Origin of the sequence: Nosocomiicoccus sp. HMSC067E10 (genome assembly GCF_001810835.1) — a bacterium.
Taxonomy (GTDB): Bacteria; Bacillota; Bacilli; order Staphylococcales; family Salinicoccaceae; genus Nosocomiicoccus; species Nosocomiicoccus ampullae_A.
On record NZ_KV802741.1, the window covers coordinates 1 to 57,671 of the forward strand.

Sequence of the window (57,671 nt, forward strand, 5' to 3'; positions counted from 1 at the left end):
TTTAGTGTCCAACTTTAGGGGTGCACCTCAAAAATGGCTGACTTATTTTTTTCTAGCAATTTCATATTTAAAATAATCGTGTGCAATCGACACATTTGAAGGTAACGTTTTAATAAAGTTCGAAATAAATTCCTCCTCATATCGATTACTAATATGTGTGAATATATAGTGTTTCACACGTAAATCTTTTTGAATACTTAACACGTCATGTATTTCAGAATGATAGTAACTATACGCCTTTTCGTATTCATGATCTAAAAATGTCGCTTCATGAACAACGCAGTCCGCGTCTTTTAGTAAATCGAAATATACTTCACTTTGAAGCGGTCGTGTATCTCCATGAATACATACTTTTCTCCCTTTTATTACAGGCCCTAAAAAGTCGTTCGTATCATAAATAACACCATCATGTACAAACGTATCACTATCTTTTATTTCACTATAAATTGGGCCAGGACGTATACCAATTTCTTTTAACTTTAGAACGTTTAACGCACCTTTTTGATCATTTTCTTTAAATACATATAAAAAACTTTCTATATTATGATCAAGTGTTTTTACCTCTATAGTAACATCTTTAATCGAGATAAAAGATCCATCTTCAATTTCCACTATTTCAACTGGATAATTCAATATTGTCTCACTTACTTGAAACGTCGTTGTTAACCATTCAGAAAGTCCTTTTGGTCCGTAAATTTTTAGTGGTTTACCTTCTCCACCTTGATGCGCACGGCTCGATAAAAAACCTGGTAAACCGTAAATGTGGTCACCATGTAAATGCGTAATAAATATATGGTTAATTTTAGATGGTTTAATAGACGTATTTAGTAAACGATGTTGAAATGCTTCTCCAACATCAATTAAAAAATATTCGTTGAGCTCATCAACCATATCTAAAATTATCGCTTGAGTATGTCGTTTTTTTGAAGGTAAGCCTGCCGCAGAACCTAATATATTAATATACATAGTAACCTCCATATAAAAGTAATCTAATTATATCATAGTCATCTTGTCTTTTAGACCCCTTCATGGAATAATATATAAAGGAAAGTAAGGTGACATTATGGACTCTATTCAATTTATAGAACAGTTTATTGTATTCATAGAAGATCATTTACGTGAAGACATAGATTTCGATGAAGTGTTAATGGAAATGGATGTTGAATCGAAAAGTTTTTTAACGCTATTTACTGCTCTCGTTGGGATGTCTCCAGCAGACTATCAAAAACGCCGTCAATTAACTGAAATTGCTTTAGAAGTTTATGATGGTCATCGACGTTTAACAGATATTATAAAATACTATAACCATAAAGATTTAGCGCAGTTTAAAGATGATTATCAAAAATTCTTTGGTATAAGCGTGTATGATACTGATAAATTTATCGAAGAAATGCCTCTACAATACCGTATTTCATTTGAAATAAACCCTACGACAAAACGTGAACCTTTTTCTGAAACACGTTCACTTGATGGGTATCGATTAATTGGTGTCGAAGAATTTTTCAATATGAATAGTTATAATGAGAAAAAGAAAACTCGATACTTAAACTACTTACTAAATAGCGGTATTATTAGCGAAATATTAAAGCATAATAACGGACCAATTAAAGGGTTATTCGTAATGGAACGATATAGTTACGGAGAAATTCAAGTATTCGTCGGCACAGCATCAGATATGAATACACCTTTTACAACGACGTATACACCTAGTGGTTTATATCAAATTTTTGAGTCGGACGGTCAATTAGACGTCGAAACAAAAAAACTTTACGAGTATATATTTAGAAGATGGCTCGTAAAAGAGCACGTTGAGCTAGACTTAACATTTTCAATAGAATTAATAAAAGGACTTACACACTCGATTGACGATTCAGTCATTGTACAAGTATGGCAGTCCATAATTGATTAAAAAAGGCGACATATGTCGCCTTTTATTATTTAGTTGCTTGTAACTCAACCATTTTAATAATAAGTTCTGTGATTTTATATAATTCTTCGAGTGGCATTCTTTCTGATGTCGTATGAATCTCTTCATATCCTAAGCCTAAAATGACTGTGTCGATTCCTTGGCCTGCAAAGATGTTACCGTCACTGCCTCCACCTAAAGAAATAATATTGGGTTCACGACCAATTTTTACGGAAGCATCGCTTGCGAGTTTTACAGCTTCTGATTCTTCCTCTGAATGCAGTGCTGGATACATTAAGTCAATGTCAACATCGACTTCTCCACCGAGTTTATGCGCTGCTTTTTTAAATTCAGATTCAATATGTGCTGTTTGTTTTGCAAGACGATCCTCTTCTAAACTTCTTGCTTCAAGTAACACATATGCATAGTCTGATACGATGTTCGTCGCTTCCCCACCTTTAATAATACCAACGTTTGATGTCGTCATTTCATCGACGCGACCAAGTGTCATATTACTTATCGCTAGCGCTGCGATATTAATTGCAGATACACCGACTTCTGGTTCGATTCCCGCGTGAGCTTTTTTACCATGAATGTGTGCTTCAATTTTATTTTGTGCAGGTGCACGGTTTACAATTGTACCCACTTGACCTGTACCGTCTACTGCGTATCCTATTTTACTTTTAACAACTGAAGTGTCAAAAGCTTTTGCACCGACAAGACCTGTTTCTTCACCAACTGTTACGATAACTTCAATATCACCATGTGGGATATTATTTTCTTTAATTGATCGAATTGCTTCAATTACTGCAGCGATCCCTGCTTTATCATCCGAACCGAGAATTGTCGTTCCATCAGAATACATATATCCATCGCGAACTTCGGGTTTAACTCCGTTACCTGGCTTAACAGTGTCCATATGAACCATAAAACAAATCGGCTCTATTTCTTTATTTCCTTCTAGTGTAAAGAATAAGTTCCCTGCACCGTAACCTGTTTCAGATTGTGTATCATCTTCAAAACCTTTTAATTCAAGTTGATCGAACTCTTTAAATAAACGATTAGCTATCTCTCTTTCATCACCAGATTCTGAATCGATCATTACGAGTTCTTTTAATAGTTCTACTACTCTTTCTTTGTTCATTAATTACACTCCTAGTTGAAAATTATTACTTGAACAAGTAATATAAAATTATATAATTTGAGAAAATGAGGGTTCACAATATGCCGAAAAAAGCACAAAACATTATCATTTGGGCAATGATTATCTTAATCGTTGTTTCAGGTTTATTAATGGGATTAAGCTATCTCACAGCACTATAAGAAAAAGTGGTCCATCAATGGACCACTTTTTTAAATGTCATCGCCGTGTTCCATAAACCATGCTTGCAGATCTGTAATGACACTCATGACATCGTGACCTTCAATTTCATGTCTCTCTATCATATCTACCACTTTTCCGTCTTTGAAAAACGCAAAACTTGGAGATGACGGTAAAAAGTCTGGTGTACGTTCACGAACTGCTTCAGTTGCATCTTTTTCTTGTCCGGCAAAAACTGTATATAAATGTGTTGGTTTTTTGTCGAAGTTTAGTGAGTGAATCGCTGCTGGACGTGCGATACCACCTGCACATCCACATACTGAGTTAATCATCACAAGTGCAGTACCTTCTTTGTCTAACGCTTCATTAACTTCTTTTGGCGTTAAAAGTTGTTCGTACCCAACATCTGTGAGTTCTTTTCTCGCATTTTCCACTAAATCTTCCATATATATTTTAAAATCTAAATCCATAGATAGCACCTCTTTACTGTAATAATTAAAGTGTAATGTTAAATATTTTATTTGTAAAGATTAAAGCGTTGTTTCACTATCAATAGACTCAATATTTTTCTTAACATCTTGTAAAAATTTACCTGCATCTACACCGTTCAGTACTCTATGATCGATAGATAAACAAAGGTTTACCATATATCTTGCTGCGAGCATTTCATCGATAAAAACAGGTTTTTTAACGATAGATTCAACTTGTAATATAGCAGCTTGTGGGTGGTTAATGACGCCTTGTGACTGAATAGAACCAAATGCGCCTGTGTTATTAATTGTAAATGTCCCACCGTGCATATCTTCCGAAGTTAGCGCATGTGTTCTACCTTTTTCAGCAAGTTGTGCAAGTTTTTTTGCGATTCCTCGAATCGACAACATATCTGCATTATGAATGACCGGAACGTATAAGTCGTCATCAGCGGATACTGCGATATTTAAATTGATTGAATCGTGGATTTGAATAGAATCCCCTTGCCAACTGCTATTGAGTATTTTATTTGTATTTAGGGCTTTTGCTACTGCTTCTATAAAGAATGCAAAATAAGTTAATTTAATACCTTCAGATTTAAATGCATTTTTATATTTATTTCTTAAATGAACGAGCTCTGTTGCATCTACTTCTATCATCATCCAAGCATGTGGAATTTCAGTTTTAGATTTCACCATATTATTTGCGATTGCTTTTTTAACACCGGTTAATTCTAGTCTAGAAGTGTCACTAGTAGTTTTAATACCGATCGATGATTTATCTGTTTTTGGTGCTTCATTTTTCACAGGATTATCGATATACGATAAAATATCCTTTTTTGTAACACGTCCAAATTGTCCTGTACCTTCAACATCATCTAGATTAACGTTATGTTCTGATGCTAATCTCATCACGACAGGTGATATTCTTTTAATCTCTTTTTGTGTGTCTGTACTATTATTATCTTTTTTATTAGTTTGTGGTTGAGATTTTTGTTCTGGTTCTTTTTCATGAACTTTGTTAGATACCTTAATTTCACAAATTGGTGTTCCGACTTCTATTGTTTCACCAACATCTACGAGTATTTTTTCTATCACTCCTTCAAAACTAGAAGGGACTTCAGCTGTTACTTTATCGGTTAAAATTTCACATAACGGATCATATTCATTTACTTTACTACCAGGCTCAACAAGCCACGCTTCTACTGTTCCTTCATGCACACTTTCTCCGAGTTTTGGCATTTTAATGACTTCTATCAATCGTTTCACCTCTTTTAATGTTCTGCAAGTTCTTTCATCTTTTCATAGATTTTATCTGGATTCACCATAAAATAGTCTTCCATTGGTGGTGCATATGGCATCGCTGGTACGTTAGGTGCGGCAAGCCTCATAACTGGTGCGTCTAAATCGTAAAATGCATGTTCAGATATAATCGCAGATACCTCACTCATTACACTACCTTCTAAATTATCTTCAGTGACGAGTAATACTTTACTTGTGTCTTTAACAGATTCTATAATCGTCTCTTGATCGAGCGGGTAAATTGTTCTTAAATCAACAACTTTAGCACTGTATCCATCATTCTCTAATCGTTCAGCCGCTTCAATGGCCATATGAACACATAACCCGTAAGTTATTACCGTGATATCTTTACCTTCACGTTTAATATCTGCCTTACCAATAGGTACAACATGTTCACCTGTCGGTACGTCTTCTTTAAGTAAACGATATGCTTTTTTATGCTCGAAAAATAAAACAGGATCGTTATCGCGTATTGCGGAAATAAGTAATCCTTTTGCATCACTTGGTGTAGAAGGTATAACAACTTTTAAACCAGGTGTTGAACTAAATACACTTTCAATCGATTGTGAATGATAAAGTGCCCCGTGTATCCCTCCACCAAATGGTGCACGAATTACAATTGGACAATGCCATCCATTATTAGAGCGATATCTAATTTTAGCTGCTTCACTCATAATCTGGTTTGTCGCAGGTAATATATACTCTGCAAACTGTATTTCAGCAACTGGTCTTTTACCAGCGAGTGACGCGCCAATTGCTGTACCGACAATTAATGATTCTGCGAGTGGCGTGTCGAGCACTCGCATTTTTCCGTACTTCTCTTGGAGTCCAGCCGTTACTTTAAACACGCCACCTTTTTGACCGACATCTTCTCCTAGAACGAATACATTCTCATCTTTTCCCATCTCATAGTCTAATCCGTCATGGATTGCTTCTAACAATGTCATCGTTTTTGTCATTATAATTCCTCCTCATACACGTGTTTTAACGCATAAGAAGGTTCTGCATATGGTGCATGTTCTGCTTCTTTTGTCGCGTCGTTAATAATATTTTTAACTTCTTCATCGATTGCTTCGAACCACTCTTCTTCTATCGTTGTATTTTTTAATATATAATCTTTAAACGTGATTAAGCAGTCCGTGTCTTTTAATGTTTGTACATGTGCTTTATCTCTATAAGAATCATCGTCATCTGAAGAGTGTGCCCCAATTCTCGAAACTAGCGCATCGATTATCGTAGGACCTTCCCCGTTGATAGCACGTGTTCGAGCAGCTTTTACAGATTGAAATACTTCAAGTGGATCATTGCCGTTAATTTGTTCTCCGTGTATTCCATATGCATGTTTTCGCTCTGATAAGTCATCAATATTGTATTGAAGTGATTTTGGGACACTAATCGCGTAACCATTATTTTCAATAAAGCATATATACGGTAATTGATGAACACTCGCAAAGTTTAGCGCTTCATGAAAATCGCCTTGAGACGTAGAACCTTCACCGAGTGAAGTAAATGATACAGCTTCTTTACCATCCATTTTTAATGCATACGCAATACCTGCTGCGTGAAGTACTTGAGTTGTTACAGTTGATCCTTGAGTCACAATATTTAACTCGTAATCGCTAAAGTGACCGGGCATTTGTCTACCTCCACTTGACGTATCATCTCGCTTCGCAAATGCTGCAAGCATACTTTCTAAGGGTGTTGTACCAAGTGTTGTTACCATTCCTAAATCTCTATAATATGGGTTTAAATAGTCAACTTTTTTCTTTAAAGCATAAGCTGCACCGACTTGTGCCGCTTCTTTACCTTGACACGATACGACAAATGGAATTTTTCCCGCACGGTTTAATAACATCATACGTTCATCAATTTTTCGTGTCGTTAACATTAAACGATACATTTCTTTTAAGTCGTCTTCTGTTAAATCTAATGTTTTATAATCTATCATTCGAATCTCTCCTTAAAAATGAATCCCTCTTTCGTCAATAAGTAATGCAGATTCCATAATTCCTTCACTTATTGACGGATGCGCATGTACTGAATTATATAGTTCTTCTACCGAACTATTTAAAAACGATGCAAGCGATAATTCGTTAATAATTTCAGTCGCATTTGGTCCAACAATCGATGCGCCTAATAACATATTATCTTTATCAGTAATTAACTTAACAAAACCTTCTCCGCCATTTTCAATAATCGCCTTACCAACTGCTTGAAGTGGTAATACGCTCACATTATATTCGATCCCTTTTTGTTTTAACTGTTCTTCTGTAGGACCGACTACCCCAACTTCTAAATTCGTATATATACATCTCGGTACAGTGTCATAATTTAGTGTGATTGGATTTAAACCTTTAATATGCTCAACCGCTATTATGCCTTCTTTTGAAGCAACATGTGCGAGTTGATATGTATTTAATACATCTCCAATCGCATATATATGGCTGTCTGCTGTTTGGTAAAATTCATTCGTTTCAATATAAGTAGTGAATTTTGCTTTCGTGTTGTTTAAGCCAATATCATCGATATTGGCTTTACGCCCAATCGCAACAATTACTTGCTCGAAATTCAATGTTTCGTCGTTATACTTTATAGAAACACCGTTATCAACTGTAACGGTCTGATTACTAATTTTAAGATCAGTTGTAATTTTTACATTACTCTGTTCTAAATGCTTTTTAAGCGTACGAATAACGTCTTTATCTTCATTAGGAATTATATTTTGACTACCTTCAATTATCGTCACGTCGACATTTAAATTAGATAATATAGATGCAAGTTCTAATCCAATGACTCCACCGCCGATAATACCTACAGATTTAGGTAATTTTTTTTGAGATAAAAATTCTTTACTCGACAATACAAATTCCCCATCAAATGGTAAAAAGTCAAGTTCGATCGGTTTAGACCCAGTCGCTATAATGACATAATCATTTTTAATAATAATAGAATCGTTTTCAGTTTCTACAGCGATTGTGCCTGCCATCGGTGAGAAAATTGACGGCCCTAATATCCTCCCATGACCATAGTAAACGTCAATTTGATGTTTTTTCATGAGTGATGACACACCGTTATATAACGTGTCTACAGTTTTATTTTTTTTATCAATTATTTTTTCATAATTAAAATTCAATACTTCAGAAATTCCGAATTCAGATAACTGATTGGCAGTTTTTATTAAATTTGAAGTGTTCAGCAAACTTTTCGTTGGTATACAACCGTTATGTAAGCACGTGCCACCGAGTTTATCTTTTTCAATGAGTGCGACAGTAAAGCCGAGTTGTCTTGCACGTATCGCAGCTACATAGCCGCCTGTACCTCCACCGATTATCGCGATGTCATATGACTTTTCCATAAAACCCTCCATAAGTTACTGGTCAGACCAGTGAAAGTTGTAAAAAAATATACTACTTGCTCGCATTTTCTATATAGACTAGAATAAATACGATGAAACAAATGTATTATCTCCTATTATACATTAACAAACGATGATTTCATTAACAGACTATATAATTATGTTGAGTAAGGTGTTTGATTACATGAAAAAAATAATTGCACTATTAATATTAGTGATTCCTGTCTTTATTGCAGGATATGGCGTAAAATTAATTCGCGACAGTATATTCGGTATCACAATTGATCCATTTAGTTCTCTTGTCCTTCAATTTATTGTAGGGTTAGTACTCTTAGTGTTCGGAGTTTGGTTCGTTGCAGGATACGTCCTTCATAGAGAGCGAAAAAATAAACGAGTTCAAGAGCGATTTAAAGCAAAAGACGAGTAAACAAATTACTGTTTACTCGTCTTTATTAATTCTTTCGCGTTTTTAATTGCTGCATCATTAATCGTAGACCCACTTAACATACGTGCAATCTCTTCAATATGTTCATTTTCATCTAAATATTCAGCTTTCGAAACAGTACGATCATTAACAACTGTTTTATACACGTGTAAATGATGGTCTGCCACCGCTGCTGCTTGAGGTAAATGAGATATCGCAAATACTTGTCTCGTCTTTGCGAGTAGTTTCATTTTTTCTGCCATTTTAGTCGCTACTTTACCACTGACTCCTGAATCGATTTCATCTAAAATTACGAGGGCTTGATTTTCAAACATTGAAAAGATCGATCTGAGCCCTAAATTAATACGTGAAACTTCTCCCCCTGAAGCCACTTTGTTTAATGGTTTCAACGGTTCACCTTTATTTGTCGTAATAAAAAATTCAACGTTAGAAAATCCGAGTGTGTTAAATTGAGTTTCCTTTACATCGATTTTAAACTGAACATCTTTCATATCGAGGTCTTCTAGTTCTTTCACAATCGCAGATTCTAAAAAGTCTTTACGGTCAAGACGAATGTCATGTAGCTTTTTAGCATATACATTTAATTGTTTAAACACTTTTTCTTTTTCATTGATTAATTCTTCATATGATTGACTAAAGTTTTTTAAATCATTAATATCCGTCTCTAGTTTACGCTCTAAACGTAATAAACCTTCAAATGTCTCATTAAATTTACGTTTTAACTGATTAATACTATTTAAACGGTCTTGGATTTCGTTTAAACGCGCTTCATCGTATTCAAGCGTACTCAAATCATTCGTAACTTGACTATTTAGCTCAGTTAATAAATGATAACTCTCTTCGAGTTTTTCAGTATATATAGAATACTTTTCATCAAATGGTGTAATCCCCTCAAGTTGATGCACGACGTCATATAAAAGAGACTGAACACTAATTTCACCGTCTAAAATCGATTTAATTTGTTCGAACTTCTCATTGACGTTTTCAAAATTCATTAAGTATTCGAGTTCTTTTTCTAAATCATCTTCTTCAGTTTCTGTCGTGAAATTCATTAATTGAAGTTCATTATATTGGTGTTCTAATAGTTCTAGTTGTTCTAATCGATTGCGATCTTTATATTCGAGTTCTGCGATACGTTTTTGTATAGAGTCATATTGATAAAATAACTGCTGATACTGTTTAAAATCTTCTTCATCATAGAGTTCAATATATCGATCGAGATAATCGATTTGACGGCTTGTTTCTAATAATTCATCGTTTTTGTGTTGCGTATGAATAGTAAATACTTCTTGCATAATTTTTTGAAGTTGGCCAAGAGTAATCATTTGGTTATTGATTTTGACGATACTTTTTTTGTTGTGCATTATCTCTCTTTTAACGATAAAAACTTCATCAACTGGGATGTTATATTGTTCAAGTAAAGCGTTTAGTGTAGCGGTATTTGGAAAATCAAACACCCCTTCTAATACGAGCCCACTCGTATCATAACGAATATCATCCATTGAAGCACGCTTACCCGCTAAGTATGACAACGCATCAATTAACATCGACTTACCAGCTCCGGATTCACCAGAAATAATCGTTAAATGGTTGTAAAAATCAAGCTCTACATTTTCTAGTACAGCAAAGTTATTAATATTTAGACGGAGTAAAATAATGCTCAGCTCCTTAAATCAGATTAAAAATTTTCTCTTTAACACTATCTCTTGCTTCTTCCCCTCTACAGATTATGAGACACGTATCATCTCCACATATAGTACCGATAACTTCTTCCCATTCGAGTTGATCAATAATCGCTCCGATTGACTGTGCGTTACCAGGTAACGTTTTTAATACTATTAAACTGTCTTGATAATCTAGCTTTACAAAGCTATCCATTAAATAGCGGCCGAGTTTTTCAAGAGTATGATAACGTCTATCTTCAGGCATGCTGTAAATATACGTACCATCCGCTTTTGGAACTTTAAATAATTGTAATTCTTTAATATCACGTGACACCGTTGCTTGAGTTACATCGAAATTATTTTCGCGTAATTTTTGGACAAGTTCTTCTTGTGTTTCAATGTCGTTACTCGTAATAATTTCTCTAATTTTAATTTGCCTTACAACCTTACTAGACATAATAGTCACCTCAATGTATATCATTAATATTTATTCAATAATATCATGTTTTCGTGTAGTATAACAAACTAAAAGAAAAGAAAAACTATCCGAAAACGGATAGTTTAAAATAATTGGTCGATTTTTTGTTGTTCGATCACTGAATTTTCCCCATCATTTTTTATGTGAAGTAAAAATTCTTCGTTACCTTTTGTACCAGTAATTGGTGAACGAATAATATCATACGTTGATAATCCAAGAGAAGTACATACTTCAACAACGCGCTCTATTACGTTTCTCTTCGTCACGTCGCTTTGAATAATCAGTGTATCCTCTTTTTCTTCTAAATAGCTTTCAAATTGTGGTTTAATTAATGCAATGACTGTGTATTCGTGATTGAAAAGTTCAGTGATGTGTCTAATAATCGGGACGATAGAAGTAAAACTCACATCAATCGTCATGACGTTTGGTAAATTTTTAAAATCATCAATTGCCGTATGCTTAAAATTCGTTTGCTCCATCACTGTGACACGTGAATCTGTTCTAAGTTTATAGTCGAGTTGGTTTGTACCGACATCAACTGCGTAAACAGACTCTGCACCATGCTGTAAACTACAATCTGTGAAACCACCTGTTGAACTTCCAATATCAAGAACGATACAATTTTCTAAGTTTAAATTAAATTCATTAATCGCAGCTTTTAATTTGATACCGCCTCTTGAAACGTAAGTTTTCACTTTTTTAAAGCGAATATCAACCTTCTTCGTATCAATAATATCAGATGGTTTATACACTGGTTCATTATTATTTAACACTTTTCCTGCCATAATTAGACGTCTGACGTCTTCTATTGTGCCAAGACTAAAATGTTCAAATATATATTGATCTGCACGGATCTTAGCCATTATGTTTTACCATTTTTTGAATTGTATTTACAATATTATCTGAAGTAATTCCTGCTTCTATAAGTAACTGTTCAACGTCACCTTGTTCAATATATACATCAGGAATAGCGATTGTTTTAACATCATTTGTAAAGTCATGTTGCGACATAAACCCTTGAATAAATTGGCCAAGACCACCTGCTTCAATGACTTCTTCGACAATTAACATCGGTACATTCTCTTTACCATATTCATGTAACATTTCTTCATCTACCGGCTTTATAAATCGCGCATTGACGATTTCAACATTAATATTCGTTTCAGATAGCATGTCTTTTGCCTCTTCAGCAATATCTAACGTTGGACCGTAACTGATGATTACAACGTCCTTCTTATCTTCTTTATGGACGACTTCCCATTTGCCTTTTTCAATTGGCTGACGTTCAGTGACTTCAATACCTTTAACATTTCCTCTAGGATAACGTAATGCAATTGGACCATCGTATTCGACAGCGTAGTCAATCATTAACTTCGCTTCAACTTCGTCTCGAGGCATCATAATCGTCATGTTAGGAAGTGGTAGTAAGAAACTCACATCAAAAATACCGTGATGTGTTTCACCATCAGCACCGACTAATCCACTACGATCAATTCCAAAAAATACATTTAAGTTTGGACGATCTACGTCATGTAACACTTGGTCATATCCACGTTGTAAAAATGTCGAATAAATAGCAAGATATGGTTTCATACCTGAAGCTGCGAGTCCAGCAGACATCGTGACGGCATGTTGTTCCGCGATTCCAACATCAAAAAATCTTTCTGGTAGCTCGTTTTGGAACTTAGTTAATTTCGAACCTACCGGCATTGCTGGTGTTAACGCGACGATACGTTCATCTTCTAATGCATGGTCAAAAACTGAATTCGATACGAATTCACTCCACGACTGTGTACCACTGCCACCAATTGTTTCACCAGTTTCAATTTTATAAGGTCCGAGTCCATGCCAAGTACCTACCTCATCATTTTCAGCGTGGTAATACCCTTTACCTTTTTTTGTGATGACATGAATAATTGCTGGTCCGTCATAATTTTTTGTTGATTCTAAAGCTTTAGTAATGTCTTTAAAATTGTGTCCATCTACTGGACCGATATATTTAATACCGAGTTCTTCGAAAAATACACCGTCTACGACTAAATATTTTAAACTGTCTTTAACTTTATCAGCTAAATCTCTTAAAGACGGTCCAAATGACGGAATTCTTTCGAGTAATTCTTCAGCATCATATTTAAATTTGTTATAGCTTGAATTCGTTCGAATACGTCCAAACATATTGTGTATTGCACCGACGTTTGGTGCGATACTCATTTCATTATCATTTAAAATAATCGTCATTTTCGTTTTTTCAGATCCGATATGGTTTAACGCCTCTAGGGCCATTCCACCTGTTAATGCACCGTCACCGATAATCGGAACGACATCATATTTCTCATTTCTGATATCTCGTGCTTTCGCCATACCTAATGCAGCTGAAAGCGAAGTAGATGAATGGCCTGCTTCCCATACATCATGCTCTGATTCCGACATTTTAGGAAATCCGGACAGACCTTTATATTGACGTAGCGTTTTAAAATCTGTCGTTCTTCCAGTTAATATTTTATGGATATACGCTTGATGACCAACGTCAAATAAAAGTTTGTCTTCTGGTGAATTATAAAAACGATGTAATGATAAAGTGAGCTCGACGACACCTAAGTTAGCACCGATATGCCCACCTGTTACTGCACATGATTCTATTAAAAAGTCTCGAATTTGTTGTGCTAATTGTTCAAGCTCTTCATCACTTTTATCTTTTAAAAATGATGGATTTTCTATTTCTTCAAGTTTCATATAGCACCCACCTATCTTTTTCTAATTATATCATTTAAAAAAGATTATAAAAATAGAAATGATATCCATATGTATGAATATCATTTCGTACGATTTACAACAATGGTAATGATATCTTCTAAATGAATAATATCAATTTCATCTTTTAATCGATATAATAATTCAGTCGTCTCTTTCTCTTTTTTCTTTAGAAGATCTGTCGCACCTTCAATACCGAATAAAGAGACATATGTCGTCGTATTGTTTTTTTCGTCTGTGCCGACTTCTTTACCGATTTCTTCTTTAGTACCTTGTACATCTAAAAGATCGTCTTTAATTTGGAATAATAATCCTAACTCTTCCGCAAATCGCTGTAATGTCGCAATAACATCTTCATTTTGGTTTGCAATAATTGCTGCTGATATTACTGGTGCAACCATTAGTTTTCCAGTTTTATGACGATGAATTTGTTCTAACGTTTCATAATCAATCGATGCATTTGTGCTTAAAATATCGTTCATCTGGCCACTGATCATTCCATTTTGACCTGCTGCAGAAGTAAGAGTTTCAATAAGTTTAACTTTAACATCGTTACTATAATCCGCGAGAGTTAATAGATGAATACTTTCTGTTAATAAGTTATCACCAGCTAGAATTGCAGTTGCTTCACCATACACTTTGTGGTTTGTCAGTTTTCCACGTCTATAATCATCATTATCCATCGCAGGTAAATCATCATGTATTAATGAATACGTATGGACCATTTCTATAGCAGCAGCCATAGGTACCCCGTTACTTAATTCGTGATTAAGTGCTCTCAACGTTTTAAAGAGAAGGAGTGGACGTATTTTTTTACCACCTGCGGAAATTGAATATAACGAAGATTCTTTAATACGATCAGACACATCATTTAAACTTAAATGATGTTTAATATGTTTATCGACATCGTCTAAATATTTTTGATAGCTATTAATCATCTGTATTACCTTCTAAAGCTTCGACTTCAAGTTGCGCATTTTTTAATATCTCATCACACTGTTTAGAAAGTTCGATACCTTTTTTATATAAATCTAAAGACTCTTCTAATTGAACATCTTCACGATCTAATTGTTCAATGATTGACTCTAGTGTTTTCATTTTTTCTTCAAAGCTTTGTGTTTCCTTTACTGATTCACTCATCTTTATACACCTCAGTAATTTTTGTTTCTAAGCGACCATCACTTAATTTCACTTGGATTACATCTCCGACATCCACATCATTTGTACTCTTTAAGACGTGTCCATCTAAACTAACAAATGAGTATCCACGTTTTAGAATTTCTAGTGGATTTAAACTATCTAAAATTTCAAGTTTGTTTTTTACTTGCAATTTAGAATGTTCTATCTTATATTGCATTAATTTAGTTAATGACTGTCGATATTGCTTATTTTGTGTTTGTCCGTTTTCAATAATATGTCGTGGACTGAGCGTATTGATTTTATAATTCAAATGACTAAATTGATGGTGTCTTTCATTATACTTTTTATTATACAACGACTCTAATTGATCTTTTTTATAGACGAGTTGTTGTAAATGTTGGTCATACAACCGTGTTGGCATTCTAAATTTATAATAGCTTTTATGGCTTTCAAGTTTTGATTGTTTGTTGAGAAGTGTATCTTGTATTTTCTTTTTCAATACTAATTGTGATTCGATAACTCTCTCTTTTAAATATCGTTGATCAGGCAAAGCATGCTCCATTGCTTGCGTTGGTGTTGTCGCTCTTTTATCAGATACAAAGTCCACGAGTGTCGTATCTGTTTCGTGTCCAATTGCAGTGATAATTGGTGTTTTCATATTAAATACTTTTTTGGCAACTTCTAACTCATTAAATGTCCATAAGTCTTCAATTGAACCACCACCACGCGCTAAAATAACAACATCAGCATGTAACTGATCTACATAATCTAAGTTGTTAATGACAGAATCGATACTCTTTTCACCTTGCATTAACGTATTAATGACTTTTATTTTTGTAAGTGGGAAACGCTTTTCAGCAGCATGTATCATGTCTTCATATGCAGCACTTGTCGCACTTGTGACTAAAATAATTGTTTTTGGAAAATAAGGAAGTTGTTTTTTATGTGCTGGATCAAAATACCCCTGCGCTTGAAGCATCTTTTTATTTTGTTCTAACTTTTCATATAACTGTCCTTGACCATCGAGTACAATATCGTTTGCGATAACTTGATAATATCCTCCGGGTTTGTAGACAGATATCCTACCTTCTACGATAACTCCGTCCCCATCACTCGGAACTTTTTTTAGTCGCTTCACACTATTACTAAACATAATACCGCGTAGTGTTGTCGATTCATCTTTCAAAGTGAAATATAAAATACCTGAACTATGTAATTTACTATTAGATATCTCACCTTTAATAAAGACCCGTTCTAAGTACGGGTCTCTAACAAATTTTTCTTCAATATATGATGATAAAGCACTCACAGTTAGCACTTGCTCGTTCGTCATAATATCACTCGTTTTTAAAGTTTTTTAACACACCGTTTACGAATTTAAAACTGTTTACGTCACTATAGACTTTTGTGATTTTTACAGCTTCGTTAATAATCACTTTTTTCGGTATATCTGTAGAAATAATCTCTGTTACAGATACACGTAAGACATTTCTGTCGACTTTACTAATACGATCTAACGTATAGTTTTTTAGTAAACTACCAATTTTATCATCAATATCATTTTGATGTTCAATATAATAGTCGACTAATTGCTTAATATAATCATATTTACTATACATTTCTTTAAATTTCACATCTTTTAATGACACTGCGTCATTATCGATTTGAAACAGTATTTGAAATGCTTTAATTCTTTGTTCATGTCTATTCATAAAAACACCTATTACTTCGCAATATTTACGATGTGAACATTAATTTCATCAATTACATTAATATCGAGCATCGTTGAGATAGATTGTTTAATATTCTCTTGGATATTTTCTGCAATCTTATGCACATTTTTACCGTCAGATAGATTGACGTACGCAGAAATTTTTAAATATCCGTTTGACTCATCTACACGGATACCTTTGCCGCGATATTTCTTACCAATTTTTTCAATTGTTCCACTCGCTAAGTTATTTTGTAAAGATGAAACACCCTTTGTTTCTAAAACAGCGATACTTGAAATAACTTCAAGTACTTCTGTTGAAATCTTAATTTTACCAATGGATTCATCGTGTCCTAATACTTCCACTATAATCACCTCATTCACTCATTATATCATGGTTTTCTAGCATATTCGTATTATAATCGTTATTAATAAACGCTTCATTATTAATAATTTTTTGATGGAATGGTATCGTCGTATTAATACCTTCAACGATGAATTCATCTAACGCGCGACGTGCAATCTGTAATGCGTCGTCTCTGTCTTTTCCATATACGATAAGTTTTGCAATCATCGAATCGTAATATGGTGGAATTGTATATCCTTGATAACAAGCTGTTTCTAAACGTACACCGAATCCACCTGGTTCTTTAAACTTCGTAATTTTACCAGCAGAAGGCATAAAGTTCTTATAAGGATTTTCTGCGTTAATTCTGAATTCAAACGCATGTCCATTAAACTCAATGTCTTCTTGAGTAAATGGTATTTCTTCTCTCATTGCAATTTTTATTTGCATTTTAACTAAATCGATCCCTGTAATCATTTCTGTAACAGGATGTTCGACTTGAATTCTCGTATTCATTTCCATAAAGTAATACGTTTCTTCATCGAGATCATATATAAATTCAATCGTCCCTGCGTTGACATAGTCGATAAATTTCGCTGCACGAACTGCTGCTTGCCCCATTTCTTCTCGAACTTCTTCAGAAATAATTGGACTTTTAGCTTCTTCAACTAACTTTTGCATACGGCGTTGAACAGTACAATCTCTTTCTCCAAGATGAACGACATTTCCGTGATAATCACCAAGTACTTGGATTTCAATATGTCTAAAATTGCTAATATATTTTTCGATATATAAATCTTTGTTCCCAAACGCACTTTCGGCTTCTTGTTCAGTTAACTTGTAGTTTTGAATTAACTCTTTCTCGTTACGTGCAACTCGAATACCTTTACCGCCACCACCGTAGCTTGCTTTAATAATGACAGGATATCCGATTTCTTCTGAAATTTTCTTTGCATCGTCTAGTGATTTTACAACACCATCAGATCCCGGAACTGTCGGGACATTTGCTTTTTGCATCGTATCCTTTGCAACGTCCTTAACACCCATTAAAGCGATTGTTTTATAATGTGGACCGATAAAGATTAAATTACTCGCATCACACATCTCTGCGAAATCGACGTTTTCAGCTAAAAATCCATACCCTGGATGGATTGCATCACAGTTTGTATTTTGAGCGATTGTTATGATACTAATCATATCTAAGTAACTGTCTTTAGATAATTTAGGGCCGATACAATACGACTCAGTTGCGAGTTTCCGGTGTAAGCTATCTTTATCCGCTTCTGAGTATACGCTCACTGTTTCAATACCGAGTTCATGACACGCACGAATAATACGTACTGCAATTTCTCCTCGGTTTGCGATTAATACTTTTTTTATCATTTAACTTTGAATAATGGTTGGTTATATTCAACCATTTCTCCATCTTCAACTAAAATCTCTACAATTTCACCGGAAACTTCTGCTTCAATTTCGTTGAATAGTTTCATCGCTTCTAAAATACATACGATCGTATCGTTTTCAATCTTATCGCCGACTTGAACATAAGGATCTGCTTCAGGTGATGGACTCTTATAAAATGTTCCAACCATCGGCGCTTTAATCGTATGAATGTTTGAAGTATCAGCAGCAGGAGCGCTAGTTTCTGGAACACTTGCTACTGGCGCTGGTGGAGCAGGTGCTTCGACAGACTGTACTGGTTGTACAGGTTGCGCTTGATATTGTGGCACTTTTGATTCACGCTTAAGTTTAATATCCACTTCTTTGTCTTTATATGTGAGTTCAACTAAATTAGCTGTTTCCATTTTTTCAATGAGTTGGTCTATATATTCTAATTTCATAATCAAATCTCCTAAACTGTTTATAATAGTATTTTACTTTAGTGGTATGACCAATTCAAATGGTAATTAAAAAAAGCAGATAAAATATCTGCTTTTAAAAAGATTATGCTCTTGAAACGTATGAACTTTCTTCAGTATTTACTACAAGTATGTCACCATTATTGACAAATAGTGGTACTTGAATAGATAAACCTGTTTCGAGTTTCGCTTCTTTTGTCGCACCAGAAACAGTATCCCCTTTAATGCTTGGTTCTGTTTCTACTACTTCAAGCTCTACAGTTTTTGGTAGTTCAACACCTAAAGTTTCACCTTCATACGTCATAATAGACACGTTCATATTTTCTTTTAAGAAATTAATTTCATGTTCTAACTGTTCTTTTGGAATCGTTACTTGTTCAAACGTGTTATTGTCCATGAACACATATCCGTCACCATCGTTATATAAGAATTGCATCTTATTGTTATCGATATGTGCTGTCCCGACTTTTTCACCTGCTCTAAACGTCTTTTCTTGAATTGCACCTGTACGTAAGTTTCTTAATTTAGAACGTACAAACGCCGCACCTTTTCCTGGCTTAACGTGTTGGAAATCAATAACTCTCCAAATACCGTTATCAAATTCAATTGTAAGTCCTGTTTTAAAATCGTTTACTGAAATCATTAAATTATCCTCCTACTTGATTATGAATAACTCTTTACTACTATGTGTCAGTTTTTGAAGTCCATCTTTAGTTACGAGCGCGTCATCTTCAATTCTAACGCCACCAAGTCCTTCAACATAAATACCTGGCTCGATAGTAATAATCATATTTTCTTCTAACACTGTATCGACAGTTTTTGCGAGTCCTGGACCTTCATGTACTTCTAGACCAATTCCGTGACCGAGTGAGTGACCAAAGTTTTCACCATATCCATTTTGATCAATAATATCTCTAGCTACCTTATCTGCCTCGCTACCAGTAAATCCAGCTTTAATTGTTTCTAAAGATTTTAACTGACTTTCTAATACAATATTATACACTTTTTTGAGTTCGTCTGAAACATTACCGACACCAAACGTACGTGTAATATCTGAAACATACCCTTTATAAGTTGCACCGAAGTCTAACGTCACAAGATCTCCATCTTCAATAACTTTTTCTGAAGGTGTTGCGTGAGGTAATGCCCCTCTATGACCACTCGCTACTATCGTATCGAAGCTCGGACCTTCTGAACCGAGTTGCGCCATAATATATTCTAGCTCAGCTTTAACTTCTAACTCTGTCATACCGACTTTTACAAATTTTAAAATACGTTCATATGCTTCGTCGACGATTTTACAAGCGACTTTAATTTTTTCAATTTCTTCATTTGATTTAACCATACGGAAAGTTTCAAACTCGTTGTTAATCGGTACGAGTTCAAAATGCTCATTTAATGTATTGTACTCATTATAATTCGTATAGGCTGCTTCAAACGCGAGTTTTTTAACGCCTTTTTCTTTTAAAAATTCGATGACAAACGACGTTAAACTTCCCTTTTGTAACACGAATTCAAAATCAGGTGCTTCTTCACGTCCTTGTACATTATATCTAAAATCAGATACTAAGTACTGTCCTTCATCAGTTACTATTACTACGCCACTTGATCCTGTGAACCCTGAGACGTATCTTCTGTTGTAAGTACTAGATACGATTAGCGCATCTATGTCATATTTCTTTAGTAACTCTTTTGTTTTTTCGATAATGCTCATTCATAATCACTCCTTAACCGTAGTTTACCGTATTTTAAAAGACTTTTCATTTTCTTTTTAATAATTTTAAAGAAATGGTAGAATAATAAAGTATTGAGAGGGATTCTAATGAAAAAATCATTATATATTGGAGCAATCTCACTTTGCTTAGTAGCTTGCTCACCAGAAAATTTAAATGAAAAATATGAAGAAAAATCTAATAGAGTTAAACAGCTTGAAAAGGAGCTACACTCTGTTGAAGTTGAAAATCAAAAACTGAAAGATGATTTTAAAAATATAGAAGAAGAAATTTCACGTATTAGTCGTGATAAGAAAGATACTAACATCTCTAAATATCAAAATGTCGTCCGTGTATATGCAAATGGTGTTAAAAAAGAGTTAGATGTTCTTTCAATAGAAGCGGAAAACTTTAAGGAAGAAGAGGATATTGACGGACGTACCGTTTCTAATATCGAATCTAATTTAAAAGAGATTATAAACACATATAACAGCGACGTAGATGAATTAAAACTTCAAGATATGTTAAATCGGCAACATAATAAAATAGAAGTGTTTAATAGTAACTTACTTAAAGAGATTAACACTTTAAACGAAGCGATTGGTAAAGATGATAAAAAGAATATCGAAAAACAGCTGAATAAAATCAAAGATCTCAATAAATATTTATAAAGGTTGATTCAATTGAAAAAAATATTATTTTATATCGTAATTATCATAGCAATTATTGGTCTTCTCACTAATTTAGATACTGTTTTTAATTTAATATTTAATATGGCTGTTTCTTTAGTCATTATTGGTTTAATTTTTTATGGTATATATTACTTCTTCATTTTATCTGAAGACGAAAGAAAATATAGACGTGCGGTCCGTAAAACGAAAAGAAAACGTAAGTTTAGAGATTAATTCTAAACTTACGTTTTTTATTATCGTTTATAATTCCATTCTTCAGATTTGTATTTCTCGATTAAGACGTCAAGTTGGTTTAAATCGTCTTCTGTTAACGTATATTCCGTCGTTGTCATTGATAATCCTTTTTCAAATCCGTCTTTAAATGCTATGTATAATTCATCGACTGTTATATTTTTGTCTGTTAGATCATTAATCGGAACAGCCTTTGATTTAAAATCACTTTTCATTTTTTGTTTAAAACGTTCATTTGTAAATTTAAACATATCAAATAGATGATCAATATCAACATCTAGAAGTATTGAACCGTGTTGCATAATAACACCATCATTTCTTGTCTGTGCACTTCCTGCGATTTTTCTTCCTTCAACGACAAGTTCATACCAGCTCGGTGTATCAAAACATACGCTCGAACGTATTTCTGTTTTAGTTTTTTCCGGAATACTAAAATAAGCGTCTAAACCTAAATTTTTAAACCCTTCTAGTAATCCCATCGATAATACTTTATAACTTTCTGTTACAGTATGTGGCATTCCTTCGTAATTTTCAGGTAACACGAGACTGTACGTTAGTTCTTTATCGTGTAATACACCGCGACCACCCGTTTTACGCCTTACGAGCTGGTAGCCATACTCTTTTACTTTTTCAACATCGATTTCTCTATGTATCTTTTGAAAATAACCGATTGACAGAGTTGGGATTTCCCACTCATACAAACGTAATACTGGATTAATCTCACCCTTCTCAACTTTCTTCATGAGTAATTCGTCTAGCGCCATGTTATAAAACGCATCTTGTTTACCACTTTTAATATAACTCCATTTTGCTGTCAAATTTCTCTCCCCCAGATTACACTTTTAAAATTGTGACAAACACACTATAATATATATTGTATCTAAAAAGGAGCGATTGTGTGAGTACTACGACAATAATTTTATTAATTGTTTTAGCTATTTTAATAGTTTTATTTATAATTAATGCTGTATTAAGTGTTAGAGGAGTTAATATTGTAGGTGAAGAAGAATTTAGTCAAAACTTACGTAAAGTGCAACTCGTCGACTTACGAGAAAAAGATTCTTATAAGCACGGACATATATTAGGTGCGCGTAACATCCCTCTAAGCACATTTAATACGAGAGCGAAATCACTACGTACAGACCAACCTGTACACTTATACGACCAAAATGGTCGTACAGCGCTAAGAGCTGCAAGAATTTTAAAGAAACAGGGTCATAAAGATATTTACGTATTAAAAAGTGGTATCGCTAAATGGACTGGTAAAATTAATTCTAAATAAAGAAAAAGCGATTCGAAAAATTCGAATCGCTTTTTTCAATTATTTTTTATCTTCGATAATATCTTCTTTTTCATAACGTAATACTGGATGACGTGCTGCAAGTGTTTCATCAAGTCTTCCGATTACTGTTGTATGTGGAGCCTCTAATACTAAGTCTAAATCTTCTTTGATTTCTTTATCGATATTTAGTAATGCATCGATAAATCCATCTAACGTTTCTTTCGATTCTGTTTCAGTAGGCTCGATCATTAAACCTTCTTCAACGTTAAGTGGGAAGTAGATTGTTGGTGGGTGATAACCGTAATCTAATAAACGTTTTGCTATATCTAGAGTACGTGCTCCTTCTTTCTTCTGATTCACACCGCTTAAAACAAATTCGTGTTTACAGTGTTGTGTGTATGGTAAATGATAAGTACCTTCAAGACGTCTCATCATGTAGTTCGCATTTAACACTGCATCTTCAGAAACCTTTTTAAGCCCCTCTGGCCCCATCGTTCTGATGTACGTGTATGCACGTAAGTAAATCGCAAAGTTACCAAAGTAAGGTTTTACGCGTCCAACACTTTGTGGAATATCGTTATCGAGTTTATACGTATCTCCCTCTTTTTTAACGTGAGGTTTTGGTAAGAATTTCGCTAAGTCCGCTTTAACTCCGATAGGACCTGAACCAGGACCACCACCACCGTGTGGACCGGTGAATGTTTTGTGTAAGTTTAAGTGTACTGCGTCAAAGCCCATGTCTCCAGGACGAACTTTAGCCATAATCGCGTTTAAGTTCGCGCCGTCATAGTATAACTTACCACCCGCACCGTGTACGATATCTCTAATTTCTAAAATATCTTTTTCGAATAGACCAAGAGTATTCGGGTTAGTTAACATGATTGCTGCAGTTTTATCACTTACAACACGTTTTAAGTCTTCGATATCTACAGTTCCGTCTTCGTTTGATTTAACTGTAACTGAATCGAATCCAGCAACTGTTGCTGAAGCTGGGTTTGTTCCGTGTGCTGAGTCTGGAACAATTACTTCTGTTCTTTGGAAGTCGCCGTTTGCTTCGTGGAATGCTTTAATCATAATTAAAGCTGTCCACTCACCTTGAGCTCCTGCTGCTGATTGTAATGAGATTTCATCCATCCCAGTAATTTCTTTTAATGATTCTTGTAAACGATAAGTTACTTCTAATGATCCTTGGATTGCTTTTTCGTTTTGTAATGGATGTGAATAAGCAAATCCAGCAAGACGAGCAACTTGTTCGTTAATTTTAGGGTTGTATTTCATCGTACAAGATCCTAATGGATAGAATCCTGAGTCGATTCCCCAGTTTTTGTTTGAGAGTTCAGTGTAGTGACGAATTAAATCAAGTTCACTAATTTCTGGTAACTCAGCTTTTTCTTTACGGATAAATTTATCATCTAATAAACTAGAAAGTTCTTTTTTCTCGATTTCAAGTTTAGGTAACGAATATGCATAACGATCTTCAATACTTCTTTCAAAAATTAATGGGCTTGAACCTTTTTTAGCCATTATAAGCACCTAACCTTTCAACAAACGCGTCAATTTCATCTTTTGTACGTAGTTCTGTAACAGCGATTAGCATATGATTTTTGAACGCTTCAAAGTCTAATCCTAAATCATAACCACCGATAAATCCGTCTTCATATAACTCATCATTAATTTCAGTGACATCTTTGTTTAACTTAACGACAAACTCGTTAAAGTTCATATCACCAAATACTTCAAATCCAGCAGATTTAAACGCTTCTTTTGCGTAATGTGCGTTTTGGATGTTGTTTTCTGCCATCTCTACCGCACCATACTTACCTAAAGCACTCATTGCAATTGATGATGCTAGAGCGTTTAACGCTTGGTTTGAACAGATGTTTGAAGTCGCTTTTTCACGACGAATATGTTGTTCACGTGCTTGTAAAGTTAATACGAAACCACGGTTACCTTCGTCATCTTTAGTTTGTCCGACAAGGCGTCCTGGCATTCTTCTCATTAATTTTTTAGTCGCTGCAAAGTATCCACAGTGTGGTCCACCGAATTGTGACGGGATACCGAATACTTGTGTGTCCCCAGTAACGATATCTGCACCGAATTCACCTGGAGGTGTAAGTAATGAAAGTGCAAGTGGGTTAGAGTTTACAATGAATAACCCTTTATGCTTATGTGCAATCTTTTCGATTGCTTCTAAATCTTCAATTGAACCAAAGAAGTTTGGATATTGTACCATTACTGCTGCTGTGTCTTCATCTGCTAATTCTTCAAGATGTTTTAAGTCAGTCTTAGTTCCGTCTAAATCAGCGACAACTACTTCTACATTTTGAGCGTTTGCATAAGTCTTGACGACTTCTAACGTTTGAGGATGAACTGCACCAGATACAACAACTTTTTTCTTTCGCGTTGCACCAGCAGCCATCGTTGCACCTTCAGCAAATGCAGTTGCTCCATCATACATTGATGAGTTTGCAATTGGTAAGCCTGTTAATTCTGATATAATCGTTTGGAATTCAAAGATTGCTTGTAATTCACCTTGAGAAACTTCAGGTTGATATGGTGTGTATGCAGTATAGAATTCGGATCTAGAGATAATAGAATCTACAACCGAAGGAATATAATGATCATATACACCTGCACCTAAAAATGATGTGTGAGTAACTGACGTAATGTTTTTGTTAGCAATTTGCGTCATTTCTCTCACTAGTGAATGTTCATCTTTAGCTGGTTCAATATTTAAATCGCCTTTAAATCTTACTTCTTCAGGGATATCTGAAAATAGTTCATTAACATCTTTAATGCCAATGACATCTAGCATCTCTTGCTTGTCTTTTTCTGTTACTGGTAAATAACGATGACTCATATTTACACTCCTTAAAAGTTTAATGTTTTATTTAAAATTTTTAACAAACTGAGCTGGAATTTCACGTTTACGAACTTTAACGATAAATTCCTTACCGTCTTCATAGAAGTCAGTGTCTACTAAAGCAAATCCAATTGCTTTACCAGAGGATGGTGATTTTGTACCACTTGTAACGTATCCCACTTTGTTACCTTCAGTATCAAATACTTCATAGTCAGTTCTTGGAATACCTTTACCAGTCATTTCAAATGCGGATAAACGACGTGGAGCACCATTTGCTTTTTGATCTTTTAAGATATCACTACCAATAAATTTATCTTTGTTTGCATTTACAGCAAATCCGATTCTTGCTTCTATTGGAGTAATTTCTGGAGATAAATCTTGACCGTGAAGTGGTAAACCAGCTTCAAGTCTTAACGTATCTCTCGCACCAAGACCACATTCAGTTGCACCATCATCTTTGAATAGTTTCCATAATTCTTCTAATGAATCTGGCTTCATATAAATTTCAAAACCATCTTCTCCTGTATAACCACTTTGAGATAATAGTACGTCATGTCCAGCAAGTGATACATTTTGTTTTGCGTCGAACATTTTCATCTCTGAAAGATCTTCGTCAACGTGTTTTTGTACCATCGCTCTTGAATTTGGCCCTTGAATTGCGATTACAGCGTAATCATCTGACTCATCTGATATTTCTACGTCATAGCCATCAATCTTAGTTAACCATTCATAATCTGTGTCTTTGTTTCCAGCATTCGGAACTAAGAAGAACGTATTGTCATCTAGACGATAAATTAATAAATCATCAATTACTCCACCGTCTTCGTTACAAATTGTCGTATACTGCGCACGATTAACTTTTAATTTAGATACGTCATTTGTTAATGCGTAGTTTAAAAAGTCAACTGCTTCACTACCTGTAACTTTGAATTCTCCCATATGAGAGACATCAAAAATACCAACGTCTTCGCGTACAGCGTTATGTTCATCAATAATACTCGTAAATTGAACAGGCATTTCCCAGCCGCCAAAATCTACAAGTTTTGCACCAACTTCACGATAATAATCATTAAGTGGTGTTTTCTTTAATTCACTCATAATATCCCCCTTTTTTATAAAAAAAAGGACACTTTAATTAAAAAGTGCCCTGTTGAAATATCTTCAGGATTCGTCACGATATCGTCCTTTTGCCTGAGAGATTCACCTAAAAAGGCTTGCTCCTTCGGCGACGTAATTATACGTTCTCTCCGACATCGTTCAACCGAAAACATCAATTTTCAATGATTTTGTATCCGAATTCATTATATATACTATATTCACAAATTGCAACTTAAATACTGTTAACTCAATTATTCAACGATTAAAAGTTTGTGAATTAATTCATCTACCGTCGTTTCGTTCCTTATCGTAATATCAGCAATGCTCTTATATAGAGGTCTACGTTTTTCATATAAATCTTGTAATTCTTCATATGATCTTAATGCATTGGGTCTACTGCTATCATTTTTAATACGTTTATATATTTCCTCGAACGGTGCATCGATATAGATCACTAGTTGAGTAGATTCTTTTAAAAGATTGAGAGACGGTTCATATTCTACAATCCCACCACCAGTAGATAGTATGTCTACATCTAAACATTCTTTTAGTGCGTCATATTCGTATTTCCGAAATACACTTTCACCGTAATTTTTAAATATGTCAGATATTTTTTGATGCTTGTTTTCTATATATACGTCTAAGTCTATAAATTCCTTTTGTGTTATCTCACTTAACTTTTGACCAGCAGTTGTTTTACCAACACCCATAAATCCTATTAATATCATAGCTATGCTCCTAAAAACAATTTAACCTTACTTTCATAATAATAAATAAGATTCATTTTAATCTCAATGATCATATATAAGCGCATATAATATGTGTAGAAAACATTTGTTATAAAACCTAATATGATTAACGATGTGACACTTATAAATCCATCATTTTTTAATATACATTTCATATGTTTCATCGCCTTCTTCAATCATAATATATACATGATGTTTATCTTCTGTAACGTTGAATTCAAGGACGTTCGTCATCAAAGGAATAAAGCCTTTTTTGTCTATCGATTTGACGATACGATTATTAGATAGTCGATACGTAATCGTTCCGTGTTCATTATCAAAAGTAAGGCTGTTTTTTGTAATTACAATATCTTTCTTATTTGTTTCTACTTCAAAAATGTCTTCTATAAAAACATCGATATCAAAACTCTGTTCATTTAATTCAATCGAACCAAATAGTCGTATCGTTGGAATAGTTATAAATAAGATCATAGATAGAACAAATAGACTCAGTAACATTTCAATATATGTAAAACCTTCATTTAATTTTAATGCATCTATTTGCAGACGCTTCACAAATTTCATCACCTCTTATAAAATAACGTTCACTTTTTAAGAAATCATCTTGATCCTCACTATTTTGTATCTCTATATAAAGACTCCTTAACATTTCAAGTTTATTATCTGCTTGTTTGTCTACATGGTTTAAATGAATGATTGTTGGCACTAAAATCGTCGTAATTATAAGCATAATTTTCAACGAGATGACACTATCGATTAATAAAAAACCATCATCTTTCAATACGATACCTCCCCTTTTGAATTTGAAATATTATCTTAATAACATCGCCATCGCAATTTAATATCATCGTGCCAAATTTTGATGTATTTCCTGTTGGATAGTAAATGACGTCTTCTAATCCACCTTCAACGATAAAACAAGATGTAAGCTGATACCTTTTTTCATAATATTGTTTATAGTCTTTCAGAACAATTTCATTCGTCGAATGATAGATAATAACGTGTTGATATGTATCATACGTACGAGCTCTAATTTGGGCGTTTTGAAATATGTATTCTATATTTTTTAGTTCATCTTCATAATTGTTTTCGTTATATCTTGGGATGTAGGTAATTGTAGATAATAAAATGATACTTACAATAAATAATGTAAGTATCATTTCAATCATCGTAAATCCATCATTCTTTTGTAGCTTGTCCATTAACAATTGTGATCCCTGTTCCATTGGCACATGATGTTTGCTTATCTGTTAAGTAATTTGGCACTAATTGGTTAATGTTAGTTGGTGTTTCACCTTCATTTAACGTATATGCCTCAATCTGGCTTTGAACCATCTTAACTTGCGCGTCACAGCCAGTGTTTTGAACGTTTTTAGATTGTGCTGCAATATTTGGGATAATTAAGATGATAAGCACGGAGATGACGAGTAGTACGAGTAACATTTCTATTAACGTAAATCCTTCTGATTGTTTACTTTTTTGAATTAGTTTTTTAATATTAAATTTCATTGTTTTCCTCCTAATTTAAGTCAGACATCATTTGAAATACAGGTAATACAATAACGAGATATAGACAAATAACGAGTAAACCGAGTATGACGAATATGATCGGTTGAATACGCTTTGTTAATTTTTCAAGTTTAAAAATAATTCCTTCTAGGACATATTCACTATATAGACTTAATTCTTTACCGACGTTTGAATTATATTCTCCGTGCTGAATGAATGGGATTATACGTTGATCGATGAGTGGAATTTGTTTAACCGCTTCACTCATCGAAAAACCTGACAATAATAACTTCTCTATAGTTTGTCCTAAATACTTTAATTCATTATCCAAGTTTTGATTTTTTAATATATTTACAATTTCTTTTGATTCAATGCCGTTACTTAGCATGAGCCCTAATTCTCTTGAGAACTTGTACGTCACATTATATTTATAGTAAGTGCTAATAATTGGTAGTTTTAATAAGTGAGATTGTTTTAACTCTATATTATTAGACCTCAATATGATTGATATATACATTAGAAAAATCATAGCAATTGATATGATAACGAGTACGATTTTCGGTAATACGTTCAGCATGAATGTAAGTATTGTCATCAAATTACTTTTATGTGTACCCATCGCTTCGTATAGTGTATTGAACTGTGGAATAACAGTGTAATTTAATACGATTAAAATCACTATAAATATAGAGATTAAAATAATCGGATATTGAAGTGACTTCATTAAATTTTTAATCGTTTGTCTACGCTTGGTGATATATGAGTAACACGATTCTAAAATATTAATTAAATCACCGTGTACAGCAGAAAATCTAATTTGAGCAAGTATTGCAGGGCTATAACCAATATATGTGAGTATTTCTTCTAAATTTTTACCATCTCGTATGAGCTCTAACAGCTTTGTTTTATCTTTGATATTTAGAACTTCATATTGTTCTACTAAAAAAATTAATGCTTGTTTTTGAGTAAAACCATTACTTAATAGATGCGCGAGCTTTTTAAGAAATTCTGCATCGTACTGTTTTAATTTATTTTTCAAACGCTTTATATGCTTCATACGTATTCGCCTCTATCAAGTTGTTTTCATATAATTGTTTAAGTTTATCTTGTATCGTGTCATAACGTATCGATTCACCACTCAATATCTTTTTAATATCGTTTTTTGTAATATATTCATATAGAATAAAAGATTGTTTTTTATTATGAATAATTCTCTGATTTATAATTGCTTGTATCGATTCAGCAAGCTCTTCATTGTAAATTCCGTATTCTTTAAGTCGAAGTATCGCACTATATGCACTATTACTATGAAACGTTGAATAAACTAAATGACCCGAAAGACTCGCTTTAACTAGTTCTGTCGCAATTGTTGAATCTCTAATTTCACCGAACATAATAACATCAGGGTCGCAGCGCATTACTCCCCTTAGAATCGGTGCGTAGTCTAGTTTTGCTTTTTCATTAATTTCAACTTGTATAATGTTTGGTAAATCAAATTCGATTGGATCCTCAATCGTAATAATTTGTTTGTCACCAACGTTTCTAATATCATTTAACAATCGAAACATCACAGTCGATTTACCAGATCCAGTTGGTCCAGTAAATAGTACAAATCCATCTTTTTTCAGACACAATTCCTTTAAATGACTATATTCATCAGGCCTCCTAAATAACTTTTCAGAAGGGATGTCTTTTGCACTATTTAAAATTCGAATCACGACGATCTCATTCATTAAAGAGGTAGGCAACGTTGAAATTCTAATATTCACAGTTACGTCATCTACATCTTTTTCAATTCGGCCACTTTGGGGGACTCTATGTTCATTCGTATCGAGTTCAGCAATAAATTTTAAATAATTAACGAACTGTTTGTACGTATGCGTATTACAACAAGCGAAATTTTTCATTTTGCCAAATTGTCTTATTTTAATTAAACCGTGTGAGTGTTCTAATGTAATATGTATATCTGTATAAGAATCAGATATACTTTGTTTTAATAAATGGTGTAAAAGATTCTCCATTTCATCCCTCCTATACACATATGCTCAAAAAGTCGGTTTTATCTTTTTTTATTTTTAAAAGTTTTAAGAATTTACAATTCCTGATTTGGTATTTACTTATCGATTAGAGTTGATTATAATTAAGTTAATAGATTATGGTTTGGTGGGAGGATTACGATGGATAAAGTATTTAAAACGCTCGGTTTTTGGACAGCAATCTTTGCGATTTTATTCTATGTCGGTGATATGACAGAAATGGCGTTTTTCTTCATCGGTCAAACTGGTTTCTTTATATTACTTGGATATATGAAACTGACTGAAAGAATGTATATGTATGTATTCGCAGCTTACCTCATGCTATTCTTTGTTGGATTTACTTACTATTCAACTTTCCTTATGGAACCAGCATTTGGTAACCAGTAAAAAAATAAAAGAGAGTTCAGACGTTTGTCTGAACTCTCTTTTTTTATTTACCATATTATGTTAGGATTTTCGTATTTTTCTTCGAGCAATGTCGTTGGCATACCGTGACCAGGATAGACGTCATACTCTAAATTTAAATTAAATAACTTCTCTTTAATTGAATGCATAACCGCTTCTGTGTTACCACCATATAAATCTGTACGGCCAACACCTTTGTTAAAGAGCACATCTCCAGAAATAATAAACATATCGTTTTCAAATATATAACTTAAACTCCCTGGAGAATGACCTGGTGTATGAAGTATTTTTAAGTCAAATTCTCCAATTGAAAGCTCCCCTTCACCAACATAAACTCTCTCAACGTCAGCAGTAATCACTTCGATAAAACGAATCGAACCGTTTTTAGTCGGATCAAGTAACCAGTCTGACTCTTGTTCACTCATATATACAGGCAAATTAAAGTGTTTTGATACTTCCTCTAACGCACCGATATGATCATAATGTGAATGAGTAAGTAAAATTCCTTTGACGGTTAGGTCGTGTTCCTCAACTGTACGAATAATTTCATCACTATTATCTGCTGGGTCAAAAATCAAACAATCTTTCTTCTCATTATAAACAATATAGCAATTTGTATTTAACGCTCCAAGTGGTAATGTAATGATTTCCATAGTGTCACCTCAAAATAGTCTAGACATTTACATGTATCAATTATACAATAGAGTTAACGTAATGTTAAAAGTATTGGGGGATTAAAAATGCCTTTTATTAATACAGGTGAACTGTTTAAAATTGGTGGTACATCGATTCACATTGGTGTAAACACGATGTCACTATTAATGTTACTTATTGCAGTTTTAAGTGTATACGCATTAATAAACGCGGTAAGATCTAAAAACATTCTAGGTATTATTTTTAGTATCGCAGGAATCGCAACATTCGGATTCTTCTCACTCGCAACAATCTTTACATTTGGTTATCCAGACCTTTAAAACAAAAGCTCGCGAATATTCGCGAGCTTTTTAATATCCTCTAAAACTTAATTCTTCAAGTATGACTGAAAGTTCTTCATCTTTTACTTTATTTACATTAACATCCTCACTAAGTTTTGCCATCGCTTCAAAGTCTTGGTTTTTACGTAATTCTAACAATTTACGTTTTAATACATACTCATTCTTTGGATCGAGCTCAAAAGCGACATTAAAGTTTTCCTCAGCGGCTGCATCATCCCCTGCAACTTCATAAAGTTTACCGAGTATATAATAACTCATACTCGTCTCGTTTCCATATTTAAATGTTTCGTTCACTTTTTCGAGAGCATGAGTGTAATCCTTTTCATAAAAATAACGGAGTGCTTCCTCATCATACGGTTGATATGATACATGATCTCGTTGGATCATCCACATAGACACCGGTAAAACAATCATTAAGATAAATGCTCCGATAGCAATTTTGAAATCTACTTTTTTAAAGTTATAAATAACACCTAATATAAGCCCATATATAAACCCACCTGCATGCGCATAGTGATTAATGTTACTAAAGAAGCTCGTTAAAATACCAATGACAACAAAGGCAACGAGTACTTGAAATATGAGTTTCTTTTGAACTTTTTTATAAACAAGTAGATGTATAACGAGTAGCCCCATCATACCGTAAGTTGCCCCGCTTGCACCTAGAGAAAGTGCATTTGTAATAAACACAAGAGAAACAATATTTGCTACGATTGCCGTTAAAACATAAGTTATAAGCATTTTCGTAGAGCCGTATATCGATTCAACAAATTTACCTAGGACGTATATCGCAAATATATTAAATAAAAAGTGTTCGACATCTGCATGTAAAAACGCACTCGAAATGAGTCGATAAAACTCCGTATCTTGATTGACTCCGTGATGTGTTAAACCTAAGTTGTTCGTGATGTGGACTGAATCACGTATATGAATATAAAATAAATTCGTTAAAAAGATGAGTGTGTTGATCATTATAAGTATCAACGTCATCGGTGTAAATTTAATTAGATACGTTTCAAGCGGGTTACTTGATAAAACACGCTTCTTATACCAATCTAGCGGTTTAGATTTTTTATATTTCGTATCTATTTTATAGAATGGATTTAATATGACATTTGCAATACTATCCGTACCTGTGTGAATAACTTTTAGAGCTTTAGACTTAAATTGACGTTTAAATGGTTCACAATCGATATAGTGGACATATATTTTACTTACATTAAAATCGACAGCTGCATCGATATTCGCTTTATTGTCATATAATATTTTAGTTGTAGTTTCAATTTCTTCATCCTCAAATTGACCATCAACTAAAATCATTAGTGAACGATTTTTTCTGTTTTTTAACCAAATCGTGTCTGCAACTTCGTCATAACGTGAAAATACATATTTTGTATATCGTACAATTTCATACGCTGCTTGCCATTTGTTAATCATAGTCTATTCTCTCTTGCGTTAATATTTTTTGTCGGCGTGATTAAATAATCGACAGGCATGTCGTGTGATTCAACGATCACCTCACCGAACTGTTCATCGAATAAAATCGATACAGTCTTTCCTTGATAATCCTTTAAAAATCTATCGTAAAAGCCGCCACCATAGCCCGTGCGATAACCTTTATTATTAAATATAACTCCAGGGACGACTAGTAAATCAACGTTGTTATTTAATTCGTTTGATGTTGGTATAAAAATCCCTTTTTCATCTTTGAAAATTTCATCAGCACTATTCACTCTATAAAAGTCCATTTCTTTTGTTTTATAGTTCGATTTTGGACCATATACAGCAATATTATTATCGTTTAAGTATTCAATAATCGGAAGCGTATCAATTTCATGTGGCATCGATAAAACAATCCCAACAGAGTTTATACTGTGTTCGTGTATAAATTTCTTTAAAGATTGATATATATTCTGTTCTTTTTGTCTTTTATCCGTTGGATTAAGTGACTTTAACTTTACAATCATCTCGTGACGTAGTTCTTTTTTACTCATGGAGACATCCTTTCTCTCTCCATTTTAACAGATATTATTATAATAGTTTAAATAAAAAAACCACTTTTATAAAGTGGTTTTATTGATACTGTCTACCAGTCAAGTAATAGTATAGATGTTCACTTATATTTTCGACGTGATCACCGATACGTTCAATATATTTAGCGATTAACACAACTTGACTCATAATGACTTTATCTTCAATTTTTTCGATTGCTTCTGACGTCGTATCGATATAAAGCATATCGATATCTTCGTCTCTAGATAATAGTTCTTTAATTAAAGCTAAATCTTTTGTTTCCATGGCAACGGTCGCATCTGAAAGCATGAGTTTTGACAGCTGTAACATCGACTTAAATTTGTTGATAATTTCTTCTGAACCGATATTATATTCAGCACTTACGTTTGCAATATTTACAACGTTATCTGCCACTCGCTCTAAATCTTCTGCGATTTTAATATAAGAGATTAACATTCTTAAATCAGAGGCAACTGGTGCTTCTAATGTAATTAAAGATATAATCTTTTCATTAATTAGAAGCTCTAAGTCATTGACAACAATATCTTCTTTAGAAATATCTTTTAGCGCATCTACATTTCTATGTTCTATACAGTGAATGAGTTTATCAATTCTTTTTTCTACTTCGTTTGATAATCTAAAAACATATGAAGTGACTTCATCTAAATTATTAATAAAATTTTGTCTCGGCTTCATTATCCAAACCTACCTGTTACATAATCTTCTGTACGTTGATCACGAGGGTTTTCAAAGATGACTTTAGTATCATCATATTCGATTACCGATCCGTTATAGAAAAATGCCGTTTTATCTGAAACACGAGCTGCTTGTTGCATGTTGTGTGTCACGATAATAATCGAATATTTTTCTTTTAACTCTTGCATTAAATCTTCGATTTTAATTGTAGAGATTGGATCTAGTGCACTTGTCGGTTCGTCCATTAATATAACATCTGGTTCAATCGCGAGTGTTCTAGCAATACATAAACGTTGTTGCTGTCCGCCTGATAGACCATATGCATTATCTTTAAGACGATCTTTTACTTCGTCCCAAAGTGCTGCTTGTTTTAAACTTCTTTCAACGATTTCATCGAGTGTCTTTTTATCTTTAATACCATGTACTCTTGGACCGTACACGATATTCTCATAGATAGATTTTGGGAATGGGTTCGGCTTTTGGAACACCATTCCAACTTTTGTTCTTAACGATTCAAGAGACATTTTTTTATTTAAAATATCTTGTTCTCTATATAAAATATCTCCTTCAATTCTAACGTTAGGAACGAGCTCGACCATTCGGTTTAACGTCTTAATGAAAGTCGATTTACCACAACCAGATGGTCCGATAATCGCACTAATTTCTTTTTCGTTAAATGCTAAGTTTACATCTTTTAATGCATGCGTGTCTCCGTACCAAAGATTTAAATTATTTGTCATAAATACTTCTTTACCAGAAGTTTTATCTAAAGTTTGATCTTGAGTTAATATATCTTTTACTTTATTGTCTTCTTTTACTTTTACTTCCATCTTATTTCACCTAAAATCTTTTTGAATATTTATTTCTTATGAGTACTGCGACAAGGTTCATGAGTAATAACATCGCGAGTAATACGATAATTCCAGCTGATGTTAAACTAACAAACGCTTCTTGTGGCATTTTTACCCAGTTATATATTTGCATTGGAAGTGCTTGGAATGAATCAAAAACACTTTTTGGAGTCGCTAATAATGCAACTGGAATTCCAATTACAACGAGTGGCGCTGTTTCACCTATTGCACGAGATACCGCTAGTATAATACCCGTTATAATACCAGGTACTGCTGCAGGTAAAACGATTCTATAAATCGTTTGCCATTTAGATGCACCAAGTCCAATCGATCCTTCTCGAATAGAATTTGGCACACTACGTAATGCTTCTTTACTCGATACGATAATTACCGGCATTATCATTAGCGCTAACGTTAAACTCGCAGCGAGAACTGAATTCCCTAAGCCAAATTGTCTTACAAATATTGTTAAACCAAGTAAACCAAATACGACAGATGGTACTCCGGCTAAGTTCGAAATATTCACTTCGATAAAGTGAGTGAGTTTGTTTTTCGGCGCATATTCTTCTAAATAAATAGCTGTTCCGACAGATAATATAACTGCTATAGGTGTTGTTAGAGCCATTAACCATAAAGTACCAATTAAGGCACCCTTAATTCCTGCTCTTTCTGGTCGACTTGAACTAAAGTTAGTAAAGAAATCAATAGATAACGCACCGACACCTTGTTTTAAAATCGATGCTAAAAGAATAATTAACACAACAATACCGATCATCGTTGATAAGAAGAATACTTTGCTCATAATAGAATTCAGCATTCGACGCTTTGATTGTCTTTTGACTAATACTGCTTCATCCATAGCCATTAGTATTCCTCCCTAAATCTTTTTGCAATCCACATCGCTAATACGTTCATAATTAAAGTAAATATAAATAGCGTGATACCAACAGCATATAAACTGTAATACACTTGAGAACCGAATGCTGCATCACCAGACGTCACTTGTACGATAAACCCTGTCATCGTTTGAAGTGACTCAAATAAGTTGAAACTGCTATTTGGTGTTGACCCTGCTGCAATTGAAACGATCATCGTCTCACCGATAGCTCGACTTGTTGCAAGTACGATTGACGCTAAAATCCCTGATAAAGCAGCCGGTAAGACTACTTTAAAAACAGTTTCTAACTGCGTTGCACCGAGTCCATAAGACCCTTCTCTAACTGCATCAGGTACACTCGTAATCGCGTCATCAGTTAAACTTGTAATCATTGGTAAAATCATAATTCCAACAACAAGTCCCGGACTAATTGCATTAAAGTGGCCCATCGATGAAAAAATAGATTGTAACATCGGTGTGACCACTGTGATCGCAAATGCCCCATATACAACTGTTGGAATACCAGCTAACACTTCTAATGTTGGCTTTAATACTTTACGCACTGATTTTGGTGCGTATTCAGATAAATAAATTGCTGAAAATACACCTGTTGGAACAGCAAACAATGTCGCAATAACAACTATTTTTAACGTTCCTAAGACTAATGGGAATATACCGAATGTTGGCGTGCTACTAAAAGCGTTCCATGTTTTACTCGTTAAAAATTCCACAATTGATACTTCTCTTAAAAAATGGAATGTTTCAGAAATTAATGTATATAAAATACCTATTGTTGTTAATACTGAAACAATAGTAATAGAAAACAGTACGATAGGTACTGCTTTCTCAAGAGTTTTTGAACGTTTTTTTCGTTCTATTTGTTGTTGTATACTTAAATCCTTCATATAAATCCCTACTTAATTAGTTCCCAATAATCTCTTTGAACTTATCCTTTTGCTCATTAAGCTTCTCTTCGTCTAATGCTACGTAACCAGAATCTTCAGCAGCTACTGATGCATTATCTAATAAGAACTCAATGAATTGACTTAACGATTCGTTTTCTTTCACTTTCTCATCCGCAACATACACGTATAATGCTCTTGAAAGTGGATATTTATAACTCTTAACGTTTTCTTCTGTTGGTTCAACAGCTTCTGTGCTATCTTCACCTTGGATCGCTACTGCTTGTAACTTATCTTTGTTGTTTAAGTAGAAGTTATATCCGAAGAAACCAATTGCATTTTTATCAGATGTAACTGCGTTTACTACTTGGTTTGTATCTTGGATTAACTCACCTTGAATGTCTTCATCATCCATGACTTCTTCTTTAAAGAAGTCATGTGTTCCGTGAGATTGGTCTGGACCATATACAACAATTTTTTCATCTGGGAAGTCACTACGAACATCCGCCCATGTTTCAGCTTGACCTGAGTAGATTTTGTATAACTCTTCAAATGTTAAGTCTTTTACAAAATCGTTGTCTTTGTTAACTGCTACAGTTAAACCGTCGATCGCGACTTCTAATTCAGTGTATTCAATACCTGCGTCTTCTAACGCTTGTTTTTCTTCATCTTTAATTGGACGTGAAGCGTTTTGGAAATCTGTTTCACCTGCGATAAATCTGTCAAACCCAGCACCTGTACCAGATACTCCAATTTCTGCTGCACTTCCGTATTCAGCATTGTAGTCTTCATTGACGATTTCTAAGATAGGGAACACTGTGCTTGAACCGTCACCAACAATCGCTTGTTCAGTGACTGAAGATTTTTCTTCGTTCGTTTCTGTGCTTGTTTCATTTGATGCATTGTTGTCATCATTTTCAGCATCATTATTACATGCTGCAAGTGTACCTCCTAGAACTAACATCATTGCTACGCTTAAAGTTTGCTTTTTCAATTTAATTCCTCCAAATGGTTTTGATTATGATTACATAGTACAGGTCGTTTTTAAATTTTAAATAAACGTATTGTAAAGAATATGTAAAATCAAAAAAGACTACTGAAAATTTTCAGTAGTCTAACTATCATACGTGCCTGCTTTAATTCGTCTGTAAAATTCATCTAAATTATATTTGTAGTAATCTTTTTTAGGCGCACCATATTCAAGCTCATAATATTTTTGGATAACATCTCTTCCCATATATTGGGCTGGGAAGAATGGAATCGTCATCGGTGTCGTTGGCCATATAATAGAGAATGCCATATCTGGATTGTCATATGGTGCATATCCGATATACGTTTGGTTTAAAACTGAAACTCCTTCACGATACGCTTCTGCAGTTCCTGTTTTACCAGCAGCTTTTGGTTCTAATTCATGATACGCATCCCATCCTGTTCCGTATCTATCCGTCGATTGATGATGGGTATTAAATACATCATATAACCCTTTAGAAATTTGTTCTTTTTCAGCGTCAGTCATCATGACAGTATTTAAAACATTACCATTGAACGAGCGTATTACTTTTCCTGGTTCATTTGGATTATGCTCTCTAATTTCTTTTGCAAGGTGTGATTGCATTCTATTACCACCGTTCGCAACTGTAGAAATATATTGTGAAAGCTGTAGTGTAGAGTACGTGTCATATTGTCCAATCGCTAAGTCTAAATAGTTCCCAGGGTTATTAGTTAGTGGTGGAGAAATACCTGTCTCTTCATTAGGTAAGTCAATACCTGTTGACACACCAAGTCCAAATTGATTTAACCCATTTCTTAGTTTATATGCATCGTTAGAAATATCACTTGGCAGTGGCATATTACGATCGTATTCTAAGCCGAGTAAACGAAGTGCGATTTTAATCATGTAAACGTTCGAAGATACCATTAAAGCGTGTTGATCGTCTACGTTGTAACTATTGTCACGGTTAAAGAATGAAGATTTGTTCGTACCATCTGCAAATACGAGTGGTTCATCGACTTGTGATTCTCCAGGTTGTAGAACATCGTTTTGATAACCTGTAACAACCGTACCAATTTTAACGGATGAACCTGGTACATAACTCACAGCAAATGTACCATAATCAAAATCTTCAATATCTCCGTCTTTATTAATATGTTTACCAACCATCGCTAAAATATCACCATTATATGGATCTTGTACGACAAGAGTCACAGTATCTAAAAACTCTGGTCGAATGTCCCATTCGATATCGCCATTTAAATCCGCACGTTGTTTTGCAGCTTCTGCTAAATTACGCATTTCTTTTAAATGATGCTCTGCAATTTTTTCTAGTTCTTGCTGTAATTTGATATCGATTGTTAAATATAAATCGTTACCAGGTTTACCATCTTTTACAACTTCTTGATTGATAATACGACCTGCTCGATCTGTTGAATATTTAACCTCTTCTTTTTCACCACGTAAAATATCCTCATATTGAAACTCTAAATATGATTTACCGACACGGTCGTTTTGAGAGTATCCAAGTGATTTATAATAATCAGAGAGTTCTTTAGGTAGTCCTTCTTTCGGTGAACTCACGTCTCCAAGAATTGTACGTAGTGTTGAACCATAAGGATATTCTCTTTTCCAGTCCATTCCAGTTGTAATTCCTTCTAACTTATCGAGATCTTCATTAATTGTAGCGAACTCTTTTTCTGTGACGTTACTTCCTTTAATAGTAACGGGATCTAATTCTGTTGCGACGATCATTCTCGTATATATAGATATGATGTTTTTATCTTCTTCAGTAAGTAATGAGTCTAAATATTCATTACTAATGTTCTCATATACCGCTTCATTAAAATCATTTCTAGATATATTACCGTCATCAAGTAATGTGGCCTCATTAGGCATTTCTTTTAGTAACTCATCAAAATAATTGTTTAATGCATAGTCTTGCTTATCACGTAACGTTAAATTTTCTTCATCCATCTCCAAATAATTAGATAGCTTATTGGCTAGTTCCATAATTTCACTATTAGACATGTTGCGATGTCTCGTAAAGAAAATTGCACGTTCGGATTTATTTTTAACGAGTACGTTACCGTTTCGATCATAAATCTCACCACGTGGTACGTTTTGATTGATCTTAACGTATTGTGCGTTTTCAACGCGTTCGTGGTAAGACTCACCCTGAATGACTTGTAACTGTCCGAGGCGAAGAATTAAAATTATAAATGATATAAAAACAATAAATACTAAAGTATTTGCTCTCGACTTAAATAACTGATATTTAATCGCTTCAGAGCTTTTTTTCCTAACACGTCTCACACGCTTCAACCTAACTTTCTTTCGTAAAAATTCACATTCTATTTTAACATATTATCACGATAATCATTAAAAAAAGCCATGAGTTTTTAAACTCATGGCTTGAAAGGAAGTTATTATTTAGCTTCTTGGTATAACTCGTTGACTTTTTCCCAGTTTACAACGTTCCAAATTGCACCTAAGTACTCTGGACGTTTGTTTTGGTATTTAAGGTAGTACGCATGCTCCCATACATCCACACCAAACACAGGTGTTTTATCTTCCATTAATGGGTTATCTTGGTTAGGAGTAGAAATAATTTCTAAACCATCATTCCCAACAACTAACCATGCCCAACCAGATCCAAAACGACCTGCAGCTGCAGCTTCAAATTTCTCTTTGAATGAATCTAAAGAACCGAATTTATCTTCGATAGCTTCTTTAAGTTCAGCTGGTACGTCTTTTTGTTCTGGAGTTAATAATTGCCAGAATAATGAGTGGTTGTAGTGTCCACCACCGTTGTTTCTTACAGCAGTACGAATATCTTCAGGTAATGAATCGATATCTTTTACTAATTCTTCTAAAGATTTGTTTTCGAATTCTGTACCTTCAACTGCGTTGTTTAAGTTTGTTACGTAAGTGTTATGATGTCTAGAGTAGTGAATCTCCATAGTTTCTTTGTCGATTGTAGGCTCTAACGCATCATATGCATAGTCTAACTCAGGTAGTTCAAATGCCATAACTAAAATCTCCTCCTAATGATGTTTACATCCCAAATATACCAAATTAAGTGCTACAATAAAAGGTATTAGTTTCTACCTATCAGTAAATCAGTCAAATGTCTGACTAAAATAGAACTTGGATGTGTTGAATTCATGGATTATTTAAAATATTTCAAACGACTACTGAAGTTTGAAAAGTATCCTCTATTTAGAACTGTACCCTTTAAGTATCTGTTATTAAACATATTAATTATAGGTATACTTCTTTCAGTCCCTTATATGTTATCTTTTTTTAATACAAATCAATTTGCAAGTGCTCTAAGCGAAGTAAAAGACGAAATTCCTCATTTTGAAATTAAAGATGGCTATTACGTTGGAGATGAAAAAACCTTAACTACCTCTAAAGGTCGAATTGTCTTTACAGAAGAGTCTTTACCATTAGAAGATGCCTTTATAATATTTCAACATCAAGGCATTCAAATTCATAATATGACTGAAGATTATTTACCTTACTCAAGTTTTAATAAATTTAATAACGAAAACGATTTAAAGCAATATATCGATACACATACGAAGAGTACTGGATTCTTTTTTGCAGTGTATTCAATCATACAAATTATAGTGATGGCTGCATTTTCATTTACATTATTATTACTACTATCATTTATATTAAATAAAATTGCATCAATGAGAAATAAACGTACGGATTATATGAACTGGTTTAAAATCATTTCTTATAGTTTCGTCATTCCGACGATACTCTTTACAATTTTAAAACTGATAACGGGTAAAGAACTTTGGTTCATATATATTATCGTATTAATCTTCTTAATATATTACGACAAGAAACTACCCGTATTCAAAAAGAAGCAGACGATAAAATAGTTTGTTCATCATTACAATATAATAGATTTGTTGTATAATTGAACATACAAAAAAATAAATCACATTGTTTCAAGGAGATATATTAAATGTCAGAAATTACACATCGTAAAAACACTCGTCCTGTACGAGTTGGCGATCTAGTGATTGGTGGCTCAGACGAGATTATCATTCAAAGTATGACAACGACGAAAACCCATGACGTTGAGGCGACAGTCGCTGAAATTAAACGTTTAGAAGAAGCAGGTTGTCAAATCGTGCGCGTCGCTTGTCCACGTGAAGAAGATGCGCTAGCAATTAAAGAAATTAAAAAACAAATTAACATACCATTAGTCGTCGATATTCACTTCGACTATAGACTTGCACTACTCGCTATTGAAGGCGGTGCAGATAAAATTCGTATCAACCCTGGTAACATCGGTAAACGTGAACGCGTTGAAGCAGTTGTTAATGCGTGTAAAGAAAAAGGGATACCGATTCGTATCGGTGTAAACGCAGGAAGCTTAGAGCGTCACATTATCGAAAAATATGGTTATCCGACAGCTGACGGAATGTTAGAAAGTGCGTTACACCATATTAAAATATTAGAAGACTTAGATTTCCACGATATTATCGTATCTATGAAAGCTTCTGACGTTCATTTAGCAATCGAAGCGTACGAGAAAGCATCTAAAGCATTCGACTACCCGCTTCATATCGGTATCACTGAAAGTGGTACGTTATTTGCTGGGACAGTTAAAAGTGCTGCAGGGCTTGGGGTGCTCATCAATAAAGGAATTGGTAATACGATGAGAATCTCATTATCCGCAGATCCTGTTGAAGAAGTAAAAGTTCAAAAAGAATTATTAAAATCATTTGGACTCGCTTCAAACGCAGCAACACTTATCGCGTGTCCGACATGTGGACGTATTGAAATCGACTTAATTGCGATCGCAAATGAAGTCGAAGAATACATTTCAAATATTAAAGCACCGATAAAGGTAGCCGTTCTTGGATGTGCAGTAAACGGTCCAGGAGAAGCACGTGAAGCGGACATTGGAATTGCAGGGGCGCGCGGAGAAGGATTACTATTTATGCACGGAAAAACAGTGCGAAAAGTACCTGAAGAAACGATGGTCGACGAACTTAAAAAAGAAATCGACATTTTAGCTGAAGCACATTACGAAAAAGAAAGACAACGTAAAAAAGAACTTGCAAATGAAAATAAATAAGCATTAAATGACAACACCCCTAAAATTAGATTTTATTTCTAACTTTAGGGGTGATTTTTTAATCATTTTGACAACTCGAACATAAACCGTATAGCTCTATTTTATGTCCTTTTATTTTAGCGCCTGGTATTTCTTTTTGCCATTCATCTACTGGACAGTAATGGATGACTTTTACCATGCCACAATTGTCGCATATAAAGTGGTGATGATGGTGATCGCTACAAGCGATCATATACTGCATCTCACCGTCTAATGTCGTCTCCTCTACTACGCCAATTTCATGTAGCGTATATAGATTTCTATATATTGTATCGTAACTAATACCGTCGTATATTTCTGACATTTTATTATAGACATATGTCGCTGTGACGTATCTATCTTCTTCCAGTAATATTTCTATTAAAGATAATCTTTGTTTTGTTAGTTTAAACCCATGATCTTTTAGGGTTGTTTTAATTCTTTCTTTTTCATTATTCGGCATTCATCTTCACTCCTAATCGATTTACGATAAATGTCATAGATAATATAAAAATCGCAACTAATACGATCATACCACCAGGAGCGATATTTAAGTAAAATCCTAATATGAGTCCAAGTATGACCGAAATTTCACCAAATAATATACTCACTGCAATAAGTGCTTTAAAGCTTGACGTCACTCGAATTGCGGCAGCGACCGGTAATGTCATCATCGCACTGACGAGTAGCGTTCCGACAATTCTCATAGATGCACTAATAACTAACGCAACGAGTACGATAAAAATAAAATGTATAAATCCACTAATTTTCATCACTTCGCTATACTCTTCATCAAAGGATAATAAAAACATCTCTTTATATAAAAAGTAAACGAACGTAATGACGATAACTCCAATACAGCTAATTAAAAATAAATCATTTTTAGTTACTGCACTGATGCTTCCAAATAAGTAGCCAAATAAGTCTTGGTTAAAACCATTTGCTAGTGATAAAAATATAACAGATAATGCAATCCCAAGGCTCATAATTATTGGTATCGATATTTCAGAAAAGTGTTTATAAACAGTTCTCATCTTTTCTATACCTACTGCACCGATAATTGAAAATAGCGTTGCAGTAATGAGTGGGTTAATTGTAAATGAGAGTATGCTCGATAAATACACACCGAGCGTAATCCCACCAAGTGAAATATGTGAGAGTGCATCTGCAATTAAACTCAGTCTTCGAACGACGATAAATGTTCCGAGAAGTGGCGCGATACACCCTACAATTAAACCACTAATAAACGAGTATCTCATAAATGCATAGTTTTGTAGCGCATCAATTAGCATATGGCACCTCACAGCAACTTCTCGTATGATCGTGATTTACGAGTTGTAACGGAAACCCGTATACTTTTGATAACTCCGCTTCATCAAGTTTTAAGAAGTCTTGTTTTGAACCGTGGAAATGTAGATGCTCATTTAAGCATGCAACGGTGTCCGCTTGATCGACGACGACGCCAATATCATGTGTGACGAGTAAAATCGTCGTTCCACTTTCTTTTAATCGTGTTAATACCTCATAAAAACTATAGACGTTTTTTGCGTCGATGCCTTCTGTAGGTTCATCTAATACTAGGATCTCTGGTTTGTTAATTAGAGCACGAGCGATAAATACGCGCTGTGTTTGTCCTCCTGAAAGACTCGCAATGTTTTTATTTTTTAAATCTTCTATGTCGAGTAAATCTAACACTTCATCGAGTGCTTTAAAATCTTCTTTGTTAAACTTTTTAAATAGTCCACGCTTTTTTGTTAGACCACTTAATACGACTTCTTTTACAGTCGCAGGAAACCCTTTAGCAAATGATGCCGCTTTTTGAGATACATAACCAATTTTTGTTTCTCGATTTCTACGATTCATTCGCTTACCATTAATTAAAATCTCGCCTTCTTGTAACTTCTTAATACCGAGAATTAGTTTTATTAATGTAGATTTACCGGAACCATTCGGTCCAACAATTGCCATAAATTCTCCACGCTCTATTTTGAGATTTATGTCTTTTAATGCCACTGTCGTTTCCATTTTTTCATAATATTTGTATGATACATTTCTTATTTCGAAAACGGGCGTTGACATGACAACACCTCCAACATGCTTTTAGTCGTATAATTATAACGTAACTGTTACGAATTGTAAATAAAACGAGCACTTTTACAGTGCTCGTTTTAATATTATGATTTTATATTTGGATTTATTTTTTCAAGTAGTTGTGGCTCAAACACACCGCTTTTAATCATTTCAATTTCATGCTTATATGGGGGTTGTTTATCTTTTTTGTCTAAACCAACAAATGGTGTCTCTAAAATTTTCGGTAAATCTTTAAACGTTTCGTGATTGACGATATATTGTAATGCGTCAAATCCGATATGACCGAAACCATAGTTCTCATGACGGTCTTTTTTCGCGCCGACTTCGTTTTTAGAATCGTTCACGTGAACGACTTTAATACGATCGACTCCGATTGTTTTATCAAATTCATTGAGTACACCGTCAAAGTCATTTTTAATGTCATATCCTGAGTCGTGAACGTGACACGTATCAAACGTAACGCTTAAACGCTCGTTGTGAGTGACCCCGTCAATTATACGCGCGATTTCTTCAAAGTTACGACCGATTTCTGATCCTTTACCAGCCATCGTCTCTAAAGCGATTTGTACGTCGTGTTTTTCTTCTAAAACGATGTTTAAACCTTTAATAATCGATTCTATTCCAGCGTCTACACCCGCACCAACGTGTGCTCCAGGGTGAAGTACAATTTGTTTTGAACCAATTGCTTCAGTACGCGCGATTTCATTAATTAAAAACTCAACACCTAAGTCAAACACGCCTTCACGAGTAGTGTTTGCGATGTTTATGATATATGGTGCGTGTACGACGATGTCTTTCATACCGTACGCTTTAATGAGTTCTTGTCCTCTTTCGATATTTAACTCTTCAATCGGTTTTCTTCTCGTGTTTTGTGGTGCACCTGTATAAATCATAAATGTATTTTCACCGTAAGAATGTGCAGTTTCAACTGCGCCTTCTAACATTTTTTTACCATTCATCGGTACGTGTGATCCGATTAACATATTATCTTACCTCTTTTTATTTCTTCTTTTTTGATTTTGCGCATATTGTTTACGCTTGTCTTTTTTCAGTTGTTCTAGTTGTTGTTTCATTTTCTTTTTATAACCTGGTTTTACTTTTTTTGGTTTACGTACTTTATATGAAACATCCTCATCTAAGCGAACTTCTTTACGACGTCTCGTATCACGTTTGTTTCGCTTTTTAATCGGTTTAAGTTGACCGTTTATTAAGTCTTCATGTTCAAAAGTGAATCCTTTTGCTTCAATTTGATCGATTAAGTCTTCTTCGTTTGGATCATACAGTGTTATTGCAACACCTGTATACTCTCCTCGACCAACACGACCTACTCTATGAGTGAAGAATTCAATTTCTCTCGGGATATCATAATTAATAACGTGTGACGCTCCGTCAAAATCTAAACCACGTGCAGCTAAATCACTTGCTACGACGTAGTGATAATCTAGATTATGGATTTGATGAATCATCTGCTTACGTTCTCTCGGCTTTAAACCACCGTGGAATAACCCAACGTTTACCCCATTTTCTAAAAGAAATTCATATAACTCATCTGCACGTTCGCGTGTATTTGCGAAAATAAATCCTAAATACGGTGTAATCGATTGTGTCAGTTCTAATACTTTATTGTTCTTATCTTTACTACGAACTGGAATTAAACTGTAATGGATATTAGTTTTTTGACGTGTATTGTCAATTTCTAACACTTCTGTATGCGTTAAATACTTTTGTAAAAAGTGACGCAACTCATTTGGAATTGTCGCTGAAAACACTAAAAATTGTGCGGACGGATCCATTGCATTAGAAATTTGGTCAATCGTTTCTAAAAATCCTAAATCAATACTTAAATCTGCTTCATCAATGACGATTGACTTTGCTTCTGACACTTTTAAACTCGATGAATGAATGAGTTCTATTAATCTATTCGGAGTACCAATCGCAATATGCGGACTATTTTCAGCACGTGTTTTATCTCTTTCGAAATCTTTACCACCGATAAATAATTTCGCTTCAATTTTAGGGAAAGATTCTAATATATCCGTTGTCATATTATAAAGCTGACGTGCTAACTCTCTTGTTGGTGCGACTATAATTGACTGTACTTTCTTTTCATCCACTTGAATGTTATTAATAATCGGTAATAAAAACGCATGGCTTTTACCACTACCCGTTGAGCTTTGAACGATAACATTACTTCCTTTTAAAATTCTTGGAATAACTCTTTCTTGAACGAGAGTCGGATGAGTAAAGTGAATGTTATCAATTGCTTCAAGCATACCTTCTTTAAAATTAAATCTTTTGAATGCGTTCATATTCTCACCTATTTCTATTTTAACTCGCACTATATTATACATGAACATCGACTTTTAAGATACCACTAGTGATTCATTTGAATTCAATTAATAATGATATATAATCAATGAAGAGGAGGCATCTGAATGGATATAATTAAAATTTCACCACGTGGATATTGTTACGGTGTCGTCGATGCAATGGTTATTGCCAAAAATGCATCTCTCGATAAGACATTACCTAGACCGATTTATATATTAGGGATGATCGTTCACAATAAACACGTGACTGATGCATTTGAAGATGAAGGGATTATCACATTAGATGGTGAGAATCGCTTAGAAATATTAGAACAAATCGAAGAAGGTACCGTAATCTTTACTGCACATGGTGTGTCACCAGAAGTAAAAAGACGCGCAAAAGAAAAGGGATTAACGTGTATTGATGCGACGTGTCCAGATGTTCAATTTACCCACGATTTAATTTCGAACAAAACAAAAGAAGGTTACGAAGTGATATATATCGGTAAAAAAGGACATCCAGAACCAGAAGGTGCAGTCGGTGTTGCACCAGAAGAGGTCCACTTAATCGAAACGATTGAAGACATTCAATTACTTCCAGATCATTTACATGATAAAAAACTAATCGTCACGAACCAAACGACGATGAGTCAGTGGGATGTTCAGCATATTATGAATGCATTAAAAGAAGCATTCCCGCATATCGAAGTTCATAGAGAAATATGTATGGCAACACAAGTCCGTCAAGAAGCAGTTGCTGAACAAGCAAAAGACGCAGATCTTTTAATTGTCGTTGGAGATCCAAAGAGTAATAACTCTAACCGACTCGCTCAAGTATCAAAAGAAATCGCACATACGAATGCGTATCGTATTTCATCTCTTTCTGATTTAAATCTCGAATGGTTAGATGGAGTTGAAACTGTAGCAGTAACTGCGGGTGCTTCAACTCCAACACAAATTGTAAAAGAAGTCATTGACTACTTATCAAACTACGATAAAGAAAATGTAGTAGAGCCAACTTCTACTGTGCCTAGAGAGAAAATATTACCAAATATTAAAAATCCAAAACCAGTAAAAATATTAGACTAACTTATACGGCTGTATTGTTACAGCCGTATTTTATTTTTATTGAACAGATGAACTAGAATTAAACATTGCATTATTCAACACTATTTCTGTATAATTATAACCATCATTAACTAACGAGGTGAATTTATGGAGAAACAAGAAACAAAACAAAAGTTTCAAATGCCACACATTTACGTTATTCTATTTATTATTATCTTGCTTGCATCAGTAGCGTCTTACATTATTCCAGCAGGTACATTCGACCGTGAAGAGGTAAATGGAATTAACGTAATTATTGCAGATACGTTCCACTATATCGACCAAGCACCGGTTACTTTCATGGAATTTATGACAGCGATTCCAAGAGGAATTCAAGAAACTGTTATTATCATATTCGGTATTTTAGCAATTGGTGCGATGTTTGGTGTCATTGAAAAAGCTGGAATTATCGATGTTATTTTAAACTTCCTAATTAAAACATTTGGAAACAAAGGTTTACTTATCGTTCCTGTAATTTCCTTTGTACTTGCACTATTCGTTGCGATGACAGGAATGATTGAAGCATCACTCATTTTCTTACCAGCATTGCTACCCCTATTTTTAAAATTTGGGTATGACCGTATTGCATCAACAGCAATTATATTAATATCAACTGTCATTGGATTTGCTTGTGGTTTAACAACTGCTGCAAACGTCGGTACAGCACATACGATTGCTGAGCTTCCATTATTCTCTGGTCTATGGTACCGTGCAATCGCATTAGTAATTATGCTCACTGTTGGTATTATCTTTGTCAGTCGTTATATTAAAAAAGTACAAAAAAATCCAGAGGCTTCACTTGTTACAGATAACGTTGACAATAGTGAATTTGTAAAAGAAAAAGTCGAATATCCAAAATCAGAGACAAGAACAGTTATTGCAACATTCGTATTAATTGTTTTACTCGTTTTAATGGCATTTATGATTTTCCAATATAAATGGTACTTCTTAGAATTAGGTGGTTACTATATCTTTAGTGGTATTTTAATCGGTCTAATTGCAGGATTAAAGCCATCTAAAATAGCTGAATATATGAACGACGGTATGCGTATGATCTTACTCGGAGCATTCATCGTTGGGGTTGCGAGAGCAATTTCTGTCGTCTTAGCAGATGGTATGATTATGGACACAATTGTATACGGATTAAGTAAAGTTGTAGTACTTTTACCTGAATCAATAATTCCAGTTGCAATGATGGTTGTCCAAGGGTTAATTAACTTCTTAATCCCTTCAGGTAGTGGACAAGCAGCTGCGACGATGCCTATTATTATCGGAATTGTCGACTTAACAGAAATGACAAGACAAACTGCCGTACTTGCATTCCTATTTGGTGATGGGTTCTCAAATATTTTCTACCCAACATCAGGATACTTCATGGCAGCATTAGCAATTGCAAAAATTAAATATACAGACTGGATCAAATTCATTTGGCCGTTAATCCTTGTTTGGTACACAATCGGTGCGGTATTACTCGTCATCGCGTACTTCATCAACTACGGTCCAATGTAAAGGGCTGACTGTAAAACAGTTACAATGAATAAAGCAGATGCGTCGGCATCTGCTTCTTTTTAATAAATAAATGGATTCGTATTGATGTTTGTTGCTACTACTTTTAAATCTATTTTTTCAGCTAATTTATTTTTTAATCCGTCGATCATCATATATTCTAAATAATGTCCAGCATCGATTAAATTAAATCCTTCTTCTTTTGCATCGAATGCTTCGTGGTATTTAATGTCTCCAGTTATGAGGCAATCTGCTTGTCTCATCGCTTGAGAGATAAAGCTCGCACCACTGCCACCAACTATCGCAACACGCGCTAATTTTTCGTCATTACCTTTTACGACATTAACGATTGGTGTCTTTGATGATGTCTTTATTTGTTTAACTAAAGCATCCATTGTGCCGTTAAATTCAGCAACTACACCGAGACCGTTACTTGTTGGTTTTGTAATCGTAAATACGTCATATGCTGGCTCTTCATATGGATGTGCTTCGATCATTTTTAATATTTTATCCGTACTTCCGTCGAATATTGCTTCAATGATGACTTCATCTACGTACTCTAATTCATTATGCGTTCCAATTGTAGGATTAGCATGTTCATTTGGTCTAAATTGACCTTGAACGTCATATTCAAAGAAACATTCGCTATAGTCTCCTTGATTACCAAATCCAATGTCGCTTAACTCTTTTTTAAACGTTTCTTTATCTTCTTTAGGAATATTCACGCGTAACTTGTATGATACCTCATCATGTCGAATTAAAGGAGATATGACTTTTAGACCAAGAGTTTCTGCAATCATAACACTTACCCCGTCATCTTGATGGTCAAGGTTTGTGTGCATTACGATTAAATTCATATCATTTTTTATAAGGGTTTTTATAATTTTTGATTGATAACTATCATCGAGTTTTGAAATTTTTGGAAAAATGATTGGATGATGCGCGATAATTGTATTCACATTTTCATTAAGTGCCTCATCAATAACGTCTAAATTACAGTCGAGTGTCGTCATAACTCCAGTGACTGTATTATCATTTGAACCAACGAGAAGACCGACGTTATCCCAGTCCTCAGCGTCTTTAAACGGTGCAACTGCATTAAGAACTGCCATTAACTCTTTAATATTCATGATTAATCACCTGGTTAATTAAATTTATGTCGTTCGTAATCTCTTCTAACTTATCTGTCTTCTTACTCGACTGTTCAATTTGACTTTTAATATGCTGTAAGTGTTCTTTATCTTTTTTTAATTTTAAAATGAAAAGATCTGCTCTTTTCTTTAAATTGATAGGTCCAAATTTAAACTCAATATCGTTCAAATCGTCTTTACCATATTCAAAAACGATGAGTTCATAAAATTTATTATTATAGAAGTTTATTTCTTCAGCGATAATTTTATAGTTTAAATTGGCCATTTCACGTCTAATAGATTCACCATAGATATTTGAACTTACTACAAATCTCGGTGTATTATTTAAATAACTTATGCCTTCTTTTATAATCGAAGCGATTAACGGACCGCCCATACCACAAATCGTAATAGTATCAAACTGTTCATCTTTTTGAATCACAGATAATCCAGAACCTAATCTCACGTCGATTTTGTCATCAAAATTATAACCTATAACATTTGATTTTGAGTTTTCAAATGGTCCTTTAACAACTTCACCTGCTACGGCATATTCAATTTTGTTTTGTTCTATTAAATAAATAGGTAAATACGCATGGTCACTACCGACGTCTAACAATCTTTCTCCAACAACGTATTTACTTACTGCTTTTAGTCTCGTGTCAATCATTATATCCACCTAATTTAAAAAAACTCCTACATCAGATGTAGGAGTTATCATTTTCAATTATTTATTACTTAGTAAAGAATTCATACATAGCGTCGATTTCTTCATCTGAAATTTGACTTTCAGAGAACGCTGGCATTGCAGTTCCTTCAATACCATTTCTAACGTCTTTAACAAATGTTTCTTTGTCAACGCCAGTTCCAGCTAAAGCAGGACCCATACCACCAGAGAAGTCTTGACCGTGACATGACGAACAGTTATCTTTTGCTACGCCTTCACCATCAGCATCTCCAGAAGATGCGTTATCTCCGTCTTGTTGTTCAGTTCCGTTATCAGCAGTATCTCCACCATCATCAGTAGCTCCGTATGAAGAAAGTAAGAATACAAGTCCGACACCTAGGAAGATGATCAGTAAGAATGGGATAATTGGATTCTTGTTCATTAAATTTCCCTCCTCTTATAATTAGCATATTCTTATTCAATTGTATACTACTTGCAAATAAATTCCAACGAGTATTTTTTGTAATTATACACTTTGTTCACAATTAATCCATAAAATCTTTAAGTTTTTTAGAACGAGAAGGGTGACGAAGTTTTCTTAACGCTTTCGCTTCGATTTGACGAATACGTTCGCGTGTGACTCCGAACACTTTACCAACCTCTTCTAACGTACGAGTACGACCATCATCTAAACCAAAGCGAAGACGTAACACATTCTCTTCACGGTCCGTTAACGTATCTAAAACATCTTCTAGTTGATCTTTTAGCATTTCATATGCTGCGTGATCCGATGGGCTTTGTGCTTCAACGTCTTCAATGAAATCGCCAAGGTGTGAATCATCTTCTTCACCAATTGGAGTTTCAAGTGAAACAGGTTCTTGTGAAATTTTTAAAATTTCTCTTACGCGGTCAGCTGTAATATCCATTTCTTCTCCAATTTCTTCAGGTGTTGGTTCACGCCCTAAATCTTGAAGTAATTGTCTTTGAATACGAATGAGTTTGTTAATCGTTTCAACCATATGAACAGGGATACGAATTGTTCTCGCTTGGTCAGCAATCGCACGTGTAATTGCTTGACGAATCCACCACGTTGCATACGTTGAGAATTTAAACCCTTTCGTAAAGTCGAACTTTTCAACAGCTTTAATAAGACCCATATTCCCTTCCTGAATAAGATCTAAGAATAGCATCCCACGACCAACATAACGTTTTGCAATACTGACTACGAGACGTAAGTTTGCTTCAGCTAATTTATTTTTCGCCTCTAAGTCTCCCGCTTCAATACGCTTAGCGAGTTCGACTTCTTCTTGAGCCGTTAATAAATCTACGCGTCCGATTTCTTTTAAATACATACGTACTGGGTCGTTAATTTTAATACCGACCGGTGCAGACATATCACGTACGTCTAATTTCTCATCTTTATCATCTGCGTCTTTTTCGTTCACAAGTTCAATCTCTGCAGTATGAATTTGCTCAAAAAATTCATCCATTGCATCAGAGTCTAAGTCAAAATTTTGTAACTTATCGGCAATTTCTTCGTGAGATAACTCACCTTCTTGTTTTCCTTTTTCTAATAGGAACTGTTTTACAGACTCAATATTTGTCATATCTATTTCATTTTCAGCTAATGATAGCGTCTTTTTAACTGACATTGAAATCCCCCTAATTTATTTTGACTTTGGAAATTTTTGGAGTTCTATTAATTGATTAAAGAGTTCTAACGCTCGCTCATCATCTCCAATGAGTTCAGCTTGCTCAATTTCTTTGATCAGATTATTTTTCTCCCCACTACTTGAACTTATACCACAAATCGCCTGTATATAATCATTTAATTCTTGTTCTTCTAAGACAGGTAAATCAGTCGCGATAATATGTTCTAAACAAGTGATTAATTCGGGGTCAATATAAGATATAAACATCTGTTTATCAAATGTATCGAATTCGCTAAAATATTCCACTAATTTATTTATTATATCATGATAACCATTTGTTTGAAATAAATTTAAGTCAAAATTTGAGGTAAAATACCGCATTCTCTCTTTACTATTGATTAATGTATGCATAATATGTTTCTCTTTAAATTCACTTGACGTTACACGTGTCACAATCGGACTACTGAACGTTGTTTTATTGCCTCGTCGACGTTGTTTTTTTGGTAATTGTCGATGGATAAGCTCTGCATCAACTTCATAGAGTTCAGATATTTGTTTAACAAGTCGGCTTCGTTCCACTTCGTTATCAATATATTTTAAGAGTTGAATCGAATGATTTAAGTACTCAGAGAACTTTAAGTCGTTTCGTTTTGAACTTTTAAGTTTTTCTTTCGCATCATAAACAATAAAATGATCTCGGTTCTCATAAATATATTTCTCAAATGATTCTTCGCCATGCTTTTCAATAAACTCATCCGGGTCCATACCTGTTTGTAACGGAATGACATATGGATTTCCTTTTTGTTCGAGTATCTTTTCTCCGACCGATTGAGTTGCATTTTTACCCGCTTCGTCTCCGTCGAACATTAATGTTATATTTTTAGAGACTCGCTTTAAAATTTCAATTTGCTTTAAAGACACACTCGTCCCCATCGTCGCGACGACATTTTTTATAGATGTATTTTTTACTTTTAATACATCCATATGTCCTTCCATTAAAATCACTTCTTTTTCATCTTGGATAACTTTATAAGCATCAGATAAATTAAATATAATCGAGCTTTTATGGAAGATGTCTGTTTCAGGAGAGTTTAAATATTTCGGTGTATCATCACCTAACGCTCGTGCTGTAAAAGCGACATATTTACCTTTATGATTTTTAATCGGTATCATAATACGGTTTCTAAATCGGTCAAAGTACTCGAACGTCTCTTCGTTTCGTGCAACGAGACCAGCTTGGTACATCATCTCTTTAGAGAACTTTAGATTTTCTAATAGCTGAATAGCACTATCTTTTATATTTGGAGCAAAACCGATCTTTTCCTTTTTGATTTGTTCGAGTGTAAAACCTCTCTTTAATAAATAGTTCAGTGCTTCTTTCCCTTCAGCAGTTGACACTAAAATATTATGATAGTTATCTACCATAATCTCATGCATTTTAATGAGTTGAAGCTCTTTTGAATTCACATTCGTTTGTTTATGTTTAACTTTAATACCCGAACGCTCGCCAAGAGATTGTAATGCTTCATTGAAGGGAAGATTTTCCATCTCCATATAAAAATCAATTACTGATCCATTTGCTCTACAACCGAAGCAATAATAACTTCCCGTATCTTTATAAACGTTAAAAGAAGGTGTTTTTTCGTTATGAAATGGACAAAGCCCAACGTAGTTATTACCTCTTTTTTCTAAATCAACATATTCTGAAATGAGATCTACAATGTCAGTAGATTCTTTTACTTGATCCACTACAGATTTTTCTGCCATTCAATACACCTCTATAAATTCATAATTCTAATAATCTCACTCGCGGTTTCTTCTATCGCTTTATTTGTAACATTGATTGTACAGCAACCAATTTTTTTAACTGTTTGATGGAAATACTCGAGTTCCGCTTCGATTCTTTCGTTTTGCCCGTATTTAGCATTTTCAAGTAAACCAAGTTGCTCGAGTCGTCTTTTTCGGATTTCAAACAGTGAAGATGGATCAATTTCTAAACCGATACATTTATTAGGGTCGATTTCAAATAGTTGTTCTGGTAATTCGACTTCTGGGACAAGTGCAATATTAACAACTTTATACCCCCTATATGCTAAAAACTGTGAAAGTGGTGTTTTAGATGTTCTCGAAACACCAATTAATACGATATCTGCATATTTTAAACCAGATGGGTCTCTACCATCGTCATAACGTACTGCGAATTCAATCGCTTCTATCTTTTTGAAATAGTCCGCGTCGAGTTTATGGACACGACCAGGTTCATATAACGGTCCATCCTCTAGCTTTTCTTTCAACATATCCATAACTGGTGTCATAACGTCTACAAATGGAATATTGAGTTGTGTTAGTTTCTCTACAATATACTTTGAAAGCTCTGGTTTAATGAAAGTGAAAATTACAACGACATTATCTAATTTAATCGATTGAATGAAATTATCGATATCCTTTACATCAGTTAAATGTGCATATCTCTTTAAATTTCTTTCTTCTACTACAACATCAAATTGAGATAGTGCTGCTCGTGCAACTACTTCTCCAGTTTCACCAATAGAATCTGATGCAATGACTATTTTTAAATTTTTCACGTATGATCATTCCTTTATAAAACGATAGATATATGTGTGATTGATACGTTTTGTTGCATTGTGAATACTTTAATTATATAATATATGTGACAGCGAGTTAAGAGTAGTGAAAGCTTAACGCATAAATTGGCATATAAAAGTAAATAACGAAATGAAGTAATTTTAAATTATAAATAAGGGTGGAACCGCGGGTATATACTCGCCCCTGGGTAACATTTTTTGTTATCCAGTTTTTTTATGTAAAAGGAGAATGAAAATGTCAGAAGAAAAAAAGTACTCAATGGAAGAAATTGTAAACTTCGCGAAAACGAGAGGTTTTGTGTTCCCTGGTTCTGAAATCTATGGTGGTCTTGCGAACACTTGGGATTACGGTCCACTTGGAATCGAATTAAAAAACAACGTCAAACAACAATGGTGGAAAAAATTCATTCAAGAATCTCCATATAACGTTGGAATCGATGCATCTATTTTAATGAACCCTAAAGTATGGGAAGCATCAGGTCACTTAGAAAACTTTAACGACCCGATGATCGACTGTAAAGCATGTAAAGCACGTCTTCGTGCAGATAAGCTGATTGAAGAACATATGCATAAAACAGACGATAGCTTTGTTGCTGATGGTATGGAATTCGATGAGATGAGTAAACTCATTGACGATGAAGGTATTAACTGTCCAGTGTGTGGTGCACATGACTTTACTGAAATTCGTCAATTTAACTTAATGTTTAAAACGAGCCAAGGGGTAACAGAAGATTCTTCTACAGATATTTTCTTACGTCCTGAAACAGCTCAAGGAATTTTCGTTAACTTTAGAAATGTACAACGTTCGATGCGTAAAAAATTACCATT

General features: G+C 34.2%; 64 protein-coding genes and 1 riboswitch (1 of these 65 running past the window's edge). Of the genes, 12 read left to right on the top strand and 52 right to left on the bottom strand.

The genetic code is table 11. The features are described 5' to 3' along the window. Positions 1-42: 42 nt before the first annotated feature. On the bottom strand, positions 43-966 hold the full coding sequence (gene rnz, locus HMPREF2767_RS00440; protein ID WP_068128378.1) for a ribonuclease Z: 924 nt from the start codon (positions 964-966) through the stop codon (positions 43-45). A 97-nt stretch (positions 967-1,063) separates the two neighbouring features. Between rnz and HMPREF2767_RS00445 the strand changes: the two genes are divergently transcribed. Beyond that, positions 1,064-1,909 carry a helix-turn-helix transcriptional regulator gene (locus HMPREF2767_RS00445; RefSeq protein WP_068128376.1) on the top strand — a complete coding sequence of 282 codons (846 nt, stop codon included), beginning with the start codon at positions 1,064-1,066 and terminating at the stop codon, positions 1,907-1,909. A 25-nt stretch (positions 1,910-1,934) separates the two neighbouring features. Here the strand turns inward: HMPREF2767_RS00445 and HMPREF2767_RS00450 are convergent, their stop codons facing one another. The 6 genes from HMPREF2767_RS00450 to lpdA form a co-directional block, all read right to left on the bottom strand. After that, positions 1,935-3,050: a M20/M25/M40 family metallo-hydrolase gene (locus tag HMPREF2767_RS00450; protein WP_070622123.1), complete on the bottom strand. Its 1,116-nt coding sequence runs from the start codon at positions 3,048-3,050 to the stop codon at positions 1,935-1,937. A 209-nt stretch (positions 3,051-3,259) separates the two neighbouring features. After that, positions 3,260-3,697, bottom strand: coding sequence for a BrxA/BrxB family bacilliredoxin (locus HMPREF2767_RS00455; protein WP_070622124.1), 438 nt, complete (start codon positions 3,695-3,697; stop codon positions 3,260-3,262). Between the two features lie 60 nt (positions 3,698-3,757). Then, positions 3,758-4,939, bottom strand: coding sequence for a dihydrolipoamide acetyltransferase family protein (locus tag HMPREF2767_RS00460; protein WP_070622176.1), 1,182 nt, complete (start codon positions 4,937-4,939; stop codon positions 3,758-3,760). Positions 4,940-4,971: 32 nt separating this feature from the next. After that, positions 4,972-5,958, bottom strand: a complete 987-nt coding sequence (locus HMPREF2767_RS00465; RefSeq protein ID WP_068128373.1) for an alpha-ketoacid dehydrogenase subunit beta — start codon at positions 5,956-5,958, stop codon at positions 4,972-4,974. Next, positions 5,958-6,947 carry a thiamine pyrophosphate-dependent dehydrogenase E1 component subunit alpha gene (locus tag HMPREF2767_RS00470; protein ID WP_070622125.1) on the bottom strand — a complete coding sequence of 330 codons (990 nt, stop codon included), beginning with the start codon at positions 6,945-6,947 and terminating at the stop codon, positions 5,958-5,960. Before HMPREF2767_RS00470 ends, HMPREF2767_RS00465 begins: the two co-directional genes overlap by 1 nt. A gap of 12 nt (positions 6,948-6,959) precedes the next feature. Continuing rightward, positions 6,960-8,354, bottom strand: a complete 1,395-nt coding sequence (gene lpdA / locus HMPREF2767_RS00475) for a dihydrolipoyl dehydrogenase (protein ID WP_070622126.1) — start codon at positions 8,352-8,354, stop codon at positions 6,960-6,962. Positions 8,355-8,538: 184 nt separating this feature from the next. On the opposite strand from lpdA, the gene HMPREF2767_RS00480 reads away from it, so the two are divergent. Continuing rightward, the gene (locus HMPREF2767_RS00480; protein WP_040928330.1) at positions 8,539-8,781 is read left to right on the top strand and encodes a DUF2627 domain-containing protein; all 243 of its coding nucleotides are present in this window, start codon (positions 8,539-8,541) and stop codon (positions 8,779-8,781) included. Between the two features lie 5 nt (positions 8,782-8,786). Here HMPREF2767_RS00480 and recN read toward each other — a convergent pair whose 3' ends face one another. The 13 genes from recN to HMPREF2767_RS00545 form a co-directional block, all read right to left on the bottom strand. Beyond that, positions 8,787-10,463, bottom strand: a complete 1,677-nt coding sequence (gene recN / locus HMPREF2767_RS00485; RefSeq protein WP_371440751.1) for a DNA repair protein RecN — start codon at positions 10,461-10,463, stop codon at positions 8,787-8,789. Positions 10,464-10,467: 4 nt separating this feature from the next. Continuing rightward, entirely contained in the window at positions 10,468-10,920 is a 453-nt protein-coding gene (ahrC, locus tag HMPREF2767_RS00490; RefSeq protein WP_070622128.1) for a transcriptional regulator AhrC/ArgR, read from the bottom strand. 104 nt (positions 10,921-11,024) lie between these two features. After that, a complete protein-coding gene (locus HMPREF2767_RS00495) occupies positions 11,025-11,804 on the bottom strand; it encodes a TlyA family RNA methyltransferase (protein ID WP_068128361.1) in 780 nt (259 codons plus the stop codon). Continuing rightward, positions 11,797-13,674, bottom strand: a complete 1,878-nt coding sequence (dxs, locus tag HMPREF2767_RS00500) for a 1-deoxy-D-xylulose-5-phosphate synthase (protein WP_070622129.1) — start codon at positions 13,672-13,674, stop codon at positions 11,797-11,799. The genes HMPREF2767_RS00495 and dxs overlap by 8 nt, the downstream gene beginning before the upstream one ends. 80 nt (positions 13,675-13,754) lie before the next feature. Further along, entirely contained in the window at positions 13,755-14,630 is an 876-nt protein-coding gene (locus HMPREF2767_RS00505) for a polyprenyl synthetase family protein (protein ID WP_068128357.1), read from the bottom strand. Beyond that, on the bottom strand, positions 14,623-14,832 hold the full coding sequence (gene xseB, locus HMPREF2767_RS00510) for an exodeoxyribonuclease VII small subunit (RefSeq protein ID WP_068128354.1): 210 nt from the start codon (positions 14,830-14,832) through the stop codon (positions 14,623-14,625). The genes HMPREF2767_RS00505 and xseB overlap by 8 nt, the downstream gene beginning before the upstream one ends. Then, a complete protein-coding gene (gene xseA, locus HMPREF2767_RS00515; protein WP_070456469.1) occupies positions 14,825-16,165 on the bottom strand; it encodes an exodeoxyribonuclease VII large subunit in 1,341 nt (446 codons plus the stop codon). Before xseA ends, xseB begins: the two co-directional genes overlap by 8 nt. Positions 16,166-16,169: 4 nt before the next feature. Then, positions 16,170-16,544, bottom strand: a complete 375-nt coding sequence (gene nusB / locus HMPREF2767_RS00520) for a transcription antitermination factor NusB (protein WP_068128349.1) — start codon at positions 16,542-16,544, stop codon at positions 16,170-16,172. Between the two features lie 11 nt (positions 16,545-16,555). Next, positions 16,556-16,909: an Asp23/Gls24 family envelope stress response protein gene (locus HMPREF2767_RS00525; RefSeq protein WP_083302000.1), complete on the bottom strand. Its 354-nt coding sequence runs from the start codon at positions 16,907-16,909 to the stop codon at positions 16,556-16,558. Between the two features lie 10 nt (positions 16,910-16,919). Beyond that, complete coding sequence (gene accC, locus HMPREF2767_RS00530) at positions 16,920-18,269, bottom strand: acetyl-CoA carboxylase biotin carboxylase subunit (protein ID WP_068128496.1); 1,350 nt, start codon at positions 18,267-18,269, stop codon at positions 16,920-16,922. Then, entirely contained in the window at positions 18,269-18,730 is a 462-nt protein-coding gene (accB, locus tag HMPREF2767_RS00535; protein WP_070622131.1) for an acetyl-CoA carboxylase biotin carboxyl carrier protein, read from the bottom strand. The genes accC and accB overlap by 1 nt, the downstream gene beginning before the upstream one ends. Before the next feature lie 103 nt (positions 18,731-18,833). Beyond that, positions 18,834-19,391, bottom strand: a complete 558-nt coding sequence (gene efp, locus HMPREF2767_RS00540) for an elongation factor P (protein WP_070622132.1) — start codon at positions 19,389-19,391, stop codon at positions 18,834-18,836. Between the two features lie 12 nt (positions 19,392-19,403). Continuing rightward, a complete protein-coding gene (locus HMPREF2767_RS00545; protein WP_070622133.1) occupies positions 19,404-20,462 on the bottom strand; it encodes a M24 family metallopeptidase in 1,059 nt (352 codons plus the stop codon). Between the two features lie 108 nt (positions 20,463-20,570). Between HMPREF2767_RS00545 and HMPREF2767_RS00550 the strand changes: the two genes are divergently transcribed. Both HMPREF2767_RS00550 and HMPREF2767_RS00555 read left to right on the top strand, forming a co-directional pair. After that, a complete protein-coding gene (locus tag HMPREF2767_RS00550; protein WP_070622134.1) occupies positions 20,571-21,131 on the top strand; it encodes a coiled-coil domain-containing protein in 561 nt (186 codons plus the stop codon). Between the two features lie 12 nt (positions 21,132-21,143). Next, positions 21,144-21,365: an SA1362 family protein gene (locus tag HMPREF2767_RS00555; RefSeq protein WP_068128337.1), complete on the top strand. Its 222-nt coding sequence runs from the start codon at positions 21,144-21,146 to the stop codon at positions 21,363-21,365. Between the two features lie 20 nt (positions 21,366-21,385). Here HMPREF2767_RS00555 and HMPREF2767_RS00560 read toward each other — a convergent pair whose 3' ends face one another. Beyond that, positions 21,386-22,201, bottom strand: coding sequence for a lipoate--protein ligase family protein (locus tag HMPREF2767_RS00560; protein ID WP_070622135.1), 816 nt, complete (start codon positions 22,199-22,201; stop codon positions 21,386-21,388). An 80-nt stretch (positions 22,202-22,281) separates the two neighbouring features. Between HMPREF2767_RS00560 and HMPREF2767_RS00565 the strand changes: the two genes are divergently transcribed. Continuing rightward, a complete protein-coding gene (locus tag HMPREF2767_RS00565; protein WP_068128333.1) occupies positions 22,282-22,665 on the top strand; it encodes a rhodanese-like domain-containing protein in 384 nt (127 codons plus the stop codon). A gap of 39 nt (positions 22,666-22,704) precedes the next feature. Here the strand turns inward: HMPREF2767_RS00565 and gcvPB are convergent, their stop codons facing one another. The 10 genes from gcvPB to HMPREF2767_RS00615 form a co-directional block, all read right to left on the bottom strand. Further along, the gene (gcvPB, locus tag HMPREF2767_RS00570; protein WP_068128329.1) at positions 22,705-24,189 is read right to left on the bottom strand and encodes an aminomethyl-transferring glycine dehydrogenase subunit GcvPB; all 1,485 of its coding nucleotides are present in this window, start codon (positions 24,187-24,189) and stop codon (positions 22,705-22,707) included. Continuing rightward, a complete protein-coding gene (gene gcvPA / locus HMPREF2767_RS00575; protein WP_068128328.1) occupies positions 24,182-25,525 on the bottom strand; it encodes an aminomethyl-transferring glycine dehydrogenase subunit GcvPA in 1,344 nt (447 codons plus the stop codon). Before gcvPA ends, gcvPB begins: the two co-directional genes overlap by 8 nt. Positions 25,526-25,552: 27 nt before the next feature. Next, on the bottom strand, positions 25,553-26,629 hold the full coding sequence (gene gcvT / locus HMPREF2767_RS00580; protein ID WP_068128494.1) for a glycine cleavage system aminomethyltransferase GcvT: 1,077 nt from the start codon (positions 26,627-26,629) through the stop codon (positions 25,553-25,555). 68 nt (positions 26,630-26,697) lie between these two features. Then, positions 26,698-26,789: riboswitch (glycine riboswitch) on the bottom strand. Positions 26,790-26,877: 88 nt separating this feature from the next. Then, on the bottom strand, positions 26,878-27,354 hold the full coding sequence (locus HMPREF2767_RS00585) for a shikimate kinase (protein WP_070456460.1): 477 nt from the start codon (positions 27,352-27,354) through the stop codon (positions 26,878-26,880). A 153-nt stretch (positions 27,355-27,507) separates the two neighbouring features. Further along, the gene (locus HMPREF2767_RS00590) at positions 27,508-27,930 is read right to left on the bottom strand and encodes a competence type IV pilus minor pilin ComGF (RefSeq protein WP_068128324.1); all 423 of its coding nucleotides are present in this window, start codon (positions 27,928-27,930) and stop codon (positions 27,508-27,510) included. Further along, positions 27,893-28,156 carry a hypothetical protein gene (locus HMPREF2767_RS00595; RefSeq protein WP_070622136.1) on the bottom strand — a complete coding sequence of 88 codons (264 nt, stop codon included), beginning with the start codon at positions 28,154-28,156 and terminating at the stop codon, positions 27,893-27,895. The genes HMPREF2767_RS00590 and HMPREF2767_RS00595 overlap by 38 nt, the downstream gene beginning before the upstream one ends. Continuing rightward, the gene (locus HMPREF2767_RS00600; protein WP_168162104.1) at positions 28,146-28,577 is read right to left on the bottom strand and encodes a type II secretion system protein; all 432 of its coding nucleotides are present in this window, start codon (positions 28,575-28,577) and stop codon (positions 28,146-28,148) included. The genes HMPREF2767_RS00595 and HMPREF2767_RS00600 overlap by 11 nt, the downstream gene beginning before the upstream one ends. Then, positions 28,555-28,884 (bottom strand): competence type IV pilus major pilin ComGC, encoded by a 330-nt coding sequence (gene comGC / locus HMPREF2767_RS00605; protein ID WP_068128320.1) that lies wholly within the window; start codon positions 28,882-28,884, stop codon positions 28,555-28,557. The genes HMPREF2767_RS00600 and comGC overlap by 23 nt, the downstream gene beginning before the upstream one ends. 10 nt (positions 28,885-28,894) lie before the next feature. Then, positions 28,895-29,941: a competence type IV pilus assembly protein ComGB gene (gene comGB / locus HMPREF2767_RS00610; RefSeq protein WP_083302002.1), complete on the bottom strand. Its 1,047-nt coding sequence runs from the start codon at positions 29,939-29,941 to the stop codon at positions 28,895-28,897. Beyond that, positions 29,913-30,905 carry an ATPase, T2SS/T4P/T4SS family gene (locus HMPREF2767_RS00615; protein ID WP_070622137.1) on the bottom strand — a complete coding sequence of 331 codons (993 nt, stop codon included), beginning with the start codon at positions 30,903-30,905 and terminating at the stop codon, positions 29,913-29,915. The genes comGB and HMPREF2767_RS00615 overlap by 29 nt, the downstream gene beginning before the upstream one ends. A 156-nt stretch (positions 30,906-31,061) precedes the next feature. Here HMPREF2767_RS00615 and HMPREF2767_RS00620 point away from each other — a divergent pair, with 156 nt between their 5' ends. Beyond that, positions 31,062-31,307 (top strand): DUF2626 family protein, encoded by a 246-nt coding sequence (locus tag HMPREF2767_RS00620; RefSeq protein ID WP_040928347.1) that lies wholly within the window; start codon positions 31,062-31,064, stop codon positions 31,305-31,307. 47 nt (positions 31,308-31,354) lie between these two features. Here the strand turns inward: HMPREF2767_RS00620 and HMPREF2767_RS00625 are convergent, their stop codons facing one another. After that, complete coding sequence (locus HMPREF2767_RS00625; protein ID WP_070456455.1) at positions 31,355-31,978, bottom strand: MBL fold metallo-hydrolase; 624 nt, start codon at positions 31,976-31,978, stop codon at positions 31,355-31,357. An 87-nt stretch (positions 31,979-32,065) separates the two neighbouring features. On the opposite strand from HMPREF2767_RS00625, the gene HMPREF2767_RS00630 reads away from it, so the two are divergent. After that, a complete protein-coding gene (locus tag HMPREF2767_RS00630; RefSeq protein WP_040928349.1) occupies positions 32,066-32,299 on the top strand; it encodes a DUF2759 domain-containing protein in 234 nt (77 codons plus the stop codon). A gap of 30 nt (positions 32,300-32,329) precedes the next feature. Here HMPREF2767_RS00630 and HMPREF2767_RS00635 read toward each other — a convergent pair whose 3' ends face one another. From HMPREF2767_RS00635 to HMPREF2767_RS00675, 9 genes are all read right to left on the bottom strand, one after another. After that, the gene (locus tag HMPREF2767_RS00635; protein ID WP_070456454.1) at positions 32,330-33,757 is read right to left on the bottom strand and encodes a rhomboid family protein; all 1,428 of its coding nucleotides are present in this window, start codon (positions 33,755-33,757) and stop codon (positions 32,330-32,332) included. Continuing rightward, positions 33,754-34,314, bottom strand: coding sequence for a 5-formyltetrahydrofolate cyclo-ligase (locus tag HMPREF2767_RS00640; RefSeq protein ID WP_070622138.1), 561 nt, complete (start codon positions 34,312-34,314; stop codon positions 33,754-33,756). The genes HMPREF2767_RS00635 and HMPREF2767_RS00640 overlap by 4 nt, the downstream gene beginning before the upstream one ends. Before the next feature lie 79 nt (positions 34,315-34,393). Then, on the bottom strand, positions 34,394-35,029 hold the full coding sequence (phoU, locus tag HMPREF2767_RS00645; protein ID WP_070622139.1) for a phosphate signaling complex protein PhoU: 636 nt from the start codon (positions 35,027-35,029) through the stop codon (positions 34,394-34,396). After that, positions 35,029-35,769 carry a phosphate ABC transporter ATP-binding protein PstB gene (gene pstB / locus HMPREF2767_RS00650; protein ID WP_246827362.1) on the bottom strand — a complete coding sequence of 247 codons (741 nt, stop codon included), beginning with the start codon at positions 35,767-35,769 and terminating at the stop codon, positions 35,029-35,031. The genes phoU and pstB overlap by 1 nt, the downstream gene beginning before the upstream one ends. Before the next feature lie 100 nt (positions 35,770-35,869). Further along, entirely contained in the window at positions 35,870-36,745 is an 876-nt protein-coding gene (gene pstA / locus HMPREF2767_RS00655; RefSeq protein WP_040928354.1) for a phosphate ABC transporter permease PstA, read from the bottom strand. Further along, on the bottom strand, positions 36,745-37,662 hold the full coding sequence (pstC, locus tag HMPREF2767_RS00660) for a phosphate ABC transporter permease subunit PstC (protein ID WP_068128307.1): 918 nt from the start codon (positions 37,660-37,662) through the stop codon (positions 36,745-36,747). The genes pstA and pstC overlap by 1 nt, the downstream gene beginning before the upstream one ends. 16 nt (positions 37,663-37,678) lie before the next feature. Further along, a complete protein-coding gene (locus HMPREF2767_RS00665) occupies positions 37,679-38,653 on the bottom strand; it encodes a PstS family phosphate ABC transporter substrate-binding protein (protein ID WP_246827334.1) in 975 nt (324 codons plus the stop codon). A 120-nt stretch (positions 38,654-38,773) separates the two neighbouring features. Next, positions 38,774-40,966, bottom strand: a complete 2,193-nt coding sequence (locus HMPREF2767_RS00670) for a peptidoglycan D,D-transpeptidase FtsI family protein (RefSeq protein WP_070622140.1) — start codon at positions 40,964-40,966, stop codon at positions 38,774-38,776. A gap of 113 nt (positions 40,967-41,079) precedes the next feature. Further along, positions 41,080-41,682, bottom strand: coding sequence for a superoxide dismutase (locus tag HMPREF2767_RS00675; RefSeq protein WP_068128303.1), 603 nt, complete (start codon positions 41,680-41,682; stop codon positions 41,080-41,082). A gap of 135 nt (positions 41,683-41,817) precedes the next feature. Between HMPREF2767_RS00675 and HMPREF2767_RS00680 the strand changes: the two genes are divergently transcribed. Both HMPREF2767_RS00680 and ispG read left to right on the top strand, forming a co-directional pair. Further along, positions 41,818-42,549: a DUF1189 family protein gene (locus HMPREF2767_RS00680; RefSeq protein ID WP_083302003.1), complete on the top strand. Its 732-nt coding sequence runs from the start codon at positions 41,818-41,820 to the stop codon at positions 42,547-42,549. An 86-nt stretch (positions 42,550-42,635) separates the two neighbouring features. After that, the gene (ispG, locus tag HMPREF2767_RS00685; protein WP_070622142.1) at positions 42,636-43,757 is read left to right on the top strand and encodes a flavodoxin-dependent (E)-4-hydroxy-3-methylbut-2-enyl-diphosphate synthase; all 1,122 of its coding nucleotides are present in this window, start codon (positions 42,636-42,638) and stop codon (positions 43,755-43,757) included. Between the two features lie 58 nt (positions 43,758-43,815). On the opposite strand, the gene HMPREF2767_RS00690 is transcribed toward ispG, so the two are convergent. The 5 genes from HMPREF2767_RS00690 to HMPREF2767_RS00710 all read right to left on the bottom strand — a co-directional run bounded on the left by HMPREF2767_RS00690 (position 43,816) and on the right by HMPREF2767_RS00710 (position 48,175). After that, the gene (locus tag HMPREF2767_RS00690) at positions 43,816-44,238 is read right to left on the bottom strand and encodes a Fur family transcriptional regulator (RefSeq protein ID WP_068128297.1); all 423 of its coding nucleotides are present in this window, start codon (positions 44,236-44,238) and stop codon (positions 43,816-43,818) included. Further along, positions 44,228-45,067 carry a metal ABC transporter permease gene (locus HMPREF2767_RS00695; protein WP_040928362.1) on the bottom strand — a complete coding sequence of 280 codons (840 nt, stop codon included), beginning with the start codon at positions 45,065-45,067 and terminating at the stop codon, positions 44,228-44,230. Before HMPREF2767_RS00695 ends, HMPREF2767_RS00690 begins: the two co-directional genes overlap by 11 nt. Continuing rightward, a complete protein-coding gene (locus HMPREF2767_RS00700) occupies positions 45,057-45,854 on the bottom strand; it encodes a metal ABC transporter ATP-binding protein (RefSeq protein WP_070456448.1) in 798 nt (265 codons plus the stop codon). The genes HMPREF2767_RS00695 and HMPREF2767_RS00700 overlap by 11 nt, the downstream gene beginning before the upstream one ends. A 95-nt stretch (positions 45,855-45,949) precedes the next feature. Next, on the bottom strand, positions 45,950-46,849 hold the full coding sequence (locus tag HMPREF2767_RS00705) for a deoxyribonuclease IV (protein WP_070622143.1): 900 nt from the start codon (positions 46,847-46,849) through the stop codon (positions 45,950-45,952). 6 nt (positions 46,850-46,855) lie between these two features. Beyond that, positions 46,856-48,175 (bottom strand): DEAD/DEAH box helicase, encoded by a 1,320-nt coding sequence (locus tag HMPREF2767_RS00710; RefSeq protein WP_068128290.1) that lies wholly within the window; start codon positions 48,173-48,175, stop codon positions 46,856-46,858. A gap of 126 nt (positions 48,176-48,301) precedes the next feature. Between HMPREF2767_RS00710 and HMPREF2767_RS00715 the strand changes: the two genes are divergently transcribed. Further along, positions 48,302-49,264: a 4-hydroxy-3-methylbut-2-enyl diphosphate reductase gene (locus HMPREF2767_RS00715; RefSeq protein WP_070622144.1), complete on the top strand. Its 963-nt coding sequence runs from the start codon at positions 48,302-48,304 to the stop codon at positions 49,262-49,264. A 126-nt stretch (positions 49,265-49,390) separates the two neighbouring features. Continuing rightward, on the top strand, positions 49,391-50,791 hold the full coding sequence (locus tag HMPREF2767_RS00720) for a YfcC family protein (RefSeq protein ID WP_070622145.1): 1,401 nt from the start codon (positions 49,391-49,393) through the stop codon (positions 50,789-50,791). Between the two features lie 59 nt (positions 50,792-50,850). Here the strand turns inward: HMPREF2767_RS00720 and HMPREF2767_RS00725 are convergent, their stop codons facing one another. From HMPREF2767_RS00725 to HMPREF2767_RS00750, 6 genes are all read right to left on the bottom strand, one after another. Further along, entirely contained in the window at positions 50,851-51,918 is a 1,068-nt protein-coding gene (locus tag HMPREF2767_RS00725) for a Nif3-like dinuclear metal center hexameric protein (protein ID WP_070456438.1), read from the bottom strand. Next, complete coding sequence (locus HMPREF2767_RS00730) at positions 51,908-52,588, bottom strand: tRNA (adenine(22)-N(1))-methyltransferase (RefSeq protein WP_070456436.1); 681 nt, start codon at positions 52,586-52,588, stop codon at positions 51,908-51,910. The genes HMPREF2767_RS00725 and HMPREF2767_RS00730 overlap by 11 nt, the downstream gene beginning before the upstream one ends. A 64-nt stretch (positions 52,589-52,652) precedes the next feature. Next, positions 52,653-53,027, bottom strand: coding sequence for a c-type cytochrome (locus tag HMPREF2767_RS00735; RefSeq protein WP_040928370.1), 375 nt, complete (start codon positions 53,025-53,027; stop codon positions 52,653-52,655). Positions 53,028-53,130: 103 nt separating this feature from the next. After that, positions 53,131-54,237 carry an RNA polymerase sigma factor RpoD gene (gene rpoD / locus HMPREF2767_RS00740; RefSeq protein WP_070456434.1) on the bottom strand — a complete coding sequence of 369 codons (1,107 nt, stop codon included), beginning with the start codon at positions 54,235-54,237 and terminating at the stop codon, positions 53,131-53,133. 15 nt (positions 54,238-54,252) lie between these two features. Further along, positions 54,253-56,004 (bottom strand): DNA primase, encoded by a 1,752-nt coding sequence (gene dnaG, locus HMPREF2767_RS00745; protein ID WP_070622146.1) that lies wholly within the window; start codon positions 56,002-56,004, stop codon positions 54,253-54,255. 11 nt (positions 56,005-56,015) lie between these two features. Beyond that, a complete protein-coding gene (locus tag HMPREF2767_RS00750; protein WP_068128277.1) occupies positions 56,016-56,822 on the bottom strand; it encodes a pyruvate, water dikinase regulatory protein in 807 nt (268 codons plus the stop codon). 256 nt (positions 56,823-57,078) lie between these two features. Between HMPREF2767_RS00750 and HMPREF2767_RS00755 the strand changes: the two genes are divergently transcribed. Then, positions 57,079-57,671, top strand: the start of a protein-coding gene (locus tag HMPREF2767_RS00755) for a glycine--tRNA ligase (protein WP_068128275.1). 799 nt of this gene lie beyond the right edge of the window; 593 of the gene's 1,392 nt are visible here — the first part of the coding sequence; the start codon lies at positions 57,079-57,081; the stop codon falls past the right edge of the window.

Coding starts and splice junctions, on each gene's coding strand:
- HMPREF2767_RS00470 (WP_070622125.1), bottom strand. CDS start 6,947: ATGATAGATTATAAAACATTAGATTTAACAGAAGACGACTTAAAAGAA.
- ahrC (WP_070622128.1), bottom strand. CDS start 10,920: ATGTCTAGTAAGGTTGTAAGGCAAATTAAAATTAGAGAAATTATTACG.
- xseB (WP_068128354.1), bottom strand. CDS start 14,832: ATGAGTGAATCAGTAAAGGAAACACAAAGCTTTGAAGAAAAAATGAAA.
- dxs (WP_070622129.1), bottom strand. CDS start 13,674: ATGAAACTTGAAGAAATAGAAAATCCATCATTTTTAAAAGATAAAAGT.
- HMPREF2767_RS00720 (WP_070622145.1), top strand. CDS start 49,391: ATGGAGAAACAAGAAACAAAACAAAAGTTTCAAATGCCACACATTTAC.
- HMPREF2767_RS00730 (WP_070456436.1), bottom strand. CDS start 52,588: ATGATTGACACGAGACTAAAAGCAGTAAGTAAATACGTTGTTGGAGAA.
- HMPREF2767_RS00725 (WP_070456438.1), bottom strand. CDS start 51,918: ATGAATATTAAAGAGTTAATGGCAGTTCTTAATGCAGTTGCACCGTTT.
- pstB (WP_246827362.1), bottom strand. CDS start 35,769: ATGACAAATAATTTAAATCTTTGGTACGGAGACACGCATGCATTAAAA.
- HMPREF2767_RS00615 (WP_070622137.1), bottom strand. CDS start 30,905: ATGGAGAATCTTTTACACCATTTATTAAAACAAAGTATATCTGATTCT.
- HMPREF2767_RS00625 (WP_070456455.1), bottom strand. CDS start 31,978: ATGGAAATCATTACATTACCACTTGGAGCGTTAAATACAAATTGCTAT.
- comGB (WP_083302002.1), bottom strand. CDS start 29,941: ATGAAGCATATAAAGCGTTTGAAAAATAAATTAAAACAGTACGATGCA.
- gcvPB (WP_068128329.1), bottom strand. CDS start 24,189: ATGGCTAAAAAAGGTTCAAGCCCATTAATTTTTGAAAGAAGTATTGAA.
- gcvPA (WP_068128328.1), bottom strand. CDS start 25,525: ATGAGTCATCGTTATTTACCAGTAACAGAAAAAGACAAGCAAGAGATG.
- HMPREF2767_RS00495 (WP_068128361.1), bottom strand. CDS start 11,804: ATGGCTAAGATCCGTGCAGATCAATATATATTTGAACATTTTAGTCTT.
- HMPREF2767_RS00690 (WP_068128297.1), bottom strand. CDS start 44,238: ATGCCGAATAATGAAAAAGAAAGAATTAAAACAACCCTAAAAGATCAT.
- comGC (WP_068128320.1), bottom strand. CDS start 28,884: ATGAAATTTAATATTAAAAAACTAATTCAAAAAAGTAAACAATCAGAA.
- HMPREF2767_RS00695 (WP_040928362.1), bottom strand. CDS start 45,067: ATGCTAATTGATGCGCTACAAAACTATGCATTTATGAGATACTCGTTT.
- HMPREF2767_RS00445 (WP_068128376.1), top strand. CDS start 1,064: ATGGACTCTATTCAATTTATAGAACAGTTTATTGTATTCATAGAAGAT.
- HMPREF2767_RS00630 (WP_040928349.1), top strand. CDS start 32,066: ATGCCTTTTATTAATACAGGTGAACTGTTTAAAATTGGTGGTACATCG.
- HMPREF2767_RS00545 (WP_070622133.1), bottom strand. CDS start 20,462: ATGAGCATTATCGAAAAAACAAAAGAGTTACTAAAGAAATATGACATA.
- accB (WP_070622131.1), bottom strand. CDS start 18,730: ATGAAATTAGAATATATAGACCAACTCATTGAAAAAATGGAAACAGCT.
- HMPREF2767_RS00455 (WP_070622124.1), bottom strand. CDS start 3,697: ATGGATTTAGATTTTAAAATATATATGGAAGATTTAGTGGAAAATGCG.
- HMPREF2767_RS00700 (WP_070456448.1), bottom strand. CDS start 45,854: ATGTCAACGCCCGTTTTCGAAATAAGAAATGTATCATACAAATATTAT.
- phoU (WP_070622139.1), bottom strand. CDS start 35,029: ATGAAGCCGAGACAAAATTTTATTAATAATTTAGATGAAGTCACTTCA.
- lpdA (WP_070622126.1), bottom strand. CDS start 8,354: ATGGAAAAGTCATATGACATCGCGATAATCGGTGGAGGTACAGGCGGC.
- efp (WP_070622132.1), bottom strand. CDS start 19,391: ATGATTTCAGTAAACGATTTTAAAACAGGACTTACAATTGAATTTGAT.
- xseA (WP_070456469.1), bottom strand. CDS start 16,165: ATGACGAACGAGCAAGTGCTAACTGTGAGTGCTTTATCATCATATATT.
- HMPREF2767_RS00505 (WP_068128357.1), bottom strand. CDS start 14,630: ATGATTAATAGCTATCAAAAATATTTAGACGATGTCGATAAACATATT.
- pstA (WP_040928354.1), bottom strand. CDS start 36,745: ATGGCTATGGATGAAGCAGTATTAGTCAAAAGACAATCAAAGCGTCGA.
- HMPREF2767_RS00585 (WP_070456460.1), bottom strand. CDS start 27,354: ATGATATTAATAGGATTTATGGGTGTTGGTAAAACAACTGCTGGTCAA.
- HMPREF2767_RS00640 (WP_070622138.1), bottom strand. CDS start 34,314: ATGAGTAAAAAAGAACTACGTCACGAGATGATTGTAAAGTTAAAGTCA.
- HMPREF2767_RS00705 (WP_070622143.1), bottom strand. CDS start 46,849: ATGTTAATCGGATCACACGTACCGATGAATGGTAAAAAAATGTTAGAA.
- HMPREF2767_RS00465 (WP_068128373.1), bottom strand. CDS start 5,958: ATGACAAAAACGATGACATTGTTAGAAGCAATCCATGACGGATTAGAC.
- HMPREF2767_RS00635 (WP_070456454.1), bottom strand. CDS start 33,757: ATGATTAACAAATGGCAAGCAGCGTATGAAATTGTACGATATACAAAA.
- dnaG (WP_070622146.1), bottom strand. CDS start 56,004: ATGGCAGAAAAATCTGTAGTGGATCAAGTAAAAGAATCTACTGACATT.
- HMPREF2767_RS00710 (WP_068128290.1), bottom strand. CDS start 48,175: ATGAACGCATTCAAAAGATTTAATTTTAAAGAAGGTATGCTTGAAGCA.
- HMPREF2767_RS00620 (WP_040928347.1), top strand. CDS start 31,062: ATGGATAAAGTATTTAAAACGCTCGGTTTTTGGACAGCAATCTTTGCG.
- ispG (WP_070622142.1), top strand. CDS start 42,636: ATGTCAGAAATTACACATCGTAAAAACACTCGTCCTGTACGAGTTGGC.
- pstC (WP_068128307.1), bottom strand. CDS start 37,662: ATGAAGGATTTAAGTATACAACAACAAATAGAACGAAAAAAACGTTCA.
- nusB (WP_068128349.1), bottom strand. CDS start 16,544: ATGAATAGACATGAACAAAGAATTAAAGCATTTCAAATACTGTTTCAA.
- HMPREF2767_RS00675 (WP_068128303.1), bottom strand. CDS start 41,682: ATGGCATTTGAACTACCTGAGTTAGACTATGCATATGATGCGTTAGAG.
- HMPREF2767_RS00735 (WP_040928370.1), bottom strand. CDS start 53,027: ATGAACAAGAATCCAATTATCCCATTCTTACTGATCATCTTCCTAGGT.
- rnz (WP_068128378.1), bottom strand. CDS start 966: ATGTATATTAATATATTAGGTTCTGCGGCAGGCTTACCTTCAAAAAAA.
- HMPREF2767_RS00715 (WP_070622144.1), top strand. CDS start 48,302: ATGGATATAATTAAAATTTCACCACGTGGATATTGTTACGGTGTCGTC.
- HMPREF2767_RS00680 (WP_083302003.1), top strand. CDS start 41,818: ATGGATTATTTAAAATATTTCAAACGACTACTGAAGTTTGAAAAGTAT.
- HMPREF2767_RS00480 (WP_040928330.1), top strand. CDS start 8,539: ATGAAAAAAATAATTGCACTATTAATATTAGTGATTCCTGTCTTTATT.
- HMPREF2767_RS00550 (WP_070622134.1), top strand. CDS start 20,571: ATGAAAAAATCATTATATATTGGAGCAATCTCACTTTGCTTAGTAGCT.
- HMPREF2767_RS00460 (WP_070622176.1), bottom strand. CDS start 4,939: ATGCCAAAACTCGGAGAAAGTGTGCATGAAGGAACAGTAGAAGCGTGG.
- HMPREF2767_RS00450 (WP_070622123.1), bottom strand. CDS start 3,050: ATGAACAAAGAAAGAGTAGTAGAACTATTAAAAGAACTCGTAATGATC.
- rpoD (WP_070456434.1), bottom strand. CDS start 54,237: ATGTCAGTTAAAAAGACGCTATCATTAGCTGAAAATGAAATAGATATG.
- HMPREF2767_RS00600 (WP_168162104.1), bottom strand. CDS start 28,577: ATGGACAAGCTACAAAAGAATGATGGATTTACGATGATTGAAATGATA.